The organism is Solitalea agri, from assembly GCF_023914155.1.
GTDB lineage: Bacteria > Bacteroidota > Bacteroidia > Sphingobacteriales > Sphingobacteriaceae > Solitalea > Solitalea agri.
In genome coordinates this window covers 230,686-288,356 of the sequence record NZ_JAMWYS010000058.1, presented here as the reverse complement: position 1 = coordinate 288,356, position 57,671 = coordinate 230,686, and the positions used below count along the sequence as shown (strand labels likewise).

General features: G+C 37.7%; 49 protein-coding genes and 1 tRNA gene (2 of these 50 only partly in view). 29 read left to right on the top strand and 21 right to left on the bottom strand.

Annotated features, from left to right (window positions below; translation table 11 throughout):
- The 8 genes from NF867_RS17325 to NF867_RS17290 form a co-directional block, all read left to right on the top strand.
- A protein-coding gene (locus NF867_RS17325; protein WP_252589656.1) for an ATP-binding protein crosses the window boundary here: on the top strand, positions 1-1,832 show its 3' portion. Its footprint begins 1,039 nt before the window's first position; the window shows 1,832 of its 2,871 coding nt (coding positions 1,040-2,871); its start codon lies beyond the left edge, outside the window; it ends in the stop codon at positions 1,830-1,832.
- Between the two features lie 12 nt (positions 1,833-1,844).
- On the top strand, positions 1,845-2,207 hold the full coding sequence (locus NF867_RS17320; RefSeq protein WP_252589655.1) for a response regulator transcription factor: 363 nt from the start codon (positions 1,845-1,847) through the stop codon (positions 2,205-2,207).
- 20 nt (positions 2,208-2,227) lie between these two features.
- Positions 2,228-2,596, top strand: a complete 369-nt coding sequence (locus tag NF867_RS17315; RefSeq protein WP_252589654.1) for a response regulator transcription factor — start codon at positions 2,228-2,230, stop codon at positions 2,594-2,596.
- 26 nt (positions 2,597-2,622) lie between these two features.
- Positions 2,623-3,987: a HEAT repeat domain-containing protein gene (locus NF867_RS17310; RefSeq protein ID WP_252589653.1), complete on the top strand. Its 1,365-nt coding sequence runs from the start codon at positions 2,623-2,625 to the stop codon at positions 3,985-3,987.
- Between the two features lie 4 nt (positions 3,988-3,991).
- The gene (locus NF867_RS17305) at positions 3,992-5,407 is read left to right on the top strand and encodes a glycosyltransferase family 2 protein (protein WP_252589652.1); all 1,416 of its coding nucleotides are present in this window, start codon (positions 3,992-3,994) and stop codon (positions 5,405-5,407) included.
- A gap of 54 nt (positions 5,408-5,461) precedes the next feature.
- Positions 5,462-6,685 (top strand): YaiO family outer membrane beta-barrel protein, encoded by a 1,224-nt coding sequence (locus NF867_RS17300; RefSeq protein WP_252589651.1) that lies wholly within the window; start codon positions 5,462-5,464, stop codon positions 6,683-6,685.
- A gap of 92 nt (positions 6,686-6,777) precedes the next feature.
- A complete protein-coding gene (locus NF867_RS17295; RefSeq protein ID WP_252589650.1) occupies positions 6,778-8,709 on the top strand; it encodes an LTA synthase family protein in 1,932 nt (643 codons plus the stop codon).
- Between the two features lie 214 nt (positions 8,710-8,923).
- Positions 8,924-10,600, top strand: coding sequence for a SulP family inorganic anion transporter (locus NF867_RS17290; RefSeq protein ID WP_252589649.1), 1,677 nt, complete (start codon positions 8,924-8,926; stop codon positions 10,598-10,600).
- 106 nt (positions 10,601-10,706) lie between these two features.
- On the opposite strand, the gene NF867_RS17285 is transcribed toward NF867_RS17290, so the two are convergent.
- Complete coding sequence (locus NF867_RS17285) at positions 10,707-11,198, bottom strand: hypothetical protein (protein WP_252589648.1); 492 nt, start codon at positions 11,196-11,198, stop codon at positions 10,707-10,709.
- Positions 11,199-11,326: 128 nt separating this feature from the next.
- Positions 11,327-12,208 carry a TraB/GumN family protein gene (locus NF867_RS17280; protein ID WP_252589647.1) on the bottom strand — a complete coding sequence of 294 codons (882 nt, stop codon included), beginning with the start codon at positions 12,206-12,208 and terminating at the stop codon, positions 11,327-11,329.
- A gap of 259 nt (positions 12,209-12,467) precedes the next feature.
- Here NF867_RS17280 and NF867_RS17275 point away from each other — a divergent pair, with 259 nt between their 5' ends.
- Positions 12,468-13,544: a serine hydrolase domain-containing protein gene (locus tag NF867_RS17275; RefSeq protein WP_252589646.1), complete on the top strand. Its 1,077-nt coding sequence runs from the start codon at positions 12,468-12,470 to the stop codon at positions 13,542-13,544.
- A 29-nt stretch (positions 13,545-13,573) separates the two neighbouring features.
- The gene (locus NF867_RS17270) at positions 13,574-14,269 is read left to right on the top strand and encodes a hypothetical protein (RefSeq protein ID WP_252589645.1); all 696 of its coding nucleotides are present in this window, start codon (positions 13,574-13,576) and stop codon (positions 14,267-14,269) included.
- A gap of 38 nt (positions 14,270-14,307) precedes the next feature.
- Here the strand turns inward: NF867_RS17270 and NF867_RS17265 are convergent, their stop codons facing one another.
- The 6 genes from NF867_RS17265 to NF867_RS17240 all read right to left on the bottom strand — a co-directional run bounded on the left by NF867_RS17265 (position 14,308) and on the right by NF867_RS17240 (position 25,938).
- Positions 14,308-15,756: a M20 family peptidase gene (locus tag NF867_RS17265; protein ID WP_252589644.1), complete on the bottom strand. Its 1,449-nt coding sequence runs from the start codon at positions 15,754-15,756 to the stop codon at positions 14,308-14,310.
- A gap of 37 nt (positions 15,757-15,793) precedes the next feature.
- Positions 15,794-17,110 (bottom strand): D-arabinono-1,4-lactone oxidase, encoded by a 1,317-nt coding sequence (locus NF867_RS17260; RefSeq protein ID WP_252589643.1) that lies wholly within the window; start codon positions 17,108-17,110, stop codon positions 15,794-15,796.
- A 35-nt stretch (positions 17,111-17,145) separates the two neighbouring features.
- A complete protein-coding gene (locus tag NF867_RS17255) occupies positions 17,146-18,336 on the bottom strand; it encodes an amino acid deaminase/aldolase (protein ID WP_252589642.1) in 1,191 nt (396 codons plus the stop codon).
- A 195-nt stretch (positions 18,337-18,531) separates the two neighbouring features.
- Positions 18,532-19,965: a glutamate synthase subunit beta gene (locus tag NF867_RS17250; RefSeq protein ID WP_252589641.1), complete on the bottom strand. Its 1,434-nt coding sequence runs from the start codon at positions 19,963-19,965 to the stop codon at positions 18,532-18,534.
- Positions 19,966-20,073: 108 nt separating this feature from the next.
- Positions 20,074-24,651 (bottom strand): glutamate synthase large subunit, encoded by a 4,578-nt coding sequence (gene gltB, locus NF867_RS17245; RefSeq protein ID WP_252589640.1) that lies wholly within the window; start codon positions 24,649-24,651, stop codon positions 20,074-20,076.
- Between the two features lie 387 nt (positions 24,652-25,038).
- Positions 25,039-25,938 (bottom strand): 3-hydroxybutyryl-CoA dehydrogenase, encoded by a 900-nt coding sequence (locus NF867_RS17240; RefSeq protein WP_252589639.1) that lies wholly within the window; start codon positions 25,936-25,938, stop codon positions 25,039-25,041.
- 96 nt (positions 25,939-26,034) lie between these two features.
- On the opposite strand from NF867_RS17240, the gene NF867_RS17235 reads away from it, so the two are divergent.
- The 6 genes from NF867_RS17235 (at position 26,035) to fbp (ending at position 32,214) form a co-directional block, all read left to right on the top strand.
- Positions 26,035-26,544 (top strand): ferritin, encoded by a 510-nt coding sequence (locus tag NF867_RS17235; protein ID WP_252589638.1) that lies wholly within the window; start codon positions 26,035-26,037, stop codon positions 26,542-26,544.
- A gap of 141 nt (positions 26,545-26,685) precedes the next feature.
- Positions 26,686-28,911, top strand: a complete 2,226-nt coding sequence (gene purL, locus NF867_RS17230) for a phosphoribosylformylglycinamidine synthase subunit PurL (protein ID WP_252589637.1) — start codon at positions 26,686-26,688, stop codon at positions 28,909-28,911.
- 84 nt (positions 28,912-28,995) lie between these two features.
- Positions 28,996-29,631, top strand: coding sequence for a YiiX/YebB-like N1pC/P60 family cysteine hydrolase (locus NF867_RS17225; RefSeq protein ID WP_252589636.1), 636 nt, complete (start codon positions 28,996-28,998; stop codon positions 29,629-29,631).
- A gap of 49 nt (positions 29,632-29,680) precedes the next feature.
- Positions 29,681-30,385, top strand: coding sequence for a tRNA1(Val) (adenine(37)-N6)-methyltransferase (locus NF867_RS17220; RefSeq protein WP_252589635.1), 705 nt, complete (start codon positions 29,681-29,683; stop codon positions 30,383-30,385).
- A gap of 71 nt (positions 30,386-30,456) precedes the next feature.
- Entirely contained in the window at positions 30,457-30,951 is a 495-nt protein-coding gene (locus NF867_RS17215) for a metallophosphoesterase family protein (protein ID WP_252589634.1), read from the top strand.
- A gap of 222 nt (positions 30,952-31,173) precedes the next feature.
- Positions 31,174-32,214: a class 1 fructose-bisphosphatase gene (fbp, locus tag NF867_RS17210; RefSeq protein ID WP_252589633.1), complete on the top strand. Its 1,041-nt coding sequence runs from the start codon at positions 31,174-31,176 to the stop codon at positions 32,212-32,214.
- A gap of 98 nt (positions 32,215-32,312) precedes the next feature.
- On the opposite strand, the gene lgt is transcribed toward fbp, so the two are convergent.
- The gene (gene lgt, locus NF867_RS17205) at positions 32,313-33,146 is read right to left on the bottom strand and encodes a prolipoprotein diacylglyceryl transferase (protein WP_252589632.1); all 834 of its coding nucleotides are present in this window, start codon (positions 33,144-33,146) and stop codon (positions 32,313-32,315) included.
- A 168-nt stretch (positions 33,147-33,314) separates the two neighbouring features.
- On the opposite strand from lgt, the gene NF867_RS17200 reads away from it, so the two are divergent.
- From NF867_RS17200 to NF867_RS17190, 3 genes are all read left to right on the top strand, one after another.
- A complete protein-coding gene (locus NF867_RS17200; RefSeq protein ID WP_252589631.1) occupies positions 33,315-33,797 on the top strand; it encodes a TlpA family protein disulfide reductase in 483 nt (160 codons plus the stop codon).
- Positions 33,798-33,800: 3 nt separating this feature from the next.
- Positions 33,801-34,403, top strand: a complete 603-nt coding sequence (locus NF867_RS17195) for a thioredoxin family protein (RefSeq protein WP_252589630.1) — start codon at positions 33,801-33,803, stop codon at positions 34,401-34,403.
- A 98-nt stretch (positions 34,404-34,501) separates the two neighbouring features.
- Positions 34,502-35,314: an exonuclease domain-containing protein gene (locus tag NF867_RS17190; RefSeq protein WP_341870056.1), complete on the top strand. Its 813-nt coding sequence runs from the start codon at positions 34,502-34,504 to the stop codon at positions 35,312-35,314.
- A 71-nt stretch (positions 35,315-35,385) separates the two neighbouring features.
- Here NF867_RS17190 and NF867_RS17185 read toward each other — a convergent pair whose 3' ends face one another.
- The 3 genes from NF867_RS17185 to queG form a co-directional block, all read right to left on the bottom strand.
- On the bottom strand, positions 35,386-35,790 hold the full coding sequence (locus NF867_RS17185) for a response regulator (protein ID WP_252589629.1): 405 nt from the start codon (positions 35,788-35,790) through the stop codon (positions 35,386-35,388).
- Entirely contained in the window at positions 35,777-36,922 is a 1,146-nt protein-coding gene (locus tag NF867_RS17180; RefSeq protein WP_252589628.1) for a sensor histidine kinase, read from the bottom strand. The genes NF867_RS17185 and NF867_RS17180 overlap by 14 nt, the downstream gene beginning before the upstream one ends.
- Positions 36,923-36,989: 67 nt before the next feature.
- The gene (gene queG / locus NF867_RS17175; RefSeq protein ID WP_252589627.1) at positions 36,990-37,913 is read right to left on the bottom strand and encodes a tRNA epoxyqueuosine(34) reductase QueG; all 924 of its coding nucleotides are present in this window, start codon (positions 37,911-37,913) and stop codon (positions 36,990-36,992) included.
- Positions 37,914-38,014: 101 nt separating this feature from the next.
- Between queG and NF867_RS17170 the strand changes: the two genes are divergently transcribed.
- Together NF867_RS17170 and NF867_RS17165 are read left to right on the top strand one after the other, a co-directional pair.
- The gene (locus tag NF867_RS17170; protein ID WP_252589626.1) at positions 38,015-38,545 is read left to right on the top strand and encodes a phosphoglycerate mutase family protein; all 531 of its coding nucleotides are present in this window, start codon (positions 38,015-38,017) and stop codon (positions 38,543-38,545) included.
- Between the two features lie 21 nt (positions 38,546-38,566).
- Positions 38,567-38,639, top strand: a tRNA-Thr gene (locus NF867_RS17165).
- Here NF867_RS17165 and NF867_RS17160 read toward each other — a convergent pair.
- From NF867_RS17160 to NF867_RS17150, 3 genes are all read right to left on the bottom strand, one after another.
- A complete protein-coding gene (locus NF867_RS17160; RefSeq protein WP_252589625.1) occupies positions 38,639-39,775 on the bottom strand; it encodes a BamA/TamA family outer membrane protein in 1,137 nt (378 codons plus the stop codon). The genes NF867_RS17165 and NF867_RS17160 overlap by 1 nt on opposite strands.
- A gap of 152 nt (positions 39,776-39,927) precedes the next feature.
- Positions 39,928-40,413 carry an NADH-quinone oxidoreductase subunit B gene (locus tag NF867_RS17155; protein WP_252589624.1) on the bottom strand — a complete coding sequence of 162 codons (486 nt, stop codon included), beginning with the start codon at positions 40,411-40,413 and terminating at the stop codon, positions 39,928-39,930.
- Positions 40,414-40,426: 13 nt separating this feature from the next.
- Positions 40,427-41,836, bottom strand: coding sequence for an NADH-quinone oxidoreductase subunit A (locus NF867_RS17150; protein WP_252589623.1), 1,410 nt, complete (start codon positions 41,834-41,836; stop codon positions 40,427-40,429).
- A 135-nt stretch (positions 41,837-41,971) separates the two neighbouring features.
- Between NF867_RS17150 and NF867_RS17145 the strand changes: the two genes are divergently transcribed.
- Entirely contained in the window at positions 41,972-43,195 is a 1,224-nt protein-coding gene (locus NF867_RS17145; RefSeq protein WP_252589622.1) for a BaiN/RdsA family NAD(P)/FAD-dependent oxidoreductase, read from the top strand.
- Between the two features lie 96 nt (positions 43,196-43,291).
- On the opposite strand, the gene NF867_RS17140 is transcribed toward NF867_RS17145, so the two are convergent.
- Complete coding sequence (locus NF867_RS17140) at positions 43,292-44,164, bottom strand: TraB/GumN family protein (protein ID WP_252589621.1); 873 nt, start codon at positions 44,162-44,164, stop codon at positions 43,292-43,294.
- A 77-nt stretch (positions 44,165-44,241) separates the two neighbouring features.
- Here NF867_RS17140 and NF867_RS17135 point away from each other — a divergent pair, with 77 nt between their 5' ends.
- The 6 genes from NF867_RS17135 to NF867_RS17110 all read left to right on the top strand — a co-directional run bounded on the left by NF867_RS17135 (position 44,242) and on the right by NF867_RS17110 (position 51,431).
- The gene (locus NF867_RS17135) at positions 44,242-44,925 is read left to right on the top strand and encodes a TatD family hydrolase (RefSeq protein WP_252589620.1); all 684 of its coding nucleotides are present in this window, start codon (positions 44,242-44,244) and stop codon (positions 44,923-44,925) included.
- Between the two features lie 42 nt (positions 44,926-44,967).
- Positions 44,968-45,690: a tRNA threonylcarbamoyladenosine dehydratase gene (locus NF867_RS17130; protein WP_252589619.1), complete on the top strand. Its 723-nt coding sequence runs from the start codon at positions 44,968-44,970 to the stop codon at positions 45,688-45,690.
- A 167-nt stretch (positions 45,691-45,857) separates the two neighbouring features.
- Entirely contained in the window at positions 45,858-46,220 is a 363-nt protein-coding gene (locus NF867_RS17125; protein WP_252589618.1) for a cupin domain-containing protein, read from the top strand.
- Between the two features lie 263 nt (positions 46,221-46,483).
- Positions 46,484-48,520 (top strand): dipeptidyl-peptidase Dpp5, encoded by a 2,037-nt coding sequence (gene dpp5 / locus NF867_RS17120; RefSeq protein WP_252589617.1) that lies wholly within the window; start codon positions 46,484-46,486, stop codon positions 48,518-48,520.
- A 255-nt stretch (positions 48,521-48,775) separates the two neighbouring features.
- Complete coding sequence (locus tag NF867_RS17115) at positions 48,776-50,809, top strand: M13 family metallopeptidase (RefSeq protein ID WP_252589616.1); 2,034 nt, start codon at positions 48,776-48,778, stop codon at positions 50,807-50,809.
- Positions 50,810-50,933: 124 nt separating this feature from the next.
- Positions 50,934-51,431, top strand: coding sequence for a DUF4399 domain-containing protein (locus NF867_RS17110; RefSeq protein ID WP_252589615.1), 498 nt, complete (start codon positions 50,934-50,936; stop codon positions 51,429-51,431).
- A 58-nt stretch (positions 51,432-51,489) separates the two neighbouring features.
- On the opposite strand, the gene NF867_RS17105 is transcribed toward NF867_RS17110, so the two are convergent.
- From NF867_RS17105 to NF867_RS17085, 5 genes are all read right to left on the bottom strand, one after another.
- Entirely contained in the window at positions 51,490-52,542 is a 1,053-nt protein-coding gene (locus tag NF867_RS17105) for a nucleoid-associated protein (RefSeq protein WP_252589614.1), read from the bottom strand.
- A 137-nt stretch (positions 52,543-52,679) separates the two neighbouring features.
- Positions 52,680-53,135, bottom strand: coding sequence for a DinB family protein (locus NF867_RS17100; RefSeq protein WP_252589613.1), 456 nt, complete (start codon positions 53,133-53,135; stop codon positions 52,680-52,682).
- Between the two features lie 57 nt (positions 53,136-53,192).
- Positions 53,193-54,605: a carbohydrate porin gene (locus NF867_RS17095; RefSeq protein WP_252589612.1), complete on the bottom strand. Its 1,413-nt coding sequence runs from the start codon at positions 54,603-54,605 to the stop codon at positions 53,193-53,195.
- Positions 54,606-54,724: 119 nt separating this feature from the next.
- Positions 54,725-55,591: a hypothetical protein gene (locus NF867_RS17090; RefSeq protein ID WP_252589611.1), complete on the bottom strand. Its 867-nt coding sequence runs from the start codon at positions 55,589-55,591 to the stop codon at positions 54,725-54,727.
- A 237-nt stretch (positions 55,592-55,828) separates the two neighbouring features.
- The gene (locus NF867_RS17085) at positions 55,829-56,701 is read right to left on the bottom strand and encodes a hypothetical protein (RefSeq protein WP_252589610.1); all 873 of its coding nucleotides are present in this window, start codon (positions 56,699-56,701) and stop codon (positions 55,829-55,831) included.
- Between the two features lie 176 nt (positions 56,702-56,877).
- Between NF867_RS17085 and NF867_RS17080 the strand changes: the two genes are divergently transcribed.
- A protein-coding gene (locus tag NF867_RS17080; RefSeq protein WP_252589609.1) for a trans-sulfuration enzyme family protein crosses the window boundary here: on the top strand, positions 56,878-57,671 show its 5' portion. Its footprint extends 352 nt past the window's final position; only the first 794 of its 1,146 coding nucleotides appear in the window; its start codon is at positions 56,878-56,880; its stop codon lies beyond the right edge, outside the window.

The window sequence follows — 57,671 nt, the reverse complement described above, 5'->3', positions numbered from 1 at the left end:
TTTATGTGAAAGATCTAAAAGGTACCTATCTACTTGCTAGCCCATCAGCTAAAAAATTCTTTGGAATGGACCCTGTCGGAAAAAACAACTATGACTTTTTTTCTCAGTTAAAGTCCACACACTTCGAAAAATTAGATAATGAGGTCATTTCTTCAAGAAAAATTTTAAAGTTTGAATATATCAATGAGGAGAACATTCAGCCGGCTCATTTTATGATGGTAAGGTTTCCTCTTTTTGATTCAACTGGAGAAATATATGGTGTAGGTGTTATTGCCAATGATATTACGGAAGAGGTGCAAAGGCGAGAGGAGCTTATAGCAGCCAAAGAAACCGCCGAATACTCCGAAAGAATGCAGGAACAGTTTTTGGCGAACATGAGTCATGAAATTCGTACGCCATTAAATGGGATCTCTGGTATGAATCGCTTATTGCTGGAAACACATTTAACCGAACAACAGCGCGACTTTGCCAATTCTATTAAAACGTCGGCAATTAACTTATTGGATATTATCAATGGCCTTCTTGACCTTTCTAAAATTAAGGCAGGAAAAATGACTTTTGAGACTATTGACTTTGATGTTTTAGAGCTTTTGGATCACCTTAATCGAGGTTTTCAACTAAACTTAAAACAAGGTATTCAGTTAGAGTTAAACATTGATCTATCATTACCTAAAGTTTTGCTGGGAGATCCACTGCAACTGCGCCAGATCCTGGTCAATTTAATTGGCAATGCAATAAAATTTACATCTGAAGGTAAAATCGTAGTTACTATTACTGCTGAAAAGAATGCTAACGGAATTTTGTTAAAGGGTTCGGTTGCTGATTCAGGTATCGGTATTTCAGAAGAAAAGATCACAGAAATTTTTAAGCCGTTTGTGCAAGCCGAAGCCGAAATTACCCGCCAATATGGAGGAACGGGTCTTGGATTGTCAATCACTAAACAATTACTCGAATTACAAGGTGGAACTATAGACGTAAGTAGTGAACTCGATAAAGGATCAACCTTTAGTTTTACACTTCCCTTAGGTTTAGGTGATGAAACAAAAGTTGTTATTAAAACAAAGGAAGAAGCGATTTCTTCATCTTCATTTAAGGGGAGGAAGTTTCTTTTGGTAGAAGATCAGGAGGTTAATCAAAAACTTATTTTCAATCTGATAAAAAAAGCAGGGGGGCAAATTGTTATTGCTCAAAATGGTAAAGAAGCTGTTCATATTCTTGAGACCAATAATAAGTTCGATTTAATATTAATGGATCTTCATATGCCAGAAATGGGTGGCGTTACGGCTACTTCATACATACGTAAAACATTAAAACTGAAGATTCCCATTATGGCAATGACTGCCTCGGCCATGAAAGGTGAGCGTGAGTACTGTTTATTTAATGGGATGGATGAATATCTGTCGAAACCATTTGAATTCACAGTTTTTTATAAAAAAATCAATGAATTACTGGGAGACAAATTAGAATTTACCACTACAGATTCAGAAATAACACCAGCCTTGTATGATTTAGGACAGTTAGCTGAACTTGATGATATGGACTATTTGATGGAAATAATCACAACTTATATTGAAACTGTGCCAGTGATTTTAAGCCAAATTCAGGAAGCTGTTTATTTAAAAAATTGGGATGATGTACGTTCACATGCTCATAAAGCTAAAAGTCCGGTAGGCTTATTTCAGGCAACCGCATTATACGAATTGCTGAATGAAATAGAATGTAATGCTAAAGAAAAAACAGCACTTAATACTTGTTCAAAACAAGCAGAACGAGCCATTGAACTAAACAATTCAATAGTAGCTGAGCTGAAATTGCTAAAAGTAGATTGTTAAAATATAATTCAAATGACTATGACCATTTTAGTAGCTGAAGATGAAACCATGATGCTAAAAACAATTGAGCTTCGCCTCAAAAAAGACGGCTACACTGTGCAAACAGCAAAGGATGGACAGGAAGCATTGGATAAATTGGCAGAAACAGCGCCCGATTTAGTCATCACTGATATGATGATGCCCTATGCCACAGGCATGGATGTAATACGCAAATCGAAAGTGCTTTTCCCATATACGCCTGTAATCATTTTATCGGCAATGGGAAATGACAATGAGATTGCTGAAGCTATTGAAGCAGGTGCAATCGACTATCTGGTCAAACCTTTCAGTTTGACAGAGTTATCTATCAGGGTAAAAAAAATGATTGAAAATTAGGTTAATAATAATTGATTTAGATGAAGAGGATTTTAGTGGCGGAGGACAGTACGATGATGCTGGAAACCATTTTTCGTAGTTTGAAACGTGAAGGGTATGATGTTATTAAATCGAATGATGGAAAGGAATGCCTGGAAATACTTGAAACTACGGAGCCCGATATGATTATTACGGATTTGTATATGCCGCGTGTTAACGGGCACGAAGTTATTGCAAACGTACGTGATGAAAGGAAAATGAACATTCCGATACTGGTGCTTTCGGCAGGAGGTGTTGAGGATAATGTTTTAAAAGCTTTTGACTTGGGGGCCGATGACTTTATGGTGAAACCATTTAGCCTGGAAGAGTTAAATGTTAGGGTTCGAAAACTTCTGGCTACCAGTCGATGAAATTTTATTGCTATAATAGGGGCTCAATGACCTCCATCAAACAAAAAAAGCCTATTGGCTTTCTTTTGTATTGGGTTTTTGCCCTTATTTTTCTGATACCACTGAATGGTATAAGCAAGAATAGCAAAGATAACAAAGCTGCTATCCACCGCATCGATCAAGCGCCTCCAAAATCAATTTTGAAGGGCGGCCAGCCCCGAAAAGAGTTGAGTGATTTTGCTGTATGGGTATTGGGTAGTGAAAATATTTCAAGTATAAAAAAGCAATTGCTTGCCTTCGGCAACAATTTTCCTCCCTCTTTCCAGCCGTCCTATTTTCAATTTGTAAAAAAAGTCTACACTTATCCAATCATCATTCTTTTATTACTTCTGATTGGGTTCTTGATTGCCAATATTTTGACAGTACTGCTGATTATATATTTTGGTAATAACATCAAAAACCACAAGGAGAGGTATCACCGTATTTTTCTGAATTCGTACGAAGAAAATTTGCAGTCGTATTTATTCGGTGATATTGAGTGGGATCTTGTCCGTTTGAAGTTGAAAAGAACAAATAAGAAGGTTAACCGGAAAATACTCACCCATGTGCTTCTATCGTTTAAGGAAAATCTTAAGGGCGAGATGGATGAACAGATTACACACATATACCTGAAACTTGGCCTGGAGAAAGATTCTTTAAAACTGACCAAATCGAAGCTTTATTATCGACGGATAGAAGGGCTGAAAGCCTTAACCAATCTTGACCCCAAAAGCGCCAAAGAAATAGTGCCGAATTTTCTTAACGATTCAAATTATTTGGTTCGTACAGAAGCTCAAATCGCTTACGTAATGCATTATCCCGAAAGCCCTTTTGAGTTTCTTAAAACATTAAAAAATCCTTTCACCCCCTGGACTCAGCTTTCCTCATTCCATTTTTTCAGGCTGCATCAGGTTCCGGTGCCTGTATTTGAAACTTATATCGAATCAGAAATTCCCACCATCAGGAATTTTAGTTTACGCATGATTATCTTTTTTCAGCAATTTGAAAGTGCACCTGCCATTTTTAAAATGCTCGACAACGAAGTTGAGCTAACAAGAGCCCTGGCAATCAGGGCAATCAATAATCTGCGTCTTTATGATGGTGCGTCGATCATCAAAGACATGTATCCATCTGAGACATTGAACAACAAGTTGGAAATTATTAAAGCGCTAAAAAACATTGGCGATGAGGCGGATTTTAATTTTCTGGAATCAATTATCCGGTCAGAGTCCATCTCATTAAAAACCGAAGCGTGCCGGTCTTTACATTTTATTAGCAACATAGGAACTGAAAGATTAAACCTTTTAGGACAGGGCAACAAAGACCTCAATATTGGTCATTTCGTAGCCCATGTAACCGACCATAGAAACTAAATACATGAATATAATCTTAACCATATTAGATACTTTTTTTCTTGTATTTGCCATCGGCATATTTAGCTACTATTTTTGGCTTGCAGTAGTTTCTGCAAAAGAGCTGATCCGCAGTTATTATCATAACCGTAATGCCAATTATGACGCCATTATTTCGTCGCCATTTGCACCCTCAATTACCGTTATTGCCCCTGCTTACAACGAATCAATTTCTATTGTTCAGAATATTAAAGCATTGCTTACACTCTATTACCCCAATTTTGAAATTGTTGTTGTAAACGATGGAAGTAAAGACGATACGCTTGAAAAAGCCATTGAAGCATATGATCTTGAAAAAGTAACCTATGTGGTTGATTATAAAATTCCTTGCAATGAAATTCGTGGGGTCTATAAATCCACAAAAAGGGCATTCAATAACCTTACGGTTGTAGACAAGGTTAACGGTGGAAAAGCTGATGCCCTCAATTCAGGAATCAATATTGCAAAAGGCGATTATTTTATTTCCATTGATGTCGATTCAATTATTGATCCTTATGCTCTTCAGAAAATGATTAAACCATTTCTGGAAGAACCTCATAAAAGGGTGATTGCAACAGGAGGCGTTATCGGGATTGTGAATTCATGCAAAATTGAGGATGGCCAGATTCTGAAAATTGATGTCCCCAACAATATGTGGGCACGGTTTCAGGTTGTGGAATATAATCGTGCCTTTTTGATGGGCCGACTGGCATGGGCACGCTTAGATGGACTGCTGCTGATTTCAGGAGCGCTTGGCCTTTTTGACAAGGAAGTTGCTATTGGTTGCGGCGGATACTATACAAAAACAGTTGGCGAAGACATGGAATTGGTGGTAAGGATGCGAAAATATATGGCCGACAGAAAATTAGAATACAAAGTTGGCTATGTACCCGATCCCTTGTGCTGGACGGAAGTTCCGACAACCCTGAAGATTTTGGGAAGCCAGCGAAACAGATGGACCCGCGGAACTATCGATACCCTTTTTCTTCACAAAGAACTCTTTTTAAATCCTAAGTATGGATTTATGGGAATGGTTTCCTATCCATTTTGGGCGCTTTTCGAGTGGCTGGCACCCATTATTGAACTAATTGGAATAATTTATTTTGCCATCATTGCAATTTTTGGTTCGCCCAACTGGTCGTTCTTTTTGGTCGTCATGTTGCTTGTTTATGCATTCTCCCTCACTTTTTCAACTTATGCTATTCTGTACGATTTACTGATGTATAACAGGTATAAGAAAAAGCGTATGATCATAAAACTTTTGGTGACCTCCTGGCTAGAGCCGATCATTTATCACCCAATGGTTCTTTATTGGGCCATACGTGGTAACTGGGACTATTTTATCAAAAAGAAAAAAAATTGGGGAACAATGGTTCGGGTTGGATTTGCAGAAAAAAAATAAGAAATCAGGATGGATGTGAAAAGTGTAGAACCCTGTTTTAAAAACTTATATCGATTGAAATATTCAATTGCGATACTTACAGTAATCATGCTGAGTGGTTTATTTTCCCCCCTTTCGGCACAATCGTTTGAGGAAGCCCGGAATTTGGCTTTTAATGGCGAGCGGGCCAAGGCACGTGAGATATGTAAGGTAATTCTCACCCAGGATTATAATTCGGATGTGGCCCTGTTAATGGGGCGAACATATGCCTGGGATGCTAAATACGATTCGGCCCGCGTTGTATTAAAAGATATACTTGCCCGCAATCCGAATAATATGGAAGCCCTGGATGCGCTGACTGATGTTGAATATTGGTCAGAGGACTATGAAAAGGCTATTGAATATTGTGATGTAGCGTTAAAAATAAATCCGAAGAATGAAGATTTTCAGCTTAAAAAGGCTAAAATCCTCCACAGCAATAAGCAATTTGAAGAAGCGTCTGCATTGCTCGAAGCGCTGGTGAAAATTAATGGGTCGAATGTAGAGGCGATGAAAAAACTGGCCGATTACAGATTCGATGTATTGAAAAACAAGGTCACGATCAATTATACGCTAGATCATTTCAAATCTGTAAATGAAGATCCGTGGCAGACACTGACTTTATCGTATGGTCATAAAACAATAATCGGGACAGTGACTACACGTGTAAATTATGCCCAACGGTTTGGTAGTACAGGGTTTCAATACGAAATGGATGCCTATCCCAAAATCAGCGAAAATAATTACGGTTACATCAACTACGGGTTCTCGCAAAATACGATGTTCCCTAAGCACAGGCTTGGTGCAGAATTGTACCACAGTTTTCCCAATGCATTTGAAGGTTCACTGGGGATGAGAACCTTGTTCTTCAGCGGTTCATCGGTCTCGATTTTCACGGGAAGCCTGGGGAAATATATCGGTGATTACTGGATATCGTTCCGCCCATATGTAACTCCGGGTTCTGAAGGAACTTCGGTGTCAGGCTTTTTAACAACAAGACGCTATTTTTCTGACCCGGCAAATTACCTCAGCTTACAATTAGGCTATGGAATTTCGCCCGATGAAAATCAAAATCTTGTCAATCCCGATTTAAGCTCCAAATTGAACTTAAAAAAATGCTCGATGAACCTGGGTTATGATCATATCATTAAACGCACCTGGATTATCAACCCATCAATCGGCTGGAGCAGCGAGGAACTTCAACCTGGCAAATTTTCGAGCTATTATACATTCGACATCAGTTTAACATGGCTTTTTTAGAAAACAGCATGGCTAATTTAAACGAATCCATATTACATCAAGTCTTCAGGTCGTTAAGGCGCTTTCTGAGTCTGAGTTTTTTCCTGGTTTTGATGATCCTGATATCGCGGGTTTACGAAATTGTTGTTACATCCAACTTTTCTAACTATCCGCAAGGAAGCATTTGGGCACTGTTGCATGGATTAAAATTCGATGTGATTTTTTACCTTCAGTTGTCGGCAATCCTAATGATCCCTTACCTGATTATTGCTTTTTTCAACCCCAGGGTTGCGCTTTATTTCTTTGCATTCGCAACCGTACTGCTCATGTTAGGGAATATTTTGCTGCTTCAATATTTTAGCACTGCTCGTGTACCGCTAGGCGCCGATTTGTTTGGTTACTCGCTGGCAGAAATCAAGCATACAGTTGGAGCTTCCGGCGAATTAAAAATTTTCCCGTTCATTGTTATCTTTCTGTACTTGGGCATCATGTTCAGGGTCATGTTAAAGCATGTGTATTTTAAAATAAAACCTTTGGGTGTAGCTGTTTTAACCATCCTGATATTGTGTTCATGTTTACCATTCAAGCAGTTTCAGCCTGAATCTTCAAAATTCGACAACGAGTTTGCCATGCTTGTTGCCTATAATAAACTTAGCTTTTTTACACAAAGCGTATCAGCATATTATCTGAAAGGAGGGGGCGAAGATCAGAAATTTACCTTCACCACCATTGCCGCATCTGCTGAAGGAAATCCGTTCACCTACATTGACGCGGATTATCCGTTTTTGCACAAGGAAACCACACCAGATATGCTGGGCGAATATTTAAACCTGGGAAAAACGCCACCAAACATTATTTTTATTATTGTAGAAAGTCTCGGACGGGCCTACAGTGGAGAAGGTGCTTACCTGGGAAGTTTTACTCCCTTTCTGGATTCACTCATGCAAAAAAGCTTGTACTGGGAAAACTGTTTGAGTACATCGGGGCGTACCTTCCAGGTGTTGCCAAGCACTTTGGCTTCGGTACCTTTTGGCGATCATGGATTTGCTGAATTGGAAGACAAAATGCCAGAACACCTTAGCCTGATCAGTCTTTTGAAAAAGCAGGCCGGGTACAGCAGCAGGTTTGTGTATGGAGGTGAGGCCGAATTCGACAAAATGGAGGGTTTTCTTAACCGGCAGGGGATCGGAGAGATTATCGACAGTCGAAAATTTGGCGCTGGTTATCAGAAGCTCCCTGCTAATGCAAATGGCTTTACATGGGGTTTTGGCGATCACGAAATTTTCAGGAGGTATCTGCAAGATTTGAATACCCAATCGGGTACTCCACGAATGGATGTGATGCTCACTATTGCAACACATGATCCGTTTCTTGTTCCTAATCAGGAAAATTATAACCGCAAATTTGAAGAACGATTGAAAACGCTGAAGTTGGACGAAAAAACAAACTCGTTTGACAAGCAGTATACCCCACAATTGGCTGCCATGCTTTATTTTGACGAATCTATTCGGTATTTCTTTAATGAAGTTAGTAAAACGAAAGAATTTGCCAACACTATTTTTGTGATTACCGGCGACCACCGTATGCCCGAAATTCCGATCAGTACACAAATAGACCGTTTTCATGTGCCACTCATCATTTATTCGCCCATGTTGAAAAAGACCGAAAAATTTTCATCAATTGTTTCTCATTTCGATATTACACCTTCACTGATTGCCATGCTCAACAAAGCTAATTACATCAAACGACCCACAGTAGCGGCATGGATGGGGCATGGTTTGGATAATTCCAAAGGGTTCAGGAGTCTACAAACCTATCCGATGATTCGAAATAAAAATGAAATCATGGATATTTTGAGCACCGATCAATTCTTGTCGGCTCAATCGATTTATGATATTTCGCCTAACTTGGGCTTAGAGCCAGTAGAAAATAGCAGTAAGGCGCAGCAGATGAAGAATGAGCTGGACAACTTTCTCCGGAAAAATAACTATGCCTGTAAAAACAACAAGCTAATTCCTGATTCGCTAAAGGTTTATTATAAGTAGAGGAGCAACTCAATAATTGTCGAAAACAATGAGATAGTAGCTTCTAATGTAAATTATATAAGTAGGAAAACAAATATATAGAGGCCTTTGATGCGTTAAAATTGTTTGGAAGTCACCGACCGTCTTCTCGCACATCCACTTAAATAGTAGCGTTTTTTTTGATTAAATTAAATAGCCATCTGTTCATCGGATGATTTCGCAATTAGTATGCTTAATGGAAATAAGAAAAAACAGATCTCTTTTGCCGCATTGGCTTTCCCATTACTCAAGAAGGTGGCTTAAGAATGATATAGTTGCTGGTTCTGTTACGGCGGCAGTGGTAATACCCAAAGCATTGGCCTATGCTACCATAGCTGGCTTACCAATCCAGGTTGGGCTTTATACAGTGTTTTTGCCAATGATACTTTATGCACTAACGGGCAGCTCTCGACCGCTTAGTGTAAGCACCACTACAACATTGGCTATTTTAACCGCTACACAATTAGATAAGGTATTGGCTGTAAATAACAATACTACAATAATGACCATATGCATTACCTTAACTCTATTGGTAGGCATTGTACATTTGCTTGCTTCGTTTTTACATTTAGGTTTTATAGCTGATTTTATTTCAGAACCCGTGCTGGTTGGTTTTAAGGCCGGCATTGGATTAGTTATTATCCTCGATCAAATTCCTAAGCTATTAAGTATTCATTTCGATAAAGGTTCTTTCTGGCACAATCTGCTTGCGATCTTTCATCACTTGCCCGAAACTTCATTACCAACTTTGCTTGTTGGAATAATAATGATTGCCTTGTTAGTAGCTTTAGAACATTTTATGCCTAAAGTACCAGCCCCATTGGTGGTGGTTGCAATGGGAGTGCTGGCAATGGGTCTTTTTCATTTACTGAACTATGGAATTGATCCCGTTGGTACCATTCCACTCGGGTTGCCCTCTTTCTTTAAACCTGATTTTTCGCTTTTCGATGAACTGTGGTTTGGTGCGGTGGGGATTGCTTTAATGAGCTTTACTGAAACAATTGCTGCCGGTCGTGCCTTCGTCAAAAGTGGAGAGCCTCCAATTCGTGCCAATCAGGAACTGTTTGCCTCTGGTTTGGCCAATATTGGAGGAGCTTTTTTCGGAGCTATGCCATCGGGAGGTGGTACATCTCAAACTGCGGTAAATCGTTCTGCCGGTGCACAAACACAACTGGCAGCAATAATTACGGCTGCATTGGCAGTGTTAACCATGTTGCTAATTGCTCCCTTGCTAGGCATGATGCCTCAGGCAACGCTTGCCGCCATTGTAATTGTATATTCAATTGGTCTGATTCGTCCTGCCGATTTCAATGCTATTCGCAAGGTTCGAAGAACCGAATTTATCTGGGCTTTGGTAGCACTTATCGGAGTTGTGCTATTAGGAACACTTAAAGGAATAGTGGTAGCCATTATTATATCGTTGGCAGCTCTTGCACAACAGGTTACCAATCCACCAATTCGGGTATTAGCTCGTAAACGAGGAACGAACTTTTATCGGCCTCTTTCTGATGATCATCCGGATGATGAAACTTTCCCTGGTTTGTTAATTTTAAGACCGGAAGGACGCATCTTTTTTCTCAATGCCTCACGCATTGGAGAAAAGATCCGGTTAATGCTTGAAAAACATAAACCATCAGTATTAATGCTTGATTTTAGCACTGTAATTGATTTGGAGTATACCGCATTGAAAATGTTAGTTGAGGCTGATAAAAGACTCGGTCAAGAGGGTGTTGCTGTTTGGTTAGTCGGTTTGAATCCTGAGGTATTGGAAGTGATCAATCGCTCGAATCTTGGAAAGACTTTGGGGCCGGAGCGTATGCATTACAGTATTGATATGGCAGTTAAAAAATATCAGGAAAGGATAAATATTTAACACAAGAATGGTAGAATCTGCTTTATTGCTTTTGAACGTTTCATGCAAACCTCCAATTTAATAGCATAAAAAAAGCGACCTAGGTCGCTTTTCTTTTTATTGAAAATCAATTCTTTTTCAAAGCCCGCTGCAGTTCTCCATAGGTTGGGATCTGCTGCATAATGGTGGCCCTGATTTGCGTTAATAAATAAATTTCGGCTTGATAAAATTCAAATGCGGTAACGGCATTAGTAGCCGCTTTTATCTTTTTATAATACATCTCCACACTTTTCTCTTGCTGTTCTCGGTTAGCAAAATACTTTAATGCTAATGAGTCGGCAGTTTTAGGCGTCATATTGTTGTAAGCCTGAGCTGTTCCTTCGTATAACTTTATTCTGTCTTTTATATTGCTCCTATTAGCATTCAGGTATTCATCGTAGATTTTCCAAAATGCAACAGAATCTTTTCCACTAACCGAAACTAATTTGGAAACAGCTTCTTTCTTCTGGACTCCCAGCAAATTGGCCATAGCGTCAGCTTCTTCATTGGATGTTTGAGCGCGGACAGTTAATGCGATATATGCAAAGAATACTGTCATTAAGATAATTTTCACTTTCATAGATTTCTTTAAAATGATCTATCTTAATTTACAGAAAATAAAAATTGAAAACAGGGAAAATTATAGTAAATCAAAAATTAAATATTTGATCATTAACAAGATAAGACAACATAAATACGAGTTTGCTCCTACTCATTTTGTACAAATATATTTTCTCTCAAGTTTGGATTAACTGCTTTAATTTCAAATCCTCTTTCTTCTAATTGTTTTAGAATCCCTTTTTTACCCGGCAAAAGATACATTGGTACAACAACAAAACTGGCTTTATCTTTCAAAGCCATTTGCATTTTGCTAGTCCAGTTTTTAGCTCTATCCTCTACCAGGTATTTGTAATGAGCTTTTGAAAAATAGGTTGCAATACCCTTAACATATTTAAAATCTATTTCTGAAGGACTTGCGTATATATTTTTTACCTTTCTAAAACCGGTATTAGCTGTGTTGTAGCTTTTAACAAAGTTGAGAAAACAGGCGGCCCTGTCTTTACTGCTAATTTTATCAAGTTGCTCAAAAATAGCTGTAGGGCTTTCTAATTCAATTATTTTTTTATTGTTTTCAATAGCATACCTGATCAACGGTGTCTCGGCCGATTGGGGGTCACAACCCACACTCTTACTTATAATCAGACTGAATAATTGATAATTGTCCTGAATATTATTTATATCCACACCAAGCGAATCTTTGCAAAAAGATGCCAGAAACAGGTACTCTTCTGGTGAATATATTTTTTTTAGTTCAAAACCTTTATGCTGATTTTTGTAGGCCAGAATGGATGTCATAAACTCAGGGCTACTTATATCGCTTTGAAAAAAAATCTGTTCGGCTTCCAACATCATTTGTTTTTCAGCATCGCCAAAAACTAGTTGGTTAGCACATAATACATAAGGAACGCCTAGCAGATAGGATGTTTTTGTGCTATTTTTTGGTTTTATTTCCCAATAAAGCGGATCATATTGGGCAAGGGCAAATTTTACCGACAGTAGTAACAATACTATAAACACTAATCTCTTCATCTATAATGGTTTAGGGGCTGCAAGATAAGTCGCCTACACGCTTCAAAAAAATGATTAAAATCATGTTTGTTATTTAATATTCTGATTTACAGTGAATTGGTGTCATTGCCAATATTCTATGAAATATCGGATCAACTTTATCAAAAGAAAGTTACCTGTGATTTTAGAATTATTAACCGTTGTTTAACAGAAGATCTATTCTAACTATATTGTTATAACTTTTTAGAAATTGGTATTACTCTATCTGAAATTTAATATTATGAAAAAACTGTTTTTAGCAATTTTCTTTTTCATTCAAATTCAGCAATTATCAGCTCAAACATCAAAAGCTGATGCCTTTATTGACAACTTTACGAAACGAAATAATTTTAATGGCGTCGTGTTAATAAAACAAAACGGAAAGACCAGTTACAAACAGAGTTTCGGTTTTGCTAATCTTTCGTTTAAAATACCCAATACAATTGAAACCAAATTCAAAGTTGCTTCAATAACAAAGGCCTTTACAGCGGTTTTAATTCTTCAGCTCTACGAGCAGGGCAAAATTGACTTGAATAAAACGATTACTACCTACTTAACTGATTATAAGGGAGTAGGAGGTAATAAAGTAACTATTAAGCAACTGCTGAATATGACCTCCGGACTTCACAATATGGATGCCGGCGTTTCATTCGAAAGTGCCTTAAAAAATGGCATTCCACAGTATCAGCGACCTTTTACTGCTGATGAATTGCTGATAAAATATTGCAGTGATTCTCTGGTGGCCGAACCAGGTAAGGAGTTTGATTACAACAATGCTGATTTTATTATTCTGGGTAAAATAATAGAGCGTGTAAGTGGCAAAAGCTTTGAACAAAATCTGCAAGAAAAAATATTGTATCCACTGCATATGACTAATTCTGGCTTGTTAAAACAGGAAGTCATTGTTGATAAATTGGCTGATACGTATTTCTATCGCGACGATCTGAAAACATTAGTAAATGATTTACCGGTATATTGGGGTAATTGGTATGCTGCGGGCGCTATGTATGCTAATGTTGATGATATTTTAGCATTTTCGGATGCTTTGTTTGGTGCAAAGCTTTTAAAGCGCGAAACCCTAAATCAAATGTTCACATCCGGTTTGGGTGAATACGGTTATGGTGTTTGGGTTTATAAAGATTATGAAATTGGTCAGAAGAAATATACAATTATAAAACGTCCTGGCTCTATTATGGGGGCACAAGCCATGCTGTTTCATGTATTGGAAGAAGGTTCAACGATCATCATTCTTACCAATACTGGCAATGTTAGCCTTGATGAATTTGCTGCTGATATTGCAAAGCAGATTATCAACTAATAGCGATCTTTATTGTAAATATGACAAATATGGAAAAGGATGAAAGCTATAAACAAATAATTGAAGGACTGAAAACTCATTCCTCATTAAAGAATAACATCTATAAAACAACCTGTACCATTTTTTCGCAGTTTAAGGCTCAATTGAAGGAGTTGTCTGTTCAGTTGGCGGCTGATTTTCAGTCTATTGATCCATCTGTTGAAATTGAATATGCAGATATCAATAAATTTGAAGCGCGTATACGTTTTGGTGGTGATGTACTGATTGTAACCATGCATACCAATATCTTTACCTTTCCACCGGAGCATGCTATTTTTAAAACTAAATACATTCATGAAGATCAGAGCCGATCGTATTTTGGCGTTATTCATATCCATAATTTCTTATCAGATTCGTTAAAATATAATCGTATAAATGACATTGGCTATCTGCTGGGAAGAATTTTTGTGAACAAAGACAATCATTTTTTTGCAGAAGGGAAGGGTCAACTGAATTTTCTGTTCGATAATTTGGTTCAACAAGAAATGAAACCAGAAACGATTGAACAGCTTATAAAACTTGCAATCAATTACTGCTTTGAGTTTGAATTACAGGCTCCGCCGTTTAATGATGTGGATGAGGTTACGTTAATTGAAAAACAACTCGAATTTGCCAATTCGGGGTATCAAACAGGTAAGTTAATAGGTTATAAATTTAAAGCGCAGCAAAAGGGGGAAATCAGTTAAAATTAGATGGCTCTGGCTTTACCAGAGCCATCTGATTTTTATTTTATTTCGTTTAAATTCTTAATCAATTGATAATAAAAGGCAATCGCTCCTTTATAATCTTTCACAGCAATTCGCTCATTGATATCGTGATAACCAATTAATTTTGCAGGCACATACCGATAGATATTCTCAGTAATATCAGCATAATATCGAGAATCGGTTACTGCAATTAATAAAAATGGACTTACAGGAATATCAGGATTCAACTGTCTGTTAGCATTAGCAATAGCCTGAAAACCCTTGGCTTGAGTCGATGATATTTTTGAAGGATTTGCCTGCGATTCAATTCTGGGAGTAATTTTTACTCTTGGGTCGTTCACAGCAGCCTTAACATGTTCTAAAACGGTTTCAGGAGTTTCACCCGGAAGAATTCGGAAGTTGATTGTTGCTGTAGCTACCGTTGGTATAACATTGTCCTTGAATCCGCTTTTTAAAATGGTTGGAGCAATGGTTGTATGAAACTGAGCTGCGCCACGATCGGTTTTTTCATATTCTTTTTGGATAAGCGGTTTGGTAATCCATTTATTCGCAAATACCGTTTTTAAGAAAGGTGACATCTCCGGACCTAAATATTCTACCAGCTCTAAAGTTGGAGTGGTGAACGAACTCTTAAAAGGATGGTTACGAATTTTAGAAACACTTGCGATAAGGATATCAATGGCAGATTCTTTACCTGGAGCAGATGAATGTCCACCTTCTGCATTTACTTCCAGATCAATAGAAAGATAGCCCTTTTCTGCAGTACCAACTAAGGCAATGGTTTTATCTTTTACAATGCCATCAATCATTAAACCTCCTTCATCCATTACAAACTCTGCTTTAACACCTCTGCTTTTTAATAAAGCTGAGATCTTTGAAGCGCCTTCTTTACCACTGATTTCCTCATCATGTCCAAAGGCAAGGTAAATGGTTTGTTCAGGTTGAAACCCTTCCGAAACAAGCTTTTCCACCGCTTCCATAATAGTTATAACTGTAATTTTATCGTCTGTTGCTCCACGTCCCCAAATAGTATCCTGTTTAATTTCACCGCCAAACGGATCGGCTTTCCACTTACTCTGAGAAGCTTCTTCTACCGGAACCACATCCATATGACCCATTAATACAACTGGTTTTAATGATGGATTTTTCCCAGGCCAAGTGTAAAGCAAGCTGTATTTGCTGATTACCTCACGTTTTAAGGTTTTATTTAGGTTAGGGTAGGTAGTTTCCATGAACTTTAGGTTGGCTGCAAATTGTGCAGTGTCAACCATGGAAGCATCCTCGTAAGAAACAGTTTTTATGCGAATGGCATTCTGAAAATTAACAACCGATTGCTCACTTATCTCAACAGGTTTAATGGCTGCAACATGTGGTTGTTTAGATTTAAAGGTTAAAGTTTTGAAGGTCATGATACCAATAATGACCACCAAAAGGGCAAGAATAAAAAGTAGGATCTTCTTTAGCATGAATTGGTTTTAGTATTTTATCAAAGTTGAGTAACTGTTAACGATTCATTGAAATTGTTTCTCCGCAAATTTGTTGCATGTAAGGCGAAAGAAAAATGCCCTCTGGGTCCATTTCCTGACGAATGGCTTGGAAATCATTCCATTTTGGATAAAGCTTTTCGAAATCAGCTCCGGTACGCGTGTGCATTTTGCCCCAATGCGGTCGTCCTCCAACGGCTAAGCAAATGTCTTCCATTACCTTAAAGTATTCTTTATAAGGGTTTGGTTTATAAACGTGGAAAGCAATATAAGCCGAGTCGCGCTCATAAGCAGGACTTAACCAGATATCATCACCTTTAACGAAACGATTTTCAGTAGGGAAGTGCACATCAAATTTATGCTTGTCGAATGCTTTTTGTACATCCCGTTTTACTTCTCTGAATGCTTCTAATGGAATATTGTATTCCATCTCATGAAATTTCACCAATCGGGGTAAAGCGTATACTTTATGACTCCAGTTGATTTTATGGCTGGTTGAAACAGCTTTAGCTGAAATCTGCGCAATAGTTTTACTCGCTTTTGGAAACCAATTTGTGATTTTTGATAAAACTCCGAAAGCATGATTCTCTAAAAGCATATCGGTAATGTAATTTGCCGTACCATATTCTTTAGCCGGTAGATCACTGGCATTACTGAATTTGGTTTGAACAATATTGGTACCCGGGAACCAGTAAAACTCAAAGTTCCGGTTCTCTTTATTGTACCGCTCATAGTTGTTCAGCACTTCATCCAGCGTTTCTTTTCCCGAGGTAAACTCCAGTTTATAAGCCGGTATGGCTTTAAAAGTCAGTTCTGTTATAATTCCTAATGTACCTAAACTTACCTGTGCCGCTTTAAACAATTGCTCGTTCTCATTGGTAGAACAGTAAATTACTTCACCTTTACCATTGATAAATTTAATGCCTGTAAGCTGGGTTGAAAGATTGCCAAAAGCAGTTCCTGTTCCATGTGTTCCGGTTGAAATGGCACCAGCCAGCGATTGTACATCAATATCTCCTAAATTTTCCTGGGCGAGTCCATTTTCAAAAAGCAGGTGGCCAAACTCTTTGATCTTTGTTCCAGCTTTTACAGTTACTTCTTGTTTGCCTTTATCTATCGAAATAATTCCTCTTAAATTATCGAGGCTAACTATATAATCATTCGTTTCGACCAGGTTAGAAAATGAATGACCCGAGCCGATCATACGAATTTTTTTTCCTTCTTTACTAGCCTTATGAATGATTTGAACAATTTCTTCTTCAGAAGCGGGAAATAAAACACCCAATGGCGAACATTGAACACTTCCGCTCCAATTGCTCCAGGTTGTAGGTTTCATTAGTATAATAGTTTTTGGGTTTGTATTGATTTAGGCTACAAAAAGCATTTTCCTTCACCTCGATAGGTTTTAACACAATCTATAATCTGTCCCTTTGATACAAGGTAAAGCTCATTAAAACGCTCACAGAGTTCGCCGGCTTTACTGTGTCTGAAAAACACCGGATCACCAAGCTTTAAATCTGTACCGTTAGTAAGTTGTAAAGGAGTCTGCACTTCACCAGCACCTTCATTTTGGGTAAGCTTTAAGCCTTCTGGAAGATAGGGAAGTGGTTGTTTTTCATTTCCGGTTCCACCTGAAGCGATATAGCCTCCACCTAAACAGGTAACCATTCCATCTTTTGGTTTACGAACCACTTCAACTGCAAAACCTGCAGCTGGCTGATGCTTAAAATTTTGATAGTTATCGAACAAATGAGAATTGAAAAAACCTGAACCTATGGTAACCTCTGTAACATCGGTTTCTTCACGCGTACTTTCTAAACTTCCGGTACCACCGCCATTTACCAAGTTCAAATTATAACCAAGCTGTTTGAGTTTTTGAATACTTTCTTCCCGACGTTTTCTTAATTCTTGGATCGATTTTGACTTCAGCTTACGGACTACAATATTCTTTAAGCCGTTACCGGCCAGGTTATCAACTAGTCCTGCAATTTGAGCCTCATAGCCCATTATGCCTATAACTGATAAGTTGGTGTATTTTAGCAGCTTTTTGCCAAGGGTTTCTACATTGTTTGACGTACGTAGGTTCGATCGCCAAACACCAAAATGTATTCCTGGAAAGTCGGATGACATATCAATATCTAAACAAACCGGAATTTTTACATTGTGATTTTTCCCAATTTCATCGATCCTTTTTGCCTGTTCTTCACTATCGATCATCAGGCAAATGTTTTTACCTTTTGAAACTTCAATGGCAATCTGTTCTATCTGGTTTAAATCGGTTGTAGGATAGCCTATCAATAAATTATTATAACCTAATTCATTGAGCCATAGTGCTTCTGTTGCAGTATAGCACATCAACCCTTCAAACTGATTATTGGCTTTTAAAACCCGCTCGATAATAGTCCGGCAACGGATTGACTTTGAGGCAACACGAATTTTTTTATCGCCAGATCTTTTTCTAAGTTCTTCAATATTCTCGTCTAAAAGATCGAGGTCAACGAAAGCAAAAGGTTTTGGAATGTTTTTAAATATTTCCTTATAGTACTCGTAACGGTTAAGCATTTATGGCCTTGATTATTTGCCTAACATAGGAAAATAAAATTAATTATGCAGGCATAAAGAACTAGAATGAATAACGGTTTTTTGTAAATAAAAAAGCATCGGCCTTTACGACCGATGCCTAGTAAGCTATGAGAATTGGTTGATGAATGATTTAGTACGCAGCACTTTCAGTTCATCAACTGATAACCTTAATAGCTATTTTTCGCTTTGCGATTTGATGTATTTTTTTAGCGTGCTAGCCATTTGGCGTCCGCTGTTGATAGCAGTTACAATTAGGTTTGCCCCTTCAATCATATCACCCGCGGCCCAAATCTGAGGATCAGAAGTACGGAAATTGTCTACTTTGATGTTTCCTCGTTTGTCTTTTTCCAAGCCCAGATAATCAACTAAACCTTCATGAATTGCATGTTCAAATCCTAATGAGATCAATAGAATATCACAAGGGATGTCATATTTTTCTCCAGCGATCTCATAATTACGTTGTCCCGATTTGATTTCTCCATCTGGCCATTTAATTGGTTGAAGTTCTAAAGCTTCGATCTTATCGCCACCTTTTACAGCAGTATTAACTACCGAGAAGATACGCTCACAGCCTTCGGCCTGAGAAGAAGAGGTAGCGAACGTTTTAGGCCACATTGGCCATGGGTTACTTTCGTAGCGTTCTTCAGGTAAGGCCTTGTGAATTTGAATTTGGGTAACACTTTTTGCTCCTTGGCGAATAGAGGTACCAATACAATCAGAACCGGTATCACCACCACCTAATACAACCACATGTTTATCTTTCGCATCGATTTTTACTTCCGGATGCAATTGATCGCCATGGTTTTCTTTGTTTTGCTGGGTTAAAAACTCCATGGCGAAATAAATACCTTTTTTATCTGCACCTGGAATGTTTCCTAAGCCACGTGGTTTTTCTGAACCACAGCATAAACAGATATAATCAAATTCAGTCTTAAGATCATCGATAGAGATGTTCTCACCAACGTGCGCATTAGTTTTGAAGGTAACGCCTTCTTCTTCCATTAAAGCAACACGGCGATCAATTACCCATTTCTCTAATTTAAAATCAGGAATACCATAGCGCAATAAACCTCCTAATCGATCATTCTTTTCAAATACAGTAACAGTATGTCCAACCAAATTCAATTGCTGAGCGGCTGCTAAACCTGCCGGACCTGAACCAATTACCGCTATTTTAATGCCGGTACGGTAAGGAACCACGTTAGGCTTTACCCAACCTTCAGCAAATGCTTTTTCAATGATCGAAAGCTCAATTTGTTTAATACTGATTGGTTTTTCAACCAATGATGCGGTACAAGCCGGTTCGCAAGGAGCGGGACAAACTCTACCTGTAAATTCAGGGAAGTTATTGGTACTCATTAAAGTACCATAAGCGTTTTTCCACTGGCCTTTGTAAACAAAATCATTAAACTCCGGAATTAAGTTTGAAACCGGGCAGCCCCAGTTGCAAAATGGTATTCCACAGCCCATACAACGGGCAGCCTGGGTTTTTACACGCTGCTCGCTTTGTGGTTTTTCAAATTCATTAAAGTGCTGAACGCGATCCGTTACCGGCGCTTTTTGCATATCTTCTCTTGGGTATTCAATAAATCCTGTAGGTTTTCCCATTATACTTTTGATTTAAGAGTGTTTAGCTCTTATCGTTCTACCATTTTAATCATTTAACCAATTACCAAATGAGTTTCAATGTTCACCCATTTAGTAAAAGAGTGTGTGTTACTTGCTTTCAACTGCTAATGTATTTATCGGTTGATTGCTAAAAACCGAAGGTTGCAAAGCACTTGCAGTCGATTTGCTACGGTCAAGTTGCACCTGAATCTTGCGATATTCGAATGGAATAACCATTACGAAATCTTCAACTCTGCGAGCCCAGTTGTTCAGAATAACTTTTGCTTTAGGGCTACCGGTATATTCATAATGCTGTTTAACAAGCTCATACAGCTCTTTCTGACGAGCCTCATCAGTTACCTTTTCAACAGCAACCATGCTCAGGTTGCAATTTTTCTTAAAGGTCTTGTCTTGATCAAACACGTAAGCGATACCACCGCTCATACCCGCTGCAAAGTTTTTACCTGTACTTCCAAGTACTACTACAATACCTCCGGTCATGTATTCGCAACCATGATCGCCTAAGCCTTCAACAACTGCCTTAGCACCTGAGTTACGAACCGCGAAACGTTGTCCGGCCAAACCCGAGAAGAATGCCTTGCCTGAAGTAGCGCCGTATAAACAAGTATTACCTACAATTACATTTTTGTGTGGCTCTAAAGATGATTTAAGAGGAGGAGCGACAATAATCTTACCTCCAGATAGACCTTTACCCACATAGTCATTGGCATCACCGCGAAGGTTTAACGTTAATCCACTTGGAATAAACGCACCAAAACTTTGTCCGGCAGTACCGGTTAAGTTCAATACAATATGATCTTCCGGTAGTCCTTTTGCACCATGACGAAGGGTAATTTCACTTCCAAGCATGGTACCAAATGTGCGGTATACGTTAAAGATCTTTTTCTCTACTACAATTGATTTCTTGCCATCAAATGCTTCCTTGACATCTGCAATTAATTCATTATCAACAGCCTCGCCTATAGCATGAACTTGTTTTTTGACATTGCGGTAAACGTTATCAACTGAAGCAGGTTTTACAAACAGTGGGCTGAAGTCTAAGCCATGTGCCTTGTAATGGTCAATAGCTTTATGCGTACTTAAGCGTTGAACTTGGCCAATCATGTCTTCGAACTTACGGTAACCTAGTTTAGCCATGATCTGACGAACATCTTCAGCAACAAGCATCAGATAGTTTTGAACATACTCAGGCTTACCATGATATTTAGTACGTAAGTATTTATCCTGTGTAGCCACACCAACCGGACAGGTATTCAAGTGACATTTACGCATCATTATACAACCCGTAGCAATCAGTACTGAAGTTGCAAATCCGAATTCCTCAGCGCCTAATAATGCGCCGATCACAACGTCTCTACCAGTCTTCAGCTGTCCGTCCACCTGTAAGCGAACTTGTCCGCGTAATTTGTTTAACACCAGGGTTTGCTGGGCCTCAGCCAAACCAATTTCCCAAGGCATACCCGCATGTTTAATTGAAGTAGCAGGAGAAGCTCCTGTGCCGCCATCGTATCCCGAAATGGTAATTGAATCAGCCAATGCTTTAGCAACACCTGCTGCTACTGTACCAACTCCGGTAGATGAAACCAGTTTTACACTGATATCGGCCCAACGGTTGGCATTTTTTAAGTCGAAGATCAACTGTGATAAGTCTTCGATCGAATAAATATCGTGATGTGGCGGAGGAGAGATCAATGATACTCCAGGGATGGTATGTCGAAGTTTAGCGATGTAATCATCAACTTTATACCCTGGTAACTGACCACCTTCACCTGGTTTAGCACCTTGAGCAACTTTAATCTGCAACTCATCAGCATTTACTAAATAGTTTGAGGTTACGCCGAAACGTCCTGACGCTACCTGTTTAATTGCCGAACGACGAAGGTTTCCATTTGCATCGGGCTTAAAGCGGATTTCATCTTCACCGCCTTCACCGGTATTACTTTTTCCACCAAGGTTATTCATCGCAATTGCTAATGTTTCGTGTGCCTCGCGAGAGATAGAACCGATAGACATCGCACCGGTTGTGAAACGTTTAACAATTTCTTTTGCCGGTTCAACCTCATCAATATTAACGGGTGGAAGTTCTGTTTCGTCAAGGTCAAATAATCCACGCAAGAAACTAAGTTCTTGAGTACGATCATTTACTAAGGCAGCAAACTTTGCATAGGTTTCCGGGTCGTTTTTCCATGCAGACTGTTGCAGTAAGTGAACAGTTTCAGGGTTGTAAGCATGGTATTCGCCTTGTTGGCGCCAATGATATTCACCTCCGGTTGACAATTTGTCAAAATAGTGCTTTTCAACTTTGTACGCATTTTCGTGACGGGTTTTTAGTTCTCTTTCTAACTCTTCAATTCCAACACCGCCAATTGCTGAATAGGTGCCCTCAAAGTAGTTATTAATTACATCCTGATTAATACCAATTGCTTCAAAAATCTGACCTCCCTGGTAACTCACCAATGTTGAGATACCCATTTTAGCCATGATCTTTAATAAGCCTTTTTTGAGAGCGCTTATGTAGTTTTTATGAGCTTTACTTTCATTTATGCCTTTTTCCAACTGACCACTCATCTCCATATCGGTAAGTGATTCAAATGCCAGATAAGGGTTAACACCTCCGGCACCAAAGGCCAGCAATAGTGCTAAGTGATGTACTTCGCGAACCTCGCCACTTTCAACCACGATACCTATTTTACCACGTTTGTTTGCACGAATAAGGTAATGGTGAACTGCTGAAACCGCTAATAAAGTAGGAATAGGAGCATGATTACGATCGTGTTGACGATCAGATAGGATTACCAAACGATATCCCTGATCAACAACTTCCTCCACTTTCTTACAAAGCTCTGAAAGTGCAGCTTCTAATGATTGTTCATATAATGGATAAGAAACATTTATCACTTTTGAACGGAATCCTGCCGTTTTAAGCTGCTTTAACTGCTCAAGTTCATCATTGGTAAATACCGGCTGACTAATTTCAAGCATTTTACAGTTGATAGGATTATCTTCTAAAATGTTGTTTGCACCACCAATCTCAATGCGTAATGACATTACAAGGTCTTCACGGATCGAATCGATAGGAGGGTTCGTTACCTGTGCAAAACGTTGTTTAAAGTAATTGTATAATAACTTCGGACGATCAGACAATACCGCCAAAGGTGTATCATTACCCATCGAATACGTTGCTTCCTGACCTTCATCGGCCATTGGTTTCATCAACATATGCAACTCTTCGTAGGTGTATCCAAATACACGTTGAGCCAAACGAAGATTCTCGTGGTTAGGTTGATTTACATGAGCCGGAGCAGGAAGATCTTTTAAGCGGATGCGGTGCTCGTCGATCCATTGTTTATAAGGTGCTTTTTCCGATACACGCTTTTTGATTGCTTTATCGTCAAAAATATCACCTGTAGTAGTATCAATTAAAATCATACGGCCAGAACCAAGGTTGCCTTTTCGCTTGATTTTCTCTTCAGGAATAGGAAGAACTCCACTTTCAGAAGCCATAATGAAATAACCATCATAGGTTTCGGTGAAACGAACCGGGCGCAGACCATTTCTGTCTAAACAAGCACCAATTTGCAAACCATTGGTAAACATCATGGCCGCTGGACCGTCCCAAGGCTCAAGTATAGAGTTAGCATACTCATAAAAACCTCTTAGGTCTGGATGAACCTGATCATCATTTTCCCATGCCTGAGGCATCATCAGCATCATGGCATGATCTAAGTCGCGACCACACTGAACCAGTAGTTCAAGGTAATTGTCAAATGAGGCTGAGTCTGAATTTCCTTTTTGAATAGTTGGGAACAAACGCTCAAGGTCATTGCCAAACAAACTCGATTCTAAGTTGCCTTCACGAGATTTTGCCCAGTTAATATTACCTTGCAAAGTATTGATCTCGCCGTTATGCGCAATATAACGGAACGGCTGAGCCAAACTCCAGGTAGGGAAGGTGTTAGTTGAATAACGCTGGTGAATTAATGCCAATGAGCTTTCAAAGGATTCATTTTTGAAATCGTGGAAATAATCTTCCAGCTGCCATGCATTAAACATTCCTTTATAAACAATCACCCGAGAAGAAAGTGATGTGATGTAAAAGAATTTCTTTTGTTCAATTTCACTTGCCGCTACTTTCTTTTCAATTTGACGGCGGATAATATAAAGTTTACGCTCAAATGCTTCTGAATCTGCTTCAGTACGCTGAACAAAAAACTGATAAATAGAAGGTTCTAAATGAAGTAAATTTTTTGACAGACACGAATTATCGCAAGGAACCAATCTCCATCCTAAAAAAGTTTCCTTTTCTTCGGCTACCACTTCTTCTATTAGTTGTTTGCAAAGCTGGGCATCCTTTTCGTCGCGAGGCAAAAAGGTCATACCTACTGCATACTCCTCTTCATCAGGAAGTGAGAAATCAGCATCAGCCAATACCTTTTTAAAGAAAGCGTGTGGTAATTGGGTTAAAATACCTGCTCCATCACCCGCATAAGGGTCTTCACCCGAAGCGCCGCGGTGTTGCAGATTTTTAAGAATTTGTAAACCGTTGTAAACGATTTCATGTGAACGTTCACCGTTCTTTTGTACGATACAGCCAACTCCGCAAGCGTCCTTCTCATGTGCAGGGTCGTACAGGCCTTGCTTCTCTGGTAATCCGTGGTTGATCATTCTGGTTCTCCTAACTTACTACTTAACTAATCTTTGTCTGATAACTTCAATCGGGTATTGAAAAATTGGTTCCTAAAAATAAGAATGTTTATTATAATTTCAAAACAAAGCGTTTAAATTTGTTTAATTTATAATGAAATAGTGTAATTTACATGTAATTATTAATAAACACTGTTGTTTTTAGTGTTTGTATTGATAAAATGGAAATTTTGAAATTTAGTTTTAAAAATAAAAGCTCAATCAAAATAAATGATTGAGCTTTTGCATTAAATTAAAATTATATTTCGAGAGTAGATATTGTTTCTGAGATTTTATCGTGTATTTATTACACTAAGGTAATGATTGCGAAATATTATTCTAAAAAAAAGTGAAAAAAGTTTTCACAATTTATTTTTTGAATTTATCAGAAACTACTAAATCTTTGCTTCCTGCTGTATATTTATAGAAACCTTCACCTGATTTTACACCCTTATATCCTGCAGTAACCATATTAACCAGCAATGGGCAAGGAGCATATTTAGGGTTACCGAACCCATCATGCAATACATTTAATATAGACAAACAAACGTCTAACCCAATGAAATCGGCTAACTGTAAAGGCCCCATTGGATGGGCCATTCCTAGTTTCATAACAGTATCAATTTCTTCAACGCCGGCAACGCTTTCATATAATGAATATATAGCCTCGTTAATCATCGGCATTAAAATTCGGTTGGCAATAAACCCTGGGTAATCATTTACTTCTGTCGGAACTTTGTTCAGCTTTTTAGATAATTCCATTGTAATTGCAGCTACTTCATCACTAGTTGCATAACCTCTGATAACTTCAACCAGTTTCATAACCGGCACCGGATTCATAAAATGCATCCCTATTACTTTATCAGCTTTTGAAGTAACTGAAGCTATTTTAGTAATTGAAATAGAAGAAGTATTAGTAGCTAAAATAGTAGTTGGAGAAGTACAGGCGTCAAGATCTTTGAAAATCTTCAGTTTAAGATCAATGTTTTCGGTAGCAGCTTCAACTACCAGCTCAACTTTAGCCACACCTTCCTTTAAATCAGTATAGGTGGTAATATTATTTAAGGTAGATTCCTTATCCGATTCGGTTAATGATCCCTTGGCTACTTGGCGATCGAGATTTTTAGCAATTGTTGTTAAGCCTTTATTTAACGCTTCCTGAGAAATATCAATTAGTGAAACTTTAAAACCGAATTGGGCAAAAGTATGTGCAATTCCGTTTCCCATGGTTCCGGAGCCGATTACAGCTACATTTTTAATATCAGACATATAAGGTTAATGATTAGTAATTATGATGTTCAAATATTCTATAAATTATAGGATAAATAAAACCCAACGTATAAATTAGAGAAAATTTGAAGAATTATGATCAGTAAAAACATGGAAAACATGCTCAATGAGCAGATCAACGCCGAACTCTTTTCTGCTAATTTATATCTATCTATTTGTTCTTATTTTCAGGATCAGGAATTGGATGGCTTTGCAAATTTCTTTCGGGTTCAATCAAAGGAAGAACTTTTTCATGCAGGCAAACAATTTGATTATATCCATGCAGTAGGGGGCAAAGTGACCATGAAAGGTGTTGGGGCTCCCGAAACAGACTTTAAATCTATTATCCATGCCTTTGAAGTTACTTTGGCCCACGAGAAAAAAGTAACTGCAAGCATTAATGGTTTGGTAAAGCAGGCATTAACAGAAAATGATTATGCAACACATAATTTCTTGCAATGGTTCATCGCCGAACAAGTGGAAGAAGAAGCTTCTATTTCAAATCTGTTAAAAAAACTTCAAATGATTGGCGATAATAGTTCTGCTTTGTATTTGTTAAATACAGAACTTGGTCAGCGTACATTTGTAGAGCCAACCATTAAATAACTACTACCACATTATTTGCCTGTTACATTAGGCTTTTTTTAACATAACTTTTACGTGCGAGACTAATAAATTCAATCATTTATTAGCCCGCACGTATTCTTTTTATATCTTTGCACTTTCATTTCAAAAACCACTGTTACATTGGAACATCTGGAGTTAACCACTGTTGAAACCGCAAAAGATCTTGGACTTTTGCCTGAAGAATTCGAAAAAATCAAAGAAATTTTAGGACGCACGCCTAACTTCAACGAACTGAGCATTTTTGCCGTTATGTGGAGTGAGCACTGTTCGTACAAAAACTCAATCGTTTGGTTGAAAACTTTACCTAAAGAAGGTGCACGTATGTTGGCCAAAGCAGGTGAAGAAAATGCCGGATTGGTTGATATTGGCGACGGCTTAGCTTGCTGCTTTAAAATAGAGTCACATAACCACCCTTCGGCATTGGAGCCTTATCAAGGCGCTGCTACCGGAGTAGGAGGTATTAATCGCGATATTTTCACCATGGGAGCCCGTCCGGTTGCCCAATTAAACTCATTGCGCTTTGGCGATATTAACCTTGATCGTACCAAATGGTTGGTGAAAGGTGTTGTTAAAGGCATTGGCGATTATGGAAACGCATTCGGTATTCCAATTGTTGGCGGTGAGGTTTTCTTCGACGAAAGCTTTAACGTAAATCCACTGGTAAATGCCATGTCGGCAGGTATTGTAAAGGTAGGCGAAACTGTTTCAGCTACTTCTTACGGTGTTGGAAATCCGGTTTACATTGTGGGTTCTGCTACAGGTAAAGATGGTATTCACGGTGCTGCCTTTGCATCAAAAGATATTACAGAAGATTCGGTAAACGATTTACCTTCTGTTCAGGTAGGAGATCCTTTCCAGGAAAAATTATTATTGGAAGCTACCCTTGAAGTTATTCAATCAGGTGCGGTAGTAGGTATGCAGGATATGGGTGCGGCAGGTATTATCTGTTCGAACTCTGAAATGTCGGCTAAAGGTGAGCACGGTATGCGTATCGATCTTGATAAGGTACCAACTCGTCAGGAAAACATGAAGCCTTGGGAAATTCTTCTTTCTGAATCACAAGAGCGTATGCTTATTGTGGTTGAAAAAGGTAAAGAGGCAATTGTGGAGGCGATCTTCGATAAATGGGATCTTAACTGTGCCATTATTGGAGAGGTTACTGATACTAAGCGTTTACATTATTACATGCACGGAACTCTGGTTGCTGATGTTCCTGCAGAAGATTTAGTATTAGGTGGAGGTGCTCCGGTTTATCACCGCGAGTATCGCGAGCCTGCTTACATGGCTGAACATAAAGCCTTCAAAATTGAAGACGTTAAACAGCCTGAAAATTTAAAAGAAGTTGCAGATCATTTGATCTCGCATCCAAATATTGCTTCTAAACATTGGGTTTACAATCAATACGACTCAATGGTAGGTACTTTAAACATGACTACCAACCGTCCGAGTGATGCTGGTGTTGTTGATGTTCGTGGTACCGATAAAGCATTAGCATTAACGGTTGATTGTAACTCTCGTTATGTATACGCTGATCCTGAAGAAGGTTGTGCCATTGCTGTTGCTGAAGCTGCCCGTAACATTGTTTGTGCTGGTGGTGAGCCTGTTGCTATTACTAACTGTTTGAACTTTGGTAATCCTTATATTCCTGAAGTTTACTGGCAGTTTGTGAGTGCGATTAAAGGTATGAGCAAAGCTTGTACAAAGTTTGAAACTCCTGTTACCGGTGGTAACGTAAGTTTCTATAATCAGTCGAGTGATGAAGGACCGGTTTTCCCAACGCCGACAATTGGTATGCTAGGTGTTTTAGATAACAAGAAAACGCTTACCACCATTGACTTTAAAAATGCTGATGATTTGATTTACCTAGTAGGTGAATCACAAAATGATATCGCTGCATCTCAATATTTAGCTTCATACCATAACGTTGATAAATATCCTGCTCCTTATTTCGATTTAGAAAAAGAGTATGATATGCACCAGGCTATTAAAGGTTTAATCAAAGAAGGATTAGTTGCTTCAGTTCACGACGTGGCTGACGGTGGTTTATTCATTGCTTTGTTTGAATCAGCAATGCATAACGGTTTTGGATTTAGCATTGAGTCTGACGACAGTATCCGTAAAGATGCTTTCTTATTTGGCGAAGCACAGGGACGTGTTGTTGTTTCAGTTAAACCTGAGCAGCAAGAAGCTTTTGTTGAATTCATGTCGACCAGCGGCGTAGAGTTCAGCTTATTAGGAAATGTAACTTCATTAAACGAAATGTTAGTTGATGGAGAGGCTTTTGGAAAAGTTCCTGCTGCAAAAAATGTTTACGATAACGTTTTACACGGTTACTTAGGTGAGTAAAACCCAAAAATCAGAATATTGTTAATAAAGAGCCCCGATTATTCGGGGCTTTTTTTCTGAAATTAAATTTATTAGTGTTTTTATATGATCAGAGGAATTTGCTTTACAATCGTTTTCTTGTTAACGGTAATTTGTTCCATTGTTTCTGGACAAACATTGGATAAAATTCAACTCAAAAATGGTGATCTATTATTTGAAGACTTGGATTGTGGCCCCTTGTGCGATGCTATTGAACAGGTAACTCAAAGTTATGGAGGTAATCATTTTTCGCATATAGGGTTGGTTTATATTAAAGCAGATTCGGTATTTATTATTGAAGCAATTGGTGCTAAGGTTCAGTTAACTCCTTTAGAAAGATTTACTGGCAGAACTACTCATAAAATTTATATCGGACGTCCGAAGATCAGTCAACAAGTAATTGATAAAGCATTGACGTTTTCAGTTTCAAAACTAGGTGTTGAGTATGATGATGTTTTTCTTTACAATAATGAAAAATATTATTGTTCGGAGCTTATTTACGATGCATTTAAATATGCAAACCATAACAAACCTTTTTTCAAGTTAGAGCCAATGACCTTTAAGCGACCCGGAAGCAATGAATTCTTTCCGGTTTGGATTGATTATTATAAAGACCTTGGAACAGAAATTCCGGAAGGAAAGTTAGGGATCAATCCGGGGGGGATTTCGAGATCAAATAAGATTGAAATTTTAAATCCTTGAAACTAATAATCCGTAACCCATAACCCATAACACACAATCCTAAACATCAATGTCTAAAGAGTACTTTCAGTTTAAGCAGTTTAAAGTTTATCATGACAAATGTGCCATGAAAGTGGGTACCGATGGTGTTTTGTTAGGAACCTTGACTGAAACTGAAAACTGTAAACGCATACTCGATATCGGTACTGGTACCGGTTTGATAGCATTGATTTTGGCTCAACGGACAAACGCCACTATCGATGCTGTTGAAATTGAAAACGAAGCAGCCGCGCAAGCTCATGATAATTTCATGATATCTCCTTGGAAAAGCCGTCTTCAATGTTTTCATTCCTCTGTTTTTGATTTTCAACCTGAAAACAAATATGACCTGATAGTATCGAATCCTCCATACTTTATCAATTCATTAAAATCTGAAGGAAAGAAAAAAGAAACGGCCAGGCACGTTGATGATGCTTTTTTTCTTAATCTGGTCATTAAAATTGGAAGTATGATGAACGAAAACGGCTCTTGCTGGATTATTCTACCCGTTAATGAGATGCAGCATTTTACAAACGAAGCTCTCAAAACCGGTTTCTATCCTTACCAGACAATTGAAATTCATTCATTTGATCATTCTGGCGTAAAGCGAATTATTCGTTCGTTTTCAAAAGCCCTTAAGAAGCCGGAATTAGAGAAATTTGTGATCTACGACTCACCCGGCAAACACTCAGAGCAATACAAAGCAGTAGCTCAAGAATTCCTAACCATCTTTTAGAGTGCATTAATTTCCAATCAAAAATCTAAAATTGTACATCTAAAATCTCAATACTCAAATCTCAGTTCTATATGAAAAGAATCGGCCTTCTCTCTGATACGCATAGTTATATTGATGATGTTTTATTTGAACATTTTAAAGATGTAGATGAGATATGGCATGCCGGCGATGTGGGGGCCATAGAGGTATTAGAAAAGTTAAAAGCATTTAAGCCACTTAGAGGTGTTTGGGGAAATATAGATGGACAAGAGATAAAAGGGGAGTTCCCTTTCATTAATCGTTTTAGTTGTGAGCAGGTTAGAGTGCTGATGACTCATATTGGTGGATACCCCGGAAAGTATAATCCTAAATTTAAACCCGAATTACTAAAAGAGCCTATCGACTTGTTCATTTGTGGGCATTCACATATTTTAAAAGTTATCTACGATAAGCAATATAATTTCCTTCACATTAATCCCGGAGCATACGGAAAGGAAGGTTTTCACCAGGTTAGAACACTCATTCGATTTTCTATTACAGAGGGAAAAATTCATGATTTGGAGGTTATTGAACTCAAAAGGTGGTAGGAACACAAAAAATGCTTAATAATTTAAAAAAGCTTAATTTTTTGCATGTTTTTATACTTTCGGATAATGGTTTCCAATTTCGCTATAAATCATGCCGAAAGTTTAGCGTTTTTACATAAAAAAACCGTGTATTTGCTACACTAAGAGCCTTTTTTTACCTGAGGTATATTTCCCTAAGCACAAAATTTGCCTTACTTTCGAGTCACCATTTCAATAAACTTTATGACAAAAGTAATGACGCTTGGTCAGTTCATCATTGAGCGCCAAGCCGAATTTCCTTATGCGAAGGGGGAGCTTTCCCGATTATTACGAGACATAGGCATTGCGGCCAAAATCGTCAATCGCGAAGTAAACAAAGCAGGACTAGTTGACATTTTAGGTGAAGCCGGTACAATGAACGTGCAAGGTGAAGCCGTTAAAAAACTTGATGTTTATGCCAACGACCAATTTATCTCTGCTTTACAAAGTGGCGGTGAATGCTGCCTCATCGCATCAGAGGAAAACGAAGACGTGATTCAAATAAACAGCGAAGTATCACGTAACGCTAAATACATAGTAGCGATCGATCCCCTTGACGGTTCTTCAAATATTGATGTAAATGTTGCCGTTGGTACTATCTTCTCTATTTATCGTCGTAAAACAGAATCTGGTCCTTGTACAAAAGAGGATGTTTTGCAAAAAGGAGTTGATCAGGTTGCTGCCGGTTATATAATTTATGGTTCTTCAACCATGTTGGTATATACCACCGGTCATGGAGTAAACGGATTTACGCTTGATCCTTCCATCGGTGAATTTTGTTTCTCACATCCAAATATGCAGTTTCCGAAATCAGGAAAAATGTATTCGCTGAATGAGGGTAACTATGTTCATTTCCCTGAAGGCGTGAAGAAATATTTAAAATACTGCCAGGTAGAAGATAAAGAAACCAATCGACCGTATACTTCAAGATATATAGGTTCAATGGTTGCCGATATTCACCGGAATATGATCAAAGGTGGAATATTTATTTATCCTACTACGGCAAGTTCTCCAAAAGGTAAACTGCGTTTGGTTTATGAGTGTAACCCATTAGCTTTTATTGTAGAACAGGCAGGTGGACGTGCAACCAATGGTTTTACACGCATTATGGACTTAAATGTTAAAGAAATACATCAACGAACCCCTATATTTATTGGTTCAGAGGAAATGGTTTTGAAAGCAGAAGAGTTTATGCGTGAATTTTCTCCAGAACTGAAAGAAACACTTCTGGTTGCAGAAGCATAATAATTTCGACTACAAGCGAAAGCAATACTGATTTATATAAATAGAAAACGAGCAAGATATTCTCTTTGCTCGTTTTTATTTTTATACGATTGGAAATATTATGCAGCTGGTTTTTGCTGATCAGTGATCAGGTAATTTTGAGCAGGAGTGTTGCTCTGTTTTATCAATAATATTATACCGATTAATACAAAAGGTACGCTAAGCCATTGACCCATATTGAAAGTCATGCCTTTCTCAAAATCAACCTGCTCGGCTTTTAAAAACTCCACTAAAAATCTGAAAGCGAAAAGAAGTATCAAAAAGAAAGAAAAAATAATTCCATCTTTCAGTTTGGTTACATGCTTATAATAATACCAAAGTAGAAAAGAAAACAAGGCAAGGCAAAAGAGGGCCTCATAAATTTGCGTAGGATGGCGTGGTAAAGCATTTGGCCCATCAGAAACGACAAAGCGAAATGCCCAGGGAACATCTGTAACCTTACCATATATTTCAGAATTAAAGAGATTTCCTAAACGAATGCAGGCTCCACCTAAAGCTACCACAATTACGATACGATCTAATATCCATAGATAAGGTAATTTGCTAACATTCTTTGAAAATAGATAAAGGCCAAACAAAATACCAACGGCAGCTCCATGGCTTGCTAAACCACCTTCCCAAATCATTAATATTTTTAGGGGATGAGTTAAATAATAATCAGGCTCATAAAATAAACAGTGACCTAAGCGTGCACCTAATACGGTTGAAACAACCATATACATTGTTAATTTGTCAAGAACCTCTTCCTTAATACCTTCTTGTTTAAAGATATTCCGCATAATGAAATAACCTATTGCAAAGCCCGAGGCAAACAATAAACCATACCATCTTAATACAACCGGACCCAGCGAAAATATCTCCCGGCTCACATCCCAAGTAATGTAATTCAGCATTTATTCAGTTTTAAAAATCCCGCCTAAAATATAAATTTTTAAACAGTACCACCGTAAAATTATAGCTTAAATCCAAATAATGTTGTTTATGGGGTTAATTACTTATATCGGCAGTAAATTTTATGTTACCTCAACATTTTCAATAAATCGATGCGTTAAATTGGTGGTATGAAAAGAGGTGCTCTAGCAATCGGATTAATTTTTTATACAGTACTTAGTCATGCACAACAAGTTAAGCCGGTTAAGTATGAAAAATTACACCAACTAATCAATGCAATTACCGATACTACTTATGTGATTAATTTTTGGGCCACTTGGTGTGCCCCATGTGTAAAGGAGTTACCCAATTTTATCGAACTTCAAAAGCAATATAAAGCTGACAAGCTTAAAGTGTTATTGGTAAGCATGGATTTTCGATCAAAACTGGAAACGTCAGTCGAACCGTTTGTTGAGAAAAGAAATATTCCATTAGAAGTTTATTTATTGGACGAAAAAGATCAGGGTAGTGTAATTGATAAGATCGATGAAAGCTGGTCAGGTGCATTGCCTGGAACATTGATAATCAATAATAATCAATCTTACCGTAAGTTTTATGAACGCGATTTTACTTATGATGAGTTACAACAAGCCTATTTATCTTCAAAAAAATAAAAAATGAAAAAACTAGCTTTAATTGCGCTATTAGCATTATTTAGCGTATCAGCATTTGCTCAGGGTTATAAAGTTGGCGATAAAGCCATCGATTTCAAACTTAAAAATGTAAATGGTAAAACAGTTTCATTAGCTGATTACAAATCGGCAAAGGGATTTATTGTTGTTTTTACCTGTAATCATTGCCCTTATGCCAAAGCTTACGAAAGCAGAATAATGGATTTGGACAAAGTCTATTCAGCAAAAGGATATCCTGTAATTGCAATTAATCCGAATGACCCAACTACTTACCCTGAAGACTCATTTGATAATATGAAGAAAAGATCAAGCGAGAAGAAATATACATTCCCTTATTTGGTAGACGATACCCAAGCCATTACGAAAGCTTACGGAGCCACAAAAACACCTCATGTTTTTGTGCTTGAGAAAACCCTCAATGGAAATATTGTTGAATATATTGGAGCAATTGACAATGATACAGAAGGTGGTGATGCAAATAAAATTAAATATGTTGAGAATGCAGTAAATGCCTTGTTGATGAATAAAAAGCCTGAAACAACCATGACTAAAGCAGTTGGTTGTGGTATTAAATGGAAATCGATTTAGATTTTCGTAGTAAAAGCGAAGGTTAAAAATTTTATCTTTGGGTCCCGGTGATGCCGGGACCTTTTTCGTTAATTACCTATACATTCCTTTTAAATACCATGAATTTAAAGTTAAAACGTCCCATTGCTTTCTTCGATCTTGAAACCACCGGAGTAAATGTTGCTTCTGATCGGATTGTAGAAATTGCCATTTTAAAAGTGATGCCTAATGGAACTACTGAAATAAAAACCCGTCGGGTAAATCCTGAAATGCCAATTCCTTTGGAGTCGTCCCTAATCCATGGTATTTATGACGAGGACGTTAAGGACGAATCAACATTTAAACAAATAGCCAAGAGCTTAGCCCAGTTTTTAGAGAATGCAGATTTAGGCGGTTATAACTCCAATAAATTCGACGTTCCATTATTAATGGAGGAGTTTTTAAGGGCAGGAGTGGAGTTTGATATCGAAGGGCGCAAATTGGTGGATGTTCAGAATATTTTTCATCAAATGGAGCAACGTACTCTTAAGGCAGCGTATAAGTTTTACTGCGGAAAGGAGATCGAAAACCACCATTCAGCAGAAGCAGATATTAAAGCCACTTATGAAGTATTATTAGCCCAGTTAGATAAATACGATGGAGTAGAATACGAAGATAAATCAGGTATAAAATCTGTTCCTGTAGTAAATGATGTTGATGCTTTGCATAAGTTTACCTATGTAAGAGATGTGGTTGACTTTGCAGGCAGGATGGTTTATGATGATCAGGGCAGGGAAATGTTTAATTTTGGTAAACACAAAGGAAAATTGGTAGAAGATGTTTTTGGATTTGAGCCAACGTATTACGATTGGATGATGAATGGTGATTTTCCGCTTTACACTAAGAAAAAACTGACAGAAATAAGGCTGAGAAATGCCTTCAAAAAGAAATAATAGTAATATTTATAAAAAAATGTCAGCAAATTTTTGCTGACATTTTTTTATTTCTGGGAAAAAGCAAGTGTCTAATTTGGTAACTGATGAAAAATATTCATTATTAATTCTTCATTTATCGGCTTAATATAAAAACCTGCCACATCATTATACTGTTTAGCTTTCATTTTATCTTCTTCCTGAATAGATGAGGTAATCAAGAAAATAGGGATTTTTTTATTGATCCAAGGACTGAGTTTTTGATATTCATCCAAAAAGCTCCATCCGTCCATTATCGGCATATTAATGTCGAGCATGATCAGGTCTGGAAGTTGTGGGGTGTTGTCAGACATTGATTTAAGGTATTCCAGTGCAGAAGATGCATCAGCAAATATATGGGTATGTTTTGCCAAGGCTTTGGCCTTAGCATATGTTTTTATGATGAATTGACAAATTCTATCATCGTCTATAATGCATAGATTTTCAATGATTTTCATGGTAATTGAAGATGAGCGTAAATTTAATTCCGTAATTCTGCTTACTTTCTGCAAAAATTTTACCACCCATTGCCTCAACATGTTTTCGGGTAAGAAAAAGGCCAACTCCTTTAGAATCTTTGTTGGTGTGAAAGGTTTTATGCAGGCCAAATATATTTCTTGAATTTTGTTCTAAATTGATTCCTGTTCCATTATCAGAAAACTCCATAATCTCCTGTTCATTAGTGTAATAGGTCTTTATTTCAACCCTTAATTTTCGCTCCGTAGAGCGGTATTTTAACGAATTAGAGAGTAAATTTTGAATAATGCTTATTAAATAAGATTTCGAATAGGTGATTTCTTCAAGCTCAAAATCCGTGATTAAATCGAAGTCAAGGTCTTTTGCCTTTCCTAATAAGCTAATGATAACAGTATTTAAAATTTCTTTAAAACTTACTTTTTCTTTTTTTACTTCTGATCGATCTTTAATATCTAATGCGCTTCCAATAGTATTGATAGTATCTAAAAGACTATACGTTAAATTGCGATATTGTTCTGAAAAAACGCCAATGCTTTGTTTATAATCAACTATCCCCGAGTCATAAAGCTCAAGTAAGCCGATCATACTACCAACTGGTGCTCTTAAGTTATGGGAAATTAAATTCGCAAACTCTTTCAGTTGTTCATTTTGGAATTTCAATTTTGAAATTAACGCTTCATTTTGCTTCATTTCAGCATCGAGCTTGAGCAAGGTTTTTTTTCGATCGTCAATATCCCTGGCCAAAACAATAAAATATTCAATATTGTCGAACTCGTTTTTTTTTGATTGTACCGATATTTCCACCCAAATCCGGCTTTTATCTTTCCTTATATACTCTTTTTCATAAGTAAAACAGCTGATCTCTTTTTTTAGTAACCGGTGGTAAAGGTTAAGGGTAAGTTCCTTATACTCGGGGGGAGAGAAGTCGGTCCAAAAAGTACCTACTAATTCCCGACGAGTGTACCCAAGCATATCGGCATATTGCTGATTAAGTTCTAACACATAACCCTGTTTTGAAGAAAATGCAACCCCAATTAATGGAGTATTATAAAGAGCTTCTAACTTATTTTCTTTCCAAACAGAATTTATAAATATTGATTTTGGATCCTTCATGTTTCTGGTCAATTATCAGAAATTTAATGAAAGTCAGGCAATTAAATGATAAAAGTATGGAATAGTTTTAAGAGAGAAATTTGATATTACGCTTCAGGCCTGAATACTTGGTTCTTTTAACGGCCGAGTTTTTAAATACTTTTCGGAATATGTCCTCCGTTAATTCTACCCAATCTTCTTTTTTTAGCTGCATTAAATCAGGATGTGGAGTAAATGATGGTTCATTATGAACTATAGAAAACCTATTCCATGGGCATACATCCTGACAAACATCGCATCCAAACATCCAATTATCAACTTTGTTCTTAAACTCTGTTGGGATCTCATTCTTAAGTTCAATAGTAAGGTATGAGATGCATTTGCTTCCGTCCACAATGTACGCTTCGGTTATGGCTTGAGTTGGACATGCGTCAATACACCTTGTGCATTCACCGCAATGGTCGGCTACGGGTTTGTCATAGTCTAATTCGCAATCAAGCACCAGTTCGGCAAGAAAGAAGAAAGAACCTTTTTTCTTGCTAAGTATGTTACTATGCTTTCCCATCCAGCCTAATCCTGCTTTTTGAGCCCAGGCTTTATCCATAATAGGGGCCGAGTCAACAAAAGCTCTACCGTTTACTTCGCCTATATTTTCCTGAATGAAATGCAGCAGTTCACGCAGTTTATCCTTGATTACAAAATGGTAATCAGTGCCATAAGCATACTTGGATAGTTTTGGGGCTGAGGGATCATTTTGAACTTGATCGGTATAATAATTTAAGGCTAGAGATATTACCGATTTTGCACCATCTACCAATTTTCTGGGATCAAGTCGCATGTCGAAATAATTCTCCATGTACTTCATTTCACCGTGCTTACTTTGATTCAGCCAATTCTCTAGTCGTGGTGCTTCATTTTCCAGAAAAGCAGCCTTAGCTATTCCACATTGTAAAAATCCCAAACGTTTAGCTTCCTGCTTTATTAGCTGCGAATGCTTCTCTTTTATTGGCATATGGCAAAAATAATAATGTTTCGGCTATTTCGACCCTCATTTATTCAGTGTTTAATTGTTAATGAATTGATAAGTTTTTAAATTAGAAGAAACCTAAATTCATGGTACGCTCGCTCTCTAAAATTACTGGATTACTATTTTTATGTGCATTGATCTCTACTTGTCAGAATTCAAGTACGTCAGATCCTTCCCCAGATTTGACAACGATTATACTTGTTCGGCATGCCGAAAAGTTAAACCTTGATCCTGATAGCCCATTGTCTTCGGATGGAAAAAGAAGAGCAAATGATCTGGCCACTTTGCTGGATAATGTGCATATTGACGCGGTTTATTCTATTGCTTTTCCTCGTAATTTAAGTACCGTTCAACCGCTATGCGAAAGTAAGGGATTAAGCCCGATACTTTATCAGAGAAATGTATATGCAGGGGTTATTGAAACTATTGTAAATAATTATAAAGGTGAAACTGTATTGATTTGCGGTGATACGGAAACCGTGCCCGGAATGCTGAACGTTTTATCCGGAGGTGAAGAATATAAAACACTAAAGGAACCAGATTATAATCATATCTACTATGCCTTGGCCAGGCAAATAGGTAAGTCGGAAGTGATTGTTAAAACATATGGAGAATAGTTAAAAATTTGGTTTAAATAGGCCGACTTAGCTCAGCTGGTAGAGCGTCTCATTCGTAATGAGAAGGTCGCAGGTTCGAAACCCGTAGTCGGCTCAAAACGCCTCATTCAAGGAAATATAGAACCCCGTTGAACGCTTTTCTCCAGGGTTTTTACTTCCTACACCATAATCAAAACGCAAAATCATTCGGGCGGTTGGTTCAAACATATATCTGAAGCCACCACCATAGTTTGGTTTAAGATTACTAAAGTTAAACTCTCCGTTAGAAAAAACCATTCCAGTACCAGCAAAACCCGCTAAACTTAATCGTGAAAGCGAAAACCAACCATGGTCTTTTTGCTTCCCCCATGGACGGTACCTGAATTCTGCTTGTGTTGCCAGCATATGCTGATCGCGGTACCTTCCGACATAATACCCTCTTAAAATTTGATCACCGCCAATAAATGGTAAATAATAGAACGGAGTAGCACTGCCCTGGGCGGTTTGATAAACAAACTGAATACCTGCGCATTTAGTAGCATCGAATCTGAAAAAATGTCTCGCATCCAGGTTAAAAACATGGAATTTATAATTGTTGATTCCAAGACTTATCCATTCTAATAATGAAAAATAGGAACCGGTTGTGGTGGAGTTTTCATAATCCCTGTTGTCAAAAGCTCCGCCAAAACCAATCAACATACTATTGCCTCCTTGTTTTCCATAATAATCGCCGGTGTTAAATATTCCCGTTGAGTCGGCTGCTGAAAAATTGTCGTTTTGAACCCATAATCCCACTCCTGCATATAAATCTTTAATGATTTTATGCTTGGCTACAGTAAGTATTTTAAATCGTTTAGAAGTTATCAGGTCTTCGTCACTTTGCTTTGTATCGCTACCTACACCGTAAAAAAATAGGGGATAATCGGTGTAAATTCCGTTTGCCGTAAAGTTCCAAATATTTTTTGGTAGCCAAACACTTGCCTGAACTGCATATTGTTGCTGTTGTTTAGCAGTCCACATATTAAAACTGTAGATGAACGAATTTCTCGTTTCTCTGGGATCGTGATTAATAAAAAAGGTATAGATAGCACCGAACCCAAATTGAAAGCCAGTTTCCGGAGCGTTTCCAACAACCGGATAGGGAACGAATTGATTCTTTGTTCTATAAGCCGAATCCGCTTCCTGTGCAGAAACTTTCAACGCTAGAAATAGAAATAAGAGTATGAGAACAGAATACTGAGAGCGATTCATCTGTAATTATGTTATCATAAGATAAGTTTTTTAACACAGAAGTAAAAATGAAGAGAGACGACAAGCAAGAGGAAGAAGAGGCATTAATAAAAAAGACCTGCTACTATTTTAACGCGTAAACAGGTCTGGAATGACTATTTTGCTTTTAATATTTACATTGAAAGAACACTTTCGGTTCTGATTTTCTTTTGAAGTTCGATTATACCACCGATTAATGCCTCTGGGCGAGGAGGACAGCCTTGAACATATACATCAACCGGAATTATCCTATCAACACCCTTAACAACATGGTATCCATGTTCCCAGTAAGGGCCGCCACAATTTGAACATGAGCCCATTGAAATAACATAACGAGGCTCTGGCATTTGCTCGAACAGGCGCTTGATACGCTCGGCCATTTTAAAAGTAACTGTACCCGCTACGATCATCACATCAGCCTGACGAGGTGAAGGACGAGGGAATACACCTAAACGGTCAAGGTCGTAATTGGCAGCCATTGATCCCATCATTTCAATTGCGCAGCAAGCTAAACCAAAACTTACCGGCCATAAAGAAGACAAACGAGCCCAGTTTAACAAATCATCCAACTTGGTAACCACAACTCCATTACTTTCAACCTTGCTTATCAATTGCTCCATCTGGTATAAATGTTTAGTTATTATCTTCTTTATTTTTCTTTATTGCAGCTGCACTAAAACGTGGTTTATAAGCACCCGTCGGTTTAACTTCCTCGGAAGGTGTTGTTAATTGTTCAACCAACTCTTCTTCTTTTTTTTCAGCCCCATTCTCCTCTTTGTACTTGTCGCCATTAACTGTATCCGTAGAATCATCCGACTGTTTTTTAGTCAGTTGAGGTTTAAACTTAGGCTTGTAAGGTGCTGCAGGTTTAACTTCTTTAACTTCTAGGTTTTCCGATTTCGCACTTACATCTTCTGCCTGTTCTCCTTCATTTGGCTCGTTTTGCTTTTTAACCAATTGAGGCTTAAACTTAGGCTTATAAGGAGCTGCAGGCTTATCTTCTTTAACTTCTACGTTTTCCGATTTTGCACTTATGTCTTCAGTTTGTTCTCCTTCATTTGACTCCTGTTTTTTGACTAACTGAGGTTTAAACTTGGGTTTGTAGGCAGGTTTTGGTGTCTCTTCTATTGGTTGAGTATCTTCAGTTGAAACTGTAGAATTCTCACTTTTTTCAACTACGCGTGGTTTAAACTTAGGAATATAAGCTTGCTTAGGTTCTGGATTATTTACCTCGGTAGTAGCTTTGGAGTCTTCTTCCTTTTCCTTTTCACTCTTCGCAAGTTGAGGCTTAAACTTAGGGGTATATGCTTTTTTCTCTACGTTTTGATTCGCATCACCATTATCAGTAACTGTATTTTCAGTTTTATCTGTAGGAGCTGCTGATCTTGGTTTGAATTTTGGCTTTTCCTGATGTTCTGCTTTTTCGCTCGTGTTCTCAACCAATGTTTCTGCGTTGGCTTCTTTTTCAGCCTTTGCTTTCATGAAGAACAATTTGCGTTCTGATATTTTTTCAGTTGATTGTTCCGGAACAGCTATTTCTGGAGAGATAATCTGAAATGGTTTGATGGTATAAACCGTATTGTTAATTTGTTGATATAAACTTGTTGGGACTTTAACATCTACTGCTGGAATTACAGGTTGTGGCTTTATCCACTCCAAGTCGCCCTTTTTCCAAACATATAAAAGACCAACCAGTAAGATTGCGATAAAGATGGTCATTTCGAAGAAACTCAACCAACCCCAAGCCGGTGCCGCAGCAATAAGTTCTTTATTGCCAAATACTGTTGACCAGGGGAACAGGAATACCAATTCAACATCAAATAACAAGAACACTAACGCAATTACATAAAATCGCATGTTAAATTGAATCCATGAACTTCCGGTAGGCTCTTCACCACATTCATAGGTAGTTAACTTCTCAGGATTAGGTTTATTCGGACTAATTAACTTCGACATGAAGAGTGTAACTAATACAAATCCGGTTCCTAAAACAAGGAACAGTAATATCGATCCGAATGCTGATATTTGCGTGCTTTGAGGCATATAACAAAGTTAAGTTATAAACACGAGAAAAACAGCTTGAGTTTTAATAAAACCAGTTTAATTGAGGGTTTAAGTAGATTACTATTGTTCGCCTTTAAATAGTATTAGTTAACAATCTGATTTTAGGATATTTATATGTTGTCGTCTTGGGCAAAGGAGAATAATAATCTGGATGCAATTATTTTAGGAGCTGGTGCTTGTGGTTTAATGTGTGCTGTCCAGGCAGGTTATTTAGGGAAAAAAGTACTGCTTTTAGAAAGAAATGCTAAACCAGGTGCCAAGATTTTAATTTCCGGAGGGGGGCGGTGTAACTACACGAATCTCTTTGCTTCGCATCAAAACTTCATATCAGAAAACGAACATTTTAGTAAGTCGGCATTTGCCCAGTGGACCGTTCAGGATACGATCTCTTTTTTTGAAATGTTTGGTATTTACGGTCAGGAGAAAACGCTTGGTCAATTATTCCCTACAACCAATAATGCCAAAGACATAGTAAAGGTTTTCACTGATTTATGCCTCGATTTAGATCAGCAAATTATTTGTAATGTAGAAGTGCAACAGGTTAGATCAAATGGAAGCGGGTTTGAACTGAAGGTGAAAGATCTGTCCAATGACAAGATACATACTTTATTGGCACCTAAAGTGGTAGTTGCCACTGGTGGCTTGCCAATTCCCAAAATGGGGGCTACCGACTTTGCATTGCGTTTGGCGCGTCAGTTTAACCTAAAACTTACTCAAACGGCACCGGCATTGGTACCACTAACCGTAACTGGTAAAGATCACGAGTGGTATGAACAGCTATCGGGTACCAGTATATTTAGCCGGGTTTCTAATGATAAAATAAGTTTTGAAGAAAATATCCTTTTTACACATTGGGGACTAAGCGGACCTGCAATTTTGCAGATCTCGTCATATTGGCGACCCGGTGAAAAAATAGAAATTGACTTATTACCAGGAAATCAAATTATAGAATTAATTGAGCAGGAGCGTCAGTCAACGGGCAAGAAATTATTGGCTTCATTTCTGGAGAAGTTTTACTCTCGAAAATTTGTGGATGCATTACAAAAGTATCTCCCAATAGATAAAAACCTGGCCTCGTTATCAAAAGCTGAACTGCAAAATATTGAAGATCTGATTCATCGATTTACGGTCAAGCCAGCTGGTGATAAAGGCTATGATAAGGCCGAAGTAATGCGTGGAGGCATTGATACAAATGAACTTTCATCTAAAACGCTTGAATGCAAAAAAGTCGCGGGCTTATATTTCGGGGGCGAATGTGTTGATGTTACTGGTTGGTTAGGCGGCTATAACTTTCAGTGGGCCTGGGCCTCTGGTTATGTAATTGCTCAGAATATTTAAGTTGATCTATTGTTGAATTGTAAAATGGATAAATTGTTTTAATGATAACGTTCTCAGTATGACAATAAAACAGTTTAACAATTTACACCCGACAATTCAATTCACCGCTTCAACCGTATAACCTTGCTTACGCAATAAGTTTATAACACCTGATTCACCGGCCAAATGTCCGGCTCCAACAGCAAAGAAAGTAGACTGTTTAGCGGCAATATTTTTAATTAGCTCAATCCAGTTTTTGTTTCTGCTATAAATTAAAGCTTCATTCTCGTTTTCTGATGTTCCAAATTCAGGGTCGTCTGATAGTTTTTGCAAACCTTCAATATCTTGGTTTTTATAGGCAGCAATCATCTTATTAAAGTACTCCTTATACTTCGCATAGCTATTGATCGATTTAACCAGATCCTCTGCCTGCTTATCTAAAGGTATTTGGTCGATAAAGCTCATTTGTTGGGGAATGGTTTCAAGTCCTTTAACTTCTTTTTTCTGAGCTTTAGCCATTTCAACAAATGTTTGTTCATATGATTTGGTTGAACACCCGTCCATCATTTTAATTAGTACAAATGAGTATAGGAGCAAGGGCTTTGTATTCTTAAATAAGTCGATGTTTACTCCAAGCGAGTCTTTAAAAAAGCTTCCAACCGTTCGATAGTCTTCGGGCTTTAAAACTGACTGCAAGTTTTGATCATTAGGCATATTCATGTAGCGCTGCATGTCAGCCATCATATTAGGATCGTCCATATCAATCTCTAAATATATTTGAGATGTCTTTTTGAACGATTCCTCTACAGGATTGCTCAGTAAAAAATCTTTTTCACAAATTATATGAATGGTGCCATAGAGGTAAGAGGGTTCAGTAATTCCATTTCCTGATATTTTCCATAGTAATGATTTGGCCTGTTGCGAAAACCCTTGTGCAGCAAACGTTAAAAGCAGAAAACAACTTAAAAGCAGCGATTTTAAATTACTCATTTCAATTTATTTGAGATGAAAGATGCTTAATTGAGTTAAGTATTCAAAAAAGAAAATTTATGATTTACATTTGAAATATGCCTGAAAGACCACTGGAATCAGATTTTATTAATATTCATACTCATTTTAAACCGAAATCTGGAGAATGGGTTTTGCGTAATGCGTTTCATTGCCTTTCTCCGGAAAGCATTCAAACGATGAACTACGCCGTTTCAGTGGGTGTTCATCCATGGCATGTCGAAAAGGTAAATTGGGATGCTTTTTATTTCAGATTAAACGAAAGTCTGAAACTACCAAACGTATTAGCAGTAGGTGAGATCGGGCTTGATAGAGCCATTCAAACACCAATTGAAATTCAGCAAAAATATTTCGAATCACAGCTTGTCTTTGCCAATCGGTTTAATAAACCTGTTATCATTCACGCGGTGCGGACCTATACTGAATTTGTTCCTTATTTAAAAGAAAGCTCCGTGCCTTTTATTTTCCATCATTTTGCGGGCAACGAGCAAGAGTTACTTCAACTGATGAAGCATAACACCTATTTTTCCTTCGGGAAATTATTATTCACAGCTACCAAAATGATCGACATTTTTAAAAATATACCCATTAATCGTTTATTTCTGGAAACAGACACAGCTCCCATTTCAATTCAGCAGGTTTACGAAAAAGCTGCTGAACTAAAGAATATGAAAGTTATAGACTTAAAAGAGAATGTTTTTCATAATTTTGCGGCCGTTTTTAGAACATCAACATTAAAGTAAAATCGGTGTTATCGTAAGGTAATCATCGAAATCAATTAAAAAATGGAAGTACCTTACTGGATGAGCCGCACTAACCTTTTGTTAGGCGAAGAAAAAATTGAAAAACTTGTTAACGCACACGTATTAGTGGTGGGCTTAGGCGGAGTAGGTGGCATTTGCGCCGAAATGATCGCCCGTTCGGGTGTTGGCAAAATGACCATTGTTGATGCTGATACAGTAGATCCCAGTAACCGAAATCGTCAGATTCCAGCTACAAAAAGTACTGAAGGGAAATTAAAGGCTGAAGTTTTAGCTGACCGTATAAAGGATATTAACCCTGAAATTGAATTAACCGTTCTTTGTGAATATTTACGGGATGAGCGCATGTTCGAAGTGCTTGATAGTGGTCAATTTGATTATGCGGTTGATTGCATTGATACGCTGGCTCCCAAGTTGTTTTTTATTAAAGGCTGTAAAGACCGAAATATTCCCTTGGTAAGCTCCATGGGTGCAGGAGGTAAGGTTGATCCAACTCGAGTTCGTGTAGTAGATTTATTTGAAACCTTTAACTGTACACTTTCTAAACACGTACGTAAACGTTTACGTCAAATGGGAGTTAAAGAAAAAGTAACAGTTGTTTGGTCTCCTGAAGATATCGACCATTCTCGCGTTGTACCTATGCAGGGTACTAACAAAAGTTCTATTATCGGAACGATCTCATATATGCCGGCTGTATTTGGTTGTACCGTTGCATCTGTAGTGATTAGGGATTTGTATAATAGATAAGGAGCTGATGGCTATTAGCGGTTGGCTTTTAGATTATTAAGTTAAAGATGTAAATAGTAAGCAGGGAACAGTTAAAAAGTTAATGAAGAATAGTAATAAAGTCTTAAATTAACAGCTAATAACCTATAGCTATGAGCGCTAATACCTAATCCCTAATCAACAACTATATGCCTACGTTAATAAAAAATCCATCGGTAATTGAAGCCGCAGGTAACAAACCTAAAATTATCAAAGAATATATAGGAAGAGTCAATTCTAAAACTGCTGCGGTAAGTGTTGCCAAAATGGAAAGCCCATCAGGATGGGTTGAGCCCGGGCAAACACCTGAATTTGATGAATATACCCTTGTTTTGAAAGGAACGGTACGGGTTACAACCAAAGATGGTGTTCTAGATGTTAATGCCGGAGAGGCAATTATTGTCCACAAAGGAGAATGGGTACAATACAGCAGTCCCGGACCTGAAGGAGCCGAATATGTTGCTATTTGCTTGCCGGCTTTTTCAATGGAAACTGTTCATAGAGACGAATAAATTTAAAGACAAATACTTGCGGCTGGTTCAAAAGTGAACTTTGCCCATTTTGAGTCAGGTTGAGCGGAGTCGAAACCTCATTAAAAAAAGGCTACTGCTTCTTCGACTTCGCTTTGGTCGACCAAATGGCGTTGTTAAAACTATTCTTTCTTTTGATTGAAAATCGCTATTTGATTGCTTTTAACCAGCAATTCGAATGAAATTATTCAGTATTCCTCATAACCCCCTAATTCTTATCTTCGCATAATCTTTTTGAAAATCTTATGAAGAAATTTTTAATAGCTGTGGCTTTGCTCGCTTCATCGCAAGTAATGGCTCAGAACCAATTAACTCCCGAGTTATTAATGAAACTTGGCAGAGTTTCAGAACCACGTGTTTCTCCGGATGGTAAATCAGTTATTTACAATGTCAGAAACATGGACATTGCAGCCAATAAAGGCAATTCAGATGTTTTTATTGTTGATATTACTGGAGCCAATGCGAAACCTATTGCGAACGAAGCGGCAAATGAAGTGAGCGCAAAATGGAGACCTGATGGTAAAAAAATCGGTTATATTAAAGATGACCAGATTTGGGAAATGAACCCTGACGGTTCCGGTAAAGCACAGGTTAGTAATGTCGATGGTGGTGTTTCAGGGTTTGGTTATTCACCTAAAATGGGCTATATCTGGTATCTTTCAGATGTTAAATTAGATAAAAATCCTGCTGAATTATATCCAGATCTGCCTAAAGTAGAAGGCGCAAGAATCATTGATGGTTTATTCTATCGCCATTGGACCGCATGGCATGACTATGCTTATAGCCACATCTTCATCGCAAATTATTCGGATGGTAAAATCAGTAATGCAAAAGACCTGATGCCGAATGAGCGCTTTGATGCTCCATTGCAACCAAATGGAGGTGAAGAACAATTTGCGTTTAGCGCCGATGATAAAAAGGTAGCCTATACCTGTCGCAAGTTGAATGGGACTGCAGAAGCATTAAGTACCAACTCTGATATTTACGTTTACGATGTAATCGGTGGAACTACAGAAAATGTTAGCGAGTTCAATAAGGGTTACGATACCAACCCTCGTTTTTCGCCAGATGGTAAGAAAATGCTTTGGTTAAGCATGGAACGTGATGGGTATGAAGCTGACAAAAACCGCATTCTTGTTTATGATGTGGCAACAAAAGCTCATAATGAGGTTACTAAAAACTTTGATAACAGTTCTTCAAAAGCTGAGTGGGACATGGATAGCCAGCGCATTTACTTTATTGCCGGAATTAGCGCTACGGAACAAATCATGCTGTTCGATCCCAAGTTAAGGTCAATGAGTCAGGTTGTTCCATTAACTGATGTTGTTGCCGATATTACTGATTTCGACTTTACTTATGTAAACAAAAAACCGGTTATGGTAGCAGCAATGATGAATATTTCGCTTCCAACCGAAGTGTTTACTGTTGAAGTAGGGAAAAAACAGCTTAAGCAAATTTCAAATGTTAATACGGGAGTTCTTTCAACCCTAAAAATGGGTAAAGTTGAAAAACGAATGGTAAAAACCACCGATGGTAAAGACATGCTTGTTTGGGTTATTTTGCCACCTGATTTCGATCCTACCAAAAAATACCCAACCTTATTATATTGCCAGGGCGGTCCACAAAGTACAGTAAGTCAGTTTTTCTCCTATCGTTGGAATTTCCAGTTGATGGCAGCAAACGGCTATATAGTTGTGGCGCCTAACCGCCGTGGGCTTCCTTCATTTGGCCAGCAATGGAACGAAGAGATTTCAGGAGATTGGGGTGGTCAGTGTATGCGCGATTATTTAAGTGCGATTGATGATGTAGCTAAAGAAAGCTATGTAAATAAAGATCGATTAGGTGCTGTAGGAGCTAGTTTTGGCGGTTATTCGGTTTATTGGTTGGCGGGTCATCATGAAAAACGTTTCAAAGCGTTTATCGCTCATTGTGGTGTTTTTGATCTTGAATCAATGTACGGTACTACCGAAGAAACTTGGTTCCCGAATTTCGATATGGGGGGCCCTTATTGGAAGAGCCCACAGCCGAAATCGTATGAGCAGTTTTCACCGCATAAATTTGTTCAAAATTGGGATACACCGATGTTGGTAATTCATAATGAGAAAGATTTTCGAGTGCCACTTGGGCAAGGAATGGAAGCTTTTGCTGCGGCTCAGCTTCAAAATATTCCAAGCCGTTTCCTGTATTTTCCAGATGAAGGTCACTGGATCACCAAGCCTCAAAACAGTATTTTGTGGAACCGCGTGTTCTTCGACTGGCTTGATACCTATTTAAAGAAATAACTCCTTTATGTTATAGAAGAGCTCCTGATGTCACTATCAGGAGCTCTCTTTTTTATGTCAAATGATTACTCTGCTTATTTTCGGGGCTTTGCCACGTAAAACGCTAAAATCTATTTGATCGCAGTTTTATAAAAACAAGTTCTATAAAATCGATATATCGGTTTTAATCTATAGTTGGGTAAATCGGAATAAAAATTAAGTATTAATTACTAAAATGATATATTGGTTGCGTTTTATTGATAAGATATAAGCTATATGAAGAAAAGAAAATTTGTTTGGTATGTGTTGATTATGAGTTCAATAGCGACGGTGTCGCAGGCTCAAACATCTTCACGGAAATTCATCGACAGGGCAAATATGGATGAATCTGTTAGTCCTCGTGAGAACTTCTATCAATACGCCAATGGGGGATGGCTAAAAAACAATCCCATTCCGCTAACTGAAACGCGTTGGGGAAGTTTTAATGAATTAATTTCGAATACCAATCAAATTTTAAAAGGTATTTTAAAAGAGGCTGCCGATAAAAACGCCACTTATGGCAGTAATAGTCAATTGGTGGGTGATTTTTTTGCAAGCGGAATGGATAGCCTGGAGATTGAAAGTGCAGGCGTTTCTCCAACCAATAGCTTATTCAGTGATATAAAAAGCATTAATACAACCAAAGATTTATTGAATGAAATTACAAGTTTGCATAAATCGGGGATTGATGCTGCTTTTAACTTTGTGATTTACCAGGATGATAAACAAAGCTCACAAGTTATTGCCCAATTGTCGCAGGGTGGTTTAGGCTTACCTGATCGTGATTATTATTTTAATATGGATGATCGAAGCAGTAATATACGAACCGAGTATCAGAAGCACTTGGTGAATATGTTCAAGATTTTTGGCGATGATAAAAAAACAGCAAATAAAAATGCTGAGGCGGTAATTAAGCTTGAAACTGCCTTAGCCGGTGCTTCAATGACTCGTGTTGAACAAAGAAATCCGAATAAGATTTACCATAAATTAAGTCTTGCTGAGCTTCAGAAAATAACACCTTTAATTTTTTGGAAGGAAACCTTAAACGATTTTACCGGGCAGGATATTAAAGAGGTGCTTGTTCGCCAACCTGAGTTTTTTAAAGAGTTTGATCGTCAGTTGGTGGCTACACCTTTAAATGAGTGGAAAGCTTATTTAAAGTGGAACGTTATCAGAGCTGCCGCTCCTTATTTACATTCTATAGCTGTAAATGAAAATTTTAACTTTTACGGCAAAGTATTAACAGGTCAGAAAAATTTAAAACCTCGTGCCGATAGGGTTTCTGTTGTTGTTGACAATTCAATGGGAGAGGTTTTGGGACGTATGTATGTTTCCAGATACTTTAAACCTGAGGCTAAAACCCGAATGCTGGAGCTAATTAAGAATCTTACCGTTACTTATGAAGATCGTATCAAACGTTTGGATTGGATGAGCGATGAAACCAAGCAAAAAGCGTTAACAAAGCTGCATGCTTTTATACGTAAAATTGGTTATCCCGATGTGTGGAAAGATTATTCTTCAGTTCATATTAGTCGTACATCTTATTTCGGTAATGTTTTAGAATGCAATAAATACGATTACAACTTTATGCTCGATAAGTTGGGCAAACCTGTTGACAAGGCCGAATGGGGTATGAGTGCACCAACCATTAATGCCTATTACAATCCGGTAGTCAATGAAATTGTTTTCCCTGCAGGAATTCTTCAGTCACCTTTCTTTGATTTTAATGCCGATGATGCTGTTAACTATGGTGGAATTGGATGTGCAATTGGCCATGAAATGACTCATGGTTTTGATGATCAGGGTCGTCAGTATGATGCTGAAGGTAATTTAAATGATTGGTGGACAAAAAATGATGCAGATCGATTTAAAGAACGCGCATATAAGGTGGTTGAACAATATAATAGTTATACCGTTTTAAATGGAACAATGAATGTAAATGGTCAGCTTACATTGGGTGAGAACCTTGCTGATTTTGGCGGTATTAATATCGCTTTTGAGGCATTTAAAAAGACACCTCAGGCCATGAAAGGAGAGATGATCGATGGTTTTACTCCAGAACAGCGGTTTTTTCTTTCTTGGGCACAAATTTGGAGAGCTAATATCCGTGATGAAGCACAAGCTCAACGTATAGTTACCGACCCACATTCACCGGGAATGTATCGTTGCAATGGACCGGTAAGTAATATGCCAGAGTTTTACGAAGCATTTAATGTTCGACAGGGAGACCCTATGTGGCGAAAACCTGCTGAGAGAGCCGTAATCTGGTAATAAATAAGATTGAAAAAGTAATAAGGCGCTCCTGGTGGGCGCCTTGTTTCTTTTCGTGCTTTGTGTGTAAATTATTAACTATCTTTTGTTTAACTTCAATTATTAATCTATAAATCCTTTAACTATGAAAATTAAATGGTTATTATTTGCCCTTTCTACTATTTTTTTAACTTCCTGTGGAGGTGGCAAAAAACCTTCATCAACAGAATCTACAGATACGATGCACACTGATTCAATGCATCATATGCCAAGTACTGAAGTGAAAACCGATACTACCGTTATTAAAGAAGGTCAGGAGGTTTATTTTGTGAATTTGAAAGACGGAGAAACGGTTAAGAGTCCGTTTAAAGTGGAGATGGGGGTAAAAGGAATGACTGTTGAACCTATAGGTCAAATTCATCCCGATAAAGGGCATCATCACATTATTGTTGATGGAAGCTTTATTCCGGCTGGAACAACGGTTCCTGCTGATTCAACACACATCCATTTTGGAAAAGGTCAAACCGAAACTGAACTTAAATTGGCACCAGGTTCACATACCTTAACACTTCAATTTGCTGATGGCATGCATGCCTCCTACGGAGTGAGAATGAGCAAAACAATTACAGTGGAAGTGAAATAAAGGAACTTAAACAAAACCTAGAAAGCCGTTTTGACTATACAAAACGGCTTTCTAGGTTTTATGCTTCTTCTTTAAAGAAAAGCTTGTAATAATTTAGACCGGTGGCATCATCGAAGCCTTTCTCGATCATATCAGCACGGCCATGGATATAAACATGGAAATTCTTATCGAGCTTTAATATACTTTTAAAAATTTTAGACTGCTTTTTAAAGGCCTGGTTAGAGATTTCAAAGCTATCGGGTAAAGAAAGCTCGTGGTTGGTTTCGAACTGTGACTTAAACTCTTTAAATGTTTCTATAACTGCAGGCTGCAGAATCACTTCTTCGGTAAATTCATCGAAATCGAAACGTTCTTTCTCCTTAAAATAATTGGCTGATTTATTCAGCAGATCAATCTGATCAGCACGGCTCACATCAAAGCTCTCTGTTAATTTTGTATTGATGAAAGAAGTACACAGATCAACATAGTTTTCGGTTTGTAAATAGGTGTCTTCCCTACGTTTTACTTTCAGGAAATCATCCTTCCAATAAACAGCTTCGTTTTGCTTGCTCAACGCATCAATAATGCTTACCCGATAGCCGTTTTCTTTGTCGATATTAAAGATCAGACAACCTTTATCGAGCTTGCTGATGTTTATACCATCTTCATAATTAACCTCATAGTTGTCATCATGCAGATAAACTTTTAAATAAGTTTCCTTCGTTTCCGACTTGAAAATACCAATAGCCTCAACTTCTTCTCCATCAATTAAACATTTATTGAAATAGGCTATATAAAGCTCACCGCCTTTAATTTTGGGGTGGGATGATGAATCGTGTAAGTGTTTAGCTATGTGAAATGATTGCTCCTGAAAAGTGCTTTTATCTTCAAAAATGCGTGAAATATAAACGTAGATGTCGTTTAAAGCAATTTCAACAGCATGGTATAAATGATAATATTCACCGTTATTAGCAAAAGGGTGGATAAAATAATTCAGTAATAACCGGCTAATATCTTCATTACTTAAATCAATAGGCGCCTTTGAAAATACTAATGGTTCATCTTTACTTGGATTTCCTACTTTATGAATTGTTAAATATTGAAGATCATTGACGTCGGCAACGTGTATCATTTACTAATTTTAGATTTATAGAGGTACAAAGGTAGAATTTAATCACACTAATGAATGATAGGCTAAACAATGAATAGATAATCCATTGCATTTTACCTTCAGCAATCTAAAATTCTACTTCTTAATTCTAAAATCCATTAAGGATTTCGGGAAAATACAATGAAATCGGTATTTGGCAACGGTTCAATCAATCCTTTTATTGAGTCGATGATTTGCCCCCGATGGTAATTTGAATGGCCAAGTAAGTGTGTGAGAATATCAACCATCGGAGAGTCGAATTGTTCACCTTTTGAATTTTTATAATGAAAAGGCACAGTAAGGTCATCATCCTGAATGGTCAAAAAAAAGTGGCTCCACTCTTCATTATTCTTTTTAAACAGTTCTTCACTTTGTTCTAAATCATACAAAAGCCAAAACTTGTCGGTAGTGCTTTTCTTTAAAATCCGATGCAACCATTCTCTTTGGGCAATAAGTAAATGGGCAAGTAATAACAATGATCTGTCTGGTGGTGTGTCTAATTTTTTTAATGTTTCAATGATACGGCCATTTGCCCAGTTTTCATATTCATATAGACGTTGGAAGTATGCTTTCATATATAATAATAGCTAAGGTCTTTAAATTTATCAACTTAAACCATCAAACCAAAAGAATTAGTAAAGCCACCATTCGGCTTTTACGCCAACATAATGTCCCCATGATTTATTTCCAATCTGTTGAAGATATGGAGAATATAAATTGTCACGGGCAAAATCATTGTAATGCGCAACTGTGTAAACAAATCGGAGGTGAGGTCTCGCCCAGGGATCACGCTTACCTGTTGGTACCAAAGTTGGAATAATGCCAAATTTTACCATTTGAGCAGCATCCTGACTACCATCTTTTCTCGATGCAAAGCTCAATTCATTCATTAAATGAAACCAATCGGTTATATAAACAAATGTGCGTACTCCAATACCCAAATCGGTTTTTCTATTAAAAACCTCTCGACCCATGTAATCGGGGGCCTTATTTAAGCTATCTGCGGCTCCGTGGCTTTTTGTATAAATACCGTAACCGTTTATACTAAAGCGATTTGAAAGATTAAATAGAAAATGCTCTACGAAAGCCCAGGAATAGGCATCGGTGAATTTTTGACTATTAAAATTAGGCGCTCCGTATGTTAACCAGGTTTTAGAACCGCCACCATCACCGCCATTGGCAATGCCTGCACCATATCGTATTGCTAACTGATTAAATGAGCCAGGAAGGGCAGTATTTATACTTGCTATATGTTTTAGTCCTAGCACCCAGCCATTATCTGCCGGATAGTTGAATGGCGTATTTTCATCTTCAATCGTTGCATCGGCCAATGCATGGTATTCACCCAATGCCTTTAGCGTATTTTTATCGTTTAATTTAAATTCATGTTCAGCAACTAATACTGTTCTTTGGCGCAAGCCTAAGGTTGGGGTTCCATTTACAATGTTTAGGTAGAAATAGGGAGGGAGTGAACTGGTTGTATCAACGCTTCCGGGGAATAAGACAGAAAATGAGGTGTTTTTATATTTCACTCCAAAGCCTTGGGATGAATGATCGTCGAAAAAAAAATGATCAGCTATATGAACGTCGTTTGAACGCAATAAACGTGCTCCGATCCATGCCGACCATTCACTACCCATAATATTGTTTGCTTCAGCATAAATTTCAGGCAGAGAAAAAGTAATACCTCCAAAGCTATTGCTGGTAACATTACCAATAAATTGCCCCTGCGCAGTATACACAGCTAACCGCGTTTGAATGTTTATATTGGTTTTTTTATCGTTTATTTTAGGACTGAAATGCATTGCGGTGATCATTTCTAAATAGTCCATTTCTTCCAATCTTCCACCAATGCTACCCATTCCGTTTAGGTTTAACGATCGGCCTAAACTTCCTTTTATTGCAGGTGCAAAGCCTACGCCCACACGTCCATATCCTCCAAATGAAAACATTTTATTGGTTACAGTTTGCGAAAATGATTGTTGAGGGGCAAATGTTAATAAGGTAAGTAGAAGATAACCTGATAATAATAGAGATTTATTCATGTTAGTAGAGCGTTATTACTTTAAATATAAATAAATAATAATTCGGAAACTATTATCAGGTACAAAAAAAGCGCCTTACTGATTGCAGTAAGGCGCTTTTTTATATGTTCTAAAACAGATTATTTATGAAGGGTAATCTCTGCAGATTTATCTCCAATAGTTACAACAGCTTTATTATCGATTGTTCCATCGCCATAATCTAAAGTTACAGTAGGATGAGCATCAGATGAAACTTCAATAACTCCTGAAACAATCCAACGAGAAATTACAGGTTTTTTAAGTTCAGTAGTAATAGTTGCAGTAAATGAAACGCCTTTTCTGTTAGTTCCTGATGAAGAACCTGTTACTGTTACGTAGTCGTCAATAGGGGTAATGGTTCCTTTTGTAAAGTATGAAACAGTTCTGGTGGCACTCCAGGTAAATGATTTTCCTTCTTCATTTACGCGTGCGCGTTCAACTTTTACGTTGTATGAAAAACTATTGGTTACATTGTTATAACCGTTACTGGTTAATATTTTCGTGCCTTTAACCTGAATACCATTAACATAGTAATCCTGCATATCAATTCTTAGTTCAGCACCGCTTACCCACCAATGATTTGAAAGCACTCCTACGATTTTACCTTTACGTACTATACCGTTTTTATCAACAGTTCCAGTACCAAAATCAATGGTAATGGTTTTGGGAAACACATCGTAACCTGCTGGAGAAATAGTAACAATGCCACTCGTTTTACGTTTATCTTCTTCAGTGGCAACTGTTTCAACAGTCATATTCTTAGATGAGTTAGAGGATATAGCCAATTGATCCATCGTTACCATATTGAACTGATCAATTACATCATTAGATAGAGCATCAGCCTCCTGATTGTCAACAGCTGTAACTTGTTCTGCCTCAGGTTCAACAGCCTCGTTCTTTTTACATGCTGTAAACGTTAAAGCAACTGCACTCGCAATAATTAATGTTTTAGTGGTGATAAGTTTCATAATTATTTATGGTTAGTTTTCTTGTTCTGACTTGATGTCGTTTAAATAGTTTAACGAGCAATTGAAAAAATCGTTACATTTTATGAAATATTGTTTAATTTGTTAACTAATAATTTGATAATCAATTATTAATAATTAGTGAAAGCCAAGTGCTAATTAATTGTTTGGCTGTAAAAAAACAAAAAAACGTCCCGAAATAATCCAGGACGCTATAAACACTTATGAATAAAAAAAACGCTACAAATCTAGTTGCTTAGTCACACCATTTATCGTTAATGTGGCCTTGCTATCACAGTCGCCATTGCCATAATCCATCACACACAATGAAATATTATTTGTTTTCAATTCAACTGTTCCTTCACAAAGCCATGCGCAAAATGCTTTTTTCTTAAGCGCCTTGGTGATTTTCTCCGAGAAGAAATTTCCTTTACTATCAGAACCTTGTCCCCAACCGGTGATCGAATAGTAATCATCAAAAATATTTAGTGGGGTTTTGTTATTGCACCATACGATTTCTTTTTTGCAGGCCCATTTTTCTACGCATTCGCAATGAATTTTGGTTCCTTCACATTCTAAACTGAATTTCAGATATCCCTCTTTAGTTGTACCTGTTGAAGAGATTTTGCAAAAACCATCAAATTTGGTATCTCCGCACCAGTAGTCTTCAAAAGTAATGCTTACGCTACAGCCTTTTGTTAACCATGCTTTATCGTAAGAAAGAATAATCTTACCCTTGCGCAGTTTTTTGGTTTTAGGATCATCACAACCTCCAGCACCATAATCTAAGACTACTTTTTTAGGCCATTTAAATGGTGCTGATTCAATTTTAACTTTCGCACATGAAAAATCATCTAAATGACCAAGAATGTCATCCCCAAAACCTTCAGTTGATTTAGTAGAAACACTTTCTCCTCTTATTTCAGGAAAACTGTGAGAAATTAAATTGATTTGCTCAAACAAATCGGCAGTAATAACGTCATTCTTAGCAACGCCGTTCATACTTTCTTCAACGTTTAAGCTTTCGGGTTTCTGTTCTTCCTTTTTACAGGATGTAAATGTTAAGCCTATCATGCCTAGCATGATTAGGGACTTTAGTGAGAATACTCTCATTGAGCGTAATTAAATTAAGTTGATTAGGTGATTAAAATGAATAGTTTTTCTTTCTTTTGCGTATTAAATAAATGCTTATTAATAAAACATAACAGATTGATATTAAGCGCTAATCAAATTAATTGCCAAAATATCAAAGGTTTTAACAATAGATTAAATTCATCAATTTTTACGATATGAAATTCGGTACAAAAGCCATTCATGCAGGCGTTTTCCCTGATCCAACAACGGGAGCGATCATGACCCCAATTTTTCAAACTTCAACTTATGTGCAGGAAGCTCCTGGAAATCATAAGGGTTATGAATATGCACGTACACAAAACCCTACACGTGCGCAGTTACAGGATAATTTAGCAGCGCTTGAAAATGCTAAGCATGGTTTCTGTTTCAGTACCGGAATGGGGTCGATTGATACCCTGATGAAATTATTTAATCCGGGTGATGAAATTATATGTACCAATGATTTATACGGGGGGACTTACCGCATTTTTACTAAAGTATATCAGAATTTAGGATTGAAATTTCATTTCATCGGGATGGAAGAGGTGGCTAACATCGAAAACTATATCAATTCAAATACTAAAATGATCTGGATTGAAACGCCAACTAATCCTACGCTTAAGATCATTGATATTGCAGGAGCGGCGGCAATAGCTAAAAAGCATAATATTTTATTAGGGGTCGACAATACTTTTGCATCGGCTTATTTGCAAAATCCAATTGATTTGGGTGCTGATATTGTAATGCATTCACTAACTAAATACATGTCGGGTCACTCGGATGTGGTAATGGGGGCTTTATTGGTAAACGATGATAAACTGGCCGAACGTATTGCGTTTTATCAAAACGCTTGTGGTGCTACACCAGGCCCTCAGGATTGTTTTTTGGTATTGAGAGGGATCAAAACCTTACATTTACGTATGCAACGCCATTCTGAAAACGGAAAAGCAATTGCTCATTACTTAAGAAA

Bases quoted from the DNA above. Each gene is read 5' to 3' on its own strand.
- NF867_RS17170 (WP_252589626.1), top strand. From the start codon at position 38,015: ATGGTACGCTCGCTCTCTAAAATTACTGGATTACTATTTTTATGTGCA.
- NF867_RS17115 (WP_252589616.1), top strand. From the start codon at position 48,776: ATGAAGAAAAGAAAATTTGTTTGGTATGTGTTGATTATGAGTTCAATA.
- NF867_RS17130 (WP_252589619.1), top strand. From the start codon at position 44,968: ATGGAAGTACCTTACTGGATGAGCCGCACTAACCTTTTGTTAGGCGAA.
- NF867_RS17195 (WP_252589630.1), top strand. From the start codon at position 33,801: ATGAAAAAACTAGCTTTAATTGCGCTATTAGCATTATTTAGCGTATCA.
- NF867_RS17285 (WP_252589648.1), bottom strand. From the start codon at position 11,198: ATGAAAGTGAAAATTATCTTAATGACAGTATTCTTTGCATATATCGCA.
- NF867_RS17315 (WP_252589654.1), top strand. From the start codon at position 2,228: ATGAAGAGGATTTTAGTGGCGGAGGACAGTACGATGATGCTGGAAACC.
- NF867_RS17145 (WP_252589622.1), top strand. From the start codon at position 41,972: ATGTTGTCGTCTTGGGCAAAGGAGAATAATAATCTGGATGCAATTATT.
- NF867_RS17105 (WP_252589614.1), bottom strand. From the start codon at position 52,542: ATGATACACGTTGCCGACGTCAATGATCTTCAATATTTAACAATTCAT.
- NF867_RS17310 (WP_252589653.1), top strand. From the start codon at position 2,623: ATGACCTCCATCAAACAAAAAAAGCCTATTGGCTTTCTTTTGTATTGG.
- NF867_RS17290 (WP_252589649.1), top strand. From the start codon at position 8,924: ATGGAAATAAGAAAAAACAGATCTCTTTTGCCGCATTGGCTTTCCCAT.
- NF867_RS17270 (WP_252589645.1), top strand. From the start codon at position 13,574: ATGGAAAAGGATGAAAGCTATAAACAAATAATTGAAGGACTGAAAACT.
- NF867_RS17185 (WP_252589629.1), bottom strand. From the start codon at position 35,790: ATGAAAATCATTGAAAATCTATGCATTATAGACGATGATAGAATTTGT.
- NF867_RS17255 (WP_252589642.1), bottom strand. From the start codon at position 18,336: ATGCTTAACCGTTACGAGTACTATAAGGAAATATTTAAAAACATTCCA.
- NF867_RS17100 (WP_252589613.1), bottom strand. From the start codon at position 53,135: ATGAAAGCATACTTCCAACGTCTATATGAATATGAAAACTGGGCAAAT.
- NF867_RS17225 (WP_252589636.1), top strand. From the start codon at position 28,996: ATGATCAGAGGAATTTGCTTTACAATCGTTTTCTTGTTAACGGTAATT.
- lgt (WP_252589632.1), bottom strand. From the start codon at position 33,146: ATGCTGAATTACATTACTTGGGATGTGAGCCGGGAGATATTTTCGCTG.
- NF867_RS17280 (WP_252589647.1), bottom strand. From the start codon at position 12,208: ATGAAGAGATTAGTGTTTATAGTATTGTTACTACTGTCGGTAAAATTT.
- NF867_RS17265 (WP_252589644.1), bottom strand. From the start codon at position 15,756: ATGCTAAAGAAGATCCTACTTTTTATTCTTGCCCTTTTGGTGGTCATT.
- NF867_RS17305 (WP_252589652.1), top strand. From the start codon at position 3,992: ATGAATATAATCTTAACCATATTAGATACTTTTTTTCTTGTATTTGCC.
- NF867_RS17190 (WP_341870056.1), top strand. From the start codon at position 34,502: ATGAATTTAAAGTTAAAACGTCCCATTGCTTTCTTCGATCTTGAAACC.
- NF867_RS17135 (WP_252589620.1), top strand. From the start codon at position 44,242: ATGCCTGAAAGACCACTGGAATCAGATTTTATTAATATTCATACTCAT.
- NF867_RS17235 (WP_252589638.1), top strand. From the start codon at position 26,035: ATGATCAGTAAAAACATGGAAAACATGCTCAATGAGCAGATCAACGCC.
- NF867_RS17220 (WP_252589635.1), top strand. From the start codon at position 29,681: ATGTCTAAAGAGTACTTTCAGTTTAAGCAGTTTAAAGTTTATCATGAC.
- NF867_RS17320 (WP_252589655.1), top strand. From the start codon at position 1,845: ATGACTATGACCATTTTAGTAGCTGAAGATGAAACCATGATGCTAAAA.
- NF867_RS17160 (WP_252589625.1), bottom strand. From the start codon at position 39,775: ATGAATCGCTCTCAGTATTCTGTTCTCATACTCTTATTTCTATTTCTA.
- NF867_RS17200 (WP_252589631.1), top strand. From the start codon at position 33,315: ATGAAAAGAGGTGCTCTAGCAATCGGATTAATTTTTTATACAGTACTT.
- NF867_RS17155 (WP_252589624.1), bottom strand. From the start codon at position 40,413: ATGGAGCAATTGATAAGCAAGGTTGAAAGTAATGGAGTTGTGGTTACC.
- NF867_RS17295 (WP_252589650.1), top strand. From the start codon at position 6,778: ATGATCCTGATATCGCGGGTTTACGAAATTGTTGTTACATCCAACTTT.
- NF867_RS17260 (WP_252589643.1), bottom strand. From the start codon at position 17,110: ATGAAACCTACAACCTGGAGCAATTGGAGCGGAAGTGTTCAATGTTCG.
- NF867_RS17180 (WP_252589628.1), bottom strand. From the start codon at position 36,922: ATGAAGGATCCAAAATCAATATTTATAAATTCTGTTTGGAAAGAAAAT.
- NF867_RS17140 (WP_252589621.1), bottom strand. From the start codon at position 44,164: ATGAGTAATTTAAAATCGCTGCTTTTAAGTTGTTTTCTGCTTTTAACG.
- NF867_RS17110 (WP_252589615.1), top strand. From the start codon at position 50,934: ATGAAAATTAAATGGTTATTATTTGCCCTTTCTACTATTTTTTTAACT.
- fbp (WP_252589633.1), top strand. From the start codon at position 31,174: ATGACAAAAGTAATGACGCTTGGTCAGTTCATCATTGAGCGCCAAGCC.
- NF867_RS17085 (WP_252589610.1), bottom strand. From the start codon at position 56,701: ATGAGAGTATTCTCACTAAAGTCCCTAATCATGCTAGGCATGATAGGC.
- queG (WP_252589627.1), bottom strand. From the start codon at position 37,913: ATGCCAATAAAAGAGAAGCATTCGCAGCTAATAAAGCAGGAAGCTAAA.
- NF867_RS17125 (WP_252589618.1), top strand. From the start codon at position 45,858: ATGCCTACGTTAATAAAAAATCCATCGGTAATTGAAGCCGCAGGTAAC.
- dpp5 (WP_252589617.1), top strand. From the start codon at position 46,484: ATGAAGAAATTTTTAATAGCTGTGGCTTTGCTCGCTTCATCGCAAGTA.
- NF867_RS17250 (WP_252589641.1), bottom strand. From the start codon at position 19,965: ATGGGAAAACCTACAGGATTTATTGAATACCCAAGAGAAGATATGCAA.
- NF867_RS17090 (WP_252589611.1), bottom strand. From the start codon at position 55,591: ATGAAACTTATCACCACTAAAACATTAATTATTGCGAGTGCAGTTGCT.
- NF867_RS17240 (WP_252589639.1), bottom strand. From the start codon at position 25,938: ATGTCTGATATTAAAAATGTAGCTGTAATCGGCTCCGGAACCATGGGA.
- NF867_RS17150 (WP_252589623.1), bottom strand. From the start codon at position 41,836: ATGCCTCAAAGCACGCAAATATCAGCATTCGGATCGATATTACTGTTC.
- gltB (WP_252589640.1), bottom strand. From the start codon at position 24,651: ATGATCAACCACGGATTACCAGAGAAGCAAGGCCTGTACGACCCTGCA.
- NF867_RS17275 (WP_252589646.1), top strand. From the start codon at position 12,468: ATGAAAAAACTGTTTTTAGCAATTTTCTTTTTCATTCAAATTCAGCAA.
- NF867_RS17215 (WP_252589634.1), top strand. From the start codon at position 30,457: ATGAAAAGAATCGGCCTTCTCTCTGATACGCATAGTTATATTGATGAT.
- NF867_RS17095 (WP_252589612.1), bottom strand. From the start codon at position 54,605: ATGAATAAATCTCTATTATTATCAGGTTATCTTCTACTTACCTTATTA.